Raw genomic sequence first — 56,753 nt, forward strand, 5'->3', positions numbered from 1 at the left:
CCCGCGCATGGGCGCGCCCCGGTACAAGTCGAAGCGGGACAGCCGGCAGGCCGTCCGGTTCACCGCGAACGCCCGCTGGTCGATCACGCCGGGGCGGAAGCTGCGCCTGTCGAAGATCGGCGACGTGCGGGTGAAGTGGTCCCGGACGCTGCCCTCGGCCCCGTCCACGGTGACCGTGGTCAAGGACAGCGCGGGCCGGTACTTCGCGAGCTTCGTCGTCGAGACCGGCCCGTCCGAGGTGCTGCCGGAGGCGACGCCCGAGATCGGGATCGACCTCGGCCTCGGACACTTCGCGGTCCTCTCCGACGGCACGAAGATCGACAGCCCGCGCTTCCTGCGCCGGGCCGAGAAGCGCCTGAGAAGGCGCAGCGTGTTCTTTCCCGCAAGGAGAAGGGCTCGAAGAACAGGGACAGGGCCAGGGTCCGTGTCGCACGGGCGCACGCCCGTGTCGCGGACGCGCGCCGTGAGTTCCATCACCGGCTCTCCACGAGGCTGATCCGCGAGAACCAAGCGGTCGCCGTGGAGGACCTGGCGGTGAAGGGGCTCGCCCGCACGCGCCTGGCCAAGTCCGTCCACGATGCCGGATGGTCGGCGTTCGTGAGCATGCTGGAGTACAAGGCCGTCCGGTACGGGCGGATCTTCATCCGGATCGGCCGGTTCGAGCCGACCAGCCAGGTGTGCTCGCAGTGCGGCGTGAAGGACGGCCCCAAGCCCCTGCACGTCCGTACCTGGACGTGCGCGGCGTGCGGGGCCGTCCTGGACCGGGACATCAACGCGGCGGTCAACGTCGCCAGGGCGGCCGGACTGGCCGTGTCAGCCCGTGGAGCGCTGGTAAGGCCGGGACTCGTCCCGGCACCGCGCAGCGAAGCGGGAACCCACCCGACACCACAGCCTTCAACGGCACGGTAGACGGGAATCGCCGTCCTCCAGGACGGCGAGGATGTCAATGCGATGACAGTGCTGACCATGGGGCCATTGTGGCCACCGGGGTCAACGGCCGGTGCGCTCCAGCCAGTTCGTCGTGTACGTGTCGATCTCGGCGGTCAGCATCCGCTTGCCGGTCGTGTCGAGGTACGACGCCTCGACCGCGTTCTTCGCCAGCGCCGCGAGACCCCGCTCGTCCAGACCGAGGAGACGGGCGGCCACCGCGTACTCGTTGTTGAGGTCCGTGCCGAACATCGGCGGGTCGTCGCTGTTGATGGTGACCAGGACACCCGCCTGCACCATCTCCCGGACCGGGTGCTGCTCGATGTCGGCCACCGCGCGGGTCGCGATGTTCGAGGTCGGGCAGACCTCCAGCGGGATGCGGTGCTCGGCGAGGTGGGCCAGCAGCTTCGGGTCCTGGACGGAGGTGGTGCCGTGGCCGATGCGCTCGGCGCGCAGATGGGTCAGCGCGTCCCAGACGGTCTGCGGCCCGGTGGTCTCCCCGGCGTGCGGCACGGAGTGCAGGCCCTCGGCGATCGCCCGGTCGAAGTAGGGCTTGAACTGCGGGCGTTCCACGCCGATCTCCGGGCCGCCGAGCCCGAACGAGACGAGCCCCTCGGGCCGCAGGTCCACGGCGAGCCGGGTGGTCTCCTCGGCTGATTCGAGCCCGGCCTCGCCGGGAATGTCGAAGCACCAGCGCAGGACGACCCCGAGCTCGGCCTCGGCGGCCTTGCGGGCGTCCTCTATCGCCTCCATGAACCCCTGCTCCGGGATGCCGCGCCGGGTCGAGCTGAACGGGGTGACCGTCAGCTCGGCGTAACGGATGTTCTGGCGGGCCATGTCACGGGCGACCTCGAAGGTCAGCAGCCGGACGTCCTCCGGGGTGCGGATCAGGTCCACGACGGAGAGGTACACATCGATGAAGTGCCCGAAGTCCGTGAATGTGAAGTAGTCGGCCAGTGCCTCGGGATCGGTGGGGACCTTGGAGTCCGGGTGGTGCGCGGCCAGCTCGGCGACGATACGGGGCGAGGCGGACCCGACATGGTGGACATGCAGTTCCGCCTTGGGCAGTCCCGCGATGAAGGGGTGCAGATCGGTCATCGGATACTCCGGGGGTGTGGGACGGGGCGGGTGCCGGGTGCGGTCGGCCGGGCAGGGGACGGGGATCATCGTAGGCCGGGTCCTGCTGTGCGGTGGTGGGTCGTAGCATGACGGGATCACGATGGGGGAGGCCCATGTCAGACAACACAGAGCAGCCCGCGGGCGGGGCCGCGCCGCGCGATCCGTGGGCTCCGCCGGACAGCAGGGTGCCGCTGGAGAAGCCGGTCGGCGATCCACGGACGCCTGCTGTGCACGATCAGCCGGCGGTGACCTCGATGCCGGGTGCGGGGGATGGTCCTGCGCCGGTCACGGGACCGGGGTTCGGCGCGGGAGCGCGAACCGGGCCGGTGCCCGGCTCCGGGGCCGGGTTCGGCTCCGGGGAGGTACCGCCGCCGCCGATCGCACCGAACGGACCGGGCCAGCAGGTCCCGCCGGCCGCGGGACAGTACGGCTACCCGGCCGTGGGACAGTACGGCTACCCAGCCACGCCGGCACCGCAATACGGCAGCTACCCGGGGTACGCCAGCTACAACCAGGCACCCTGGGGCAGTCCCGCGCCGTCCAACGGCATGGGTACCGCAGCCATGGTGCTCGGCATCCTGGCCGTCTGCCTGTTCTGCATCTACGGGATACCCAGCCTGATCCTGGGCGCACTCGCCCTGATCTTCGGCATCCTGGGCCGCAAGCGGGCGCAGCGGGGCGGGGCGACCAACAGCGGTCAGGCGCTCGCCGGGATCATTCTGGGGTCCATCGGCATCGTTCTCGGTGTGGCGATCATCAGCTTCTTCATCTGGCTGTTCGTCAGCCACGCCGATGAATTCGACGACAACACCTACAACAACGACCCGTACTCCACGTCCCTGGTCGTAGGCGTCACGCGATAGCCGACGTCGAGCGCCGGTGCCGGAACCCCTGCGGTGCCGGTGCCGTATCCCACCCGATGGCCGGGCGGGCCGGGCTCCGGCCCGCCCGGCCATCGGTCAATCCCCGCCATCTCGTGGAGCACGCAGCTCCGCCCGCGCGTCCATCAGCGCGAAGCCCAGCAGATTCAGCCCCCGCCAGGTCGCCGGATTCTCCGCACGCGGGTCGTCCGCCGCCAGCCCGATGCCCCAGATCCGGTCCATCGGACTCGCCTCGACCAGTACCCGGTCCCCGGTGTTCAGCAGGAATTCCCGCAGCTGCGGGTGGTGGCTGAACTTGTGGATGCTGCCGGCCACCACCAGTGCGTACCGCTCGCGCTCCCACACCGCCTCGTCGAAACCGCGGACCAGCCGGCCCACCTTCTTCGCCTGGGCCGGGCTCTTCGCCGACACCGCGCGGACCTCTGCCTCCGCATCCCCGAAAAGCCGCGCCTTGGCGGCCATCATCCAGTGCTCGGCGGACGTATACGTCACCCCGTCGACCGTGAAGGGCGCCGGCCACCACTGGCTGAGACAGCTCGCACCGATGCGGCCGTCGGGCCGCGGGCGGTGCCCCCAGAAGTACAGATACTTCACCTTCTTGCCGCGCCCGGTCCGCGCCAGGAGATCGTCCAGATGTTCCATGACACGCGAGTCTGGCATCCGCCACTGACACTCCGTACGGGGAATTCCACACCGACGCGACAGATGGTCGACAGATTCCGTCGCGTAACCAAAAGGAAACAACGGAATCACTTGTTGGGCTCGATCCCCTCTGCCAGGATCAGCAATCAAATCGAGCAGAGGCTACGCCGCTCCCGCACTCCGGGGAACGCGGCGGAGGAGAGCGTCATGGGCAACGGCATCCAGGTGCGGGACCGCTTCGCGGACGGCGCACAGTACATCGGCGGAAAGCTGCGGTCCGGAACATCAGGACGTCACCACGAGGTGGTGAACCCGGCAACGGGCGAGACCGTCTACACCTACGAACTGGCGGGCACCGCCGACGTCGACGCGGCGGTCGCCGCCGCCCGCGAGGCGTTCCCCGGCTGGTCGGGTGCGACGCCGGCCGAGCGGGCCGAGGCGATGCACCGGTTCGCCGCCGTCCTCGCCGAGCAGGCCGACGACTTCGCGTACGTCGAGTCGCTCCAGTGCGGCAAGCCGATCAAGCTCTCCACCGAGTTCGATGTGCCCGGCACCGTGGACAACACCTCCTTCTTCGCGGGCGCCGCCCGCCACCTGGAGGGCAAGTCGGCCGCCGAGTACGACGGCGACCACACCTCGTACGTACGCCGTGAGGCGATCGGCGTCGTCGGCTCCATCGCGCCCTGGAACTACCCGCTCCAGATGGCCGCCTGGAAGGTCCTCCCGGCGATCGCCGCGGGCAACACGATCGTGCTGAAGCCCGCCGAGATCACCCCGCTGACCTCGCTGATGTTCGCCCAGGCGGCCACCGCGGCGGGCATCCCGGACGGTGTGATCAACATCGTCACCGGGGCGGGCAAGGAAGCCGGCGAGCATCTCGTAGGCCACCCGGACGTCGTCATGACCTCCTTCACGGGCTCCACCGCCGTCGGCAAGCGGGTCGCGGAGATCGCCACCTCCACCGTCAAGCGCCTCCACCTCGAACTCGGCGGCAAGGCCCCCTTCGTGGTCTTCGACGACGCCGACCTCGAAGCCGCGGTCCACGGGGCGGTCGCCGGAGCGCTCATCAACACCGGCCAGGACTGCACCGCCGCCACCCGCGCCTACGTCCAGCGCCCGCTCTACGACGCCTTCGTGCAGGGCGTCGCCGAACTGATGGAATCCGTCCGGCTCGGCGACCCCTTCGACCCGTCGACCGACCTCGGCCCGCTGATCAGCCACGCCCAGCGGGACCGGGTCGCTGGATTCGTGGAGCGAGCCCGCGCCTACGCCACCGTCGTAACCGGCGGCGAGGCCCCCGGCGGTGAACTGGCGGCCGGTGCCTACTACCGGCCGACGCTGGTCGCGGGTGCCGCCCAGGACAGCGAGATCGTCCAGTCGGAGATCTTCAGCCCGGTCCTGGTCGTGCTGCCCTTCGACACCGACGACGAAGGCATCCGACTCGCCAACGACACCCCGTACGGACTTGCCGCCTCCGCCTGGAGCCGTGACCTGTACCGCGCGAACCGAGCCACCCGCGAGATCAAGGCGGGCTGTGTCTGGGTCAACGACCACATTCCGATCATCAGCGAGATGCCGCACGGCGGATACAAGGCCAGCGGCTTCGGCAAGGACATGTCGGCGTACTCCTTCGAGGAGTACACGCAGGTCAAGCACGTCATGTACGACAACACCGCGGTCGTCCGCAAGGACTGGCACCGCACGATCTTCGGGGACCGATAACCCGGCCGCCCCCGGCCACACACCCGAGAGGGCAACGCGCATGGAGCAGTACGAGCCGGAGCGTCTCTCCGCGGCCCAACTGGCCGCCATGCGACGCAGTCTGACCAACGGCCGGGGCGCCCTGACCCGCCGGTCGCTACTCCGCGCCTCCGGTATGGGGGCGCTGGCGATCGGCGGTCTCGGCACGCTGAGCGCCTGCGGCATCCCGCCCGCGAAGCGGGAGGGGGACGCCGCGGCGGCAGCCTCTGACGACCACTCGGCCACGGAGAAGCAGATCAACTTCTCCAACTGGACCGAATACATGGACGTCACCGGCGACGGCAAGCACCGGCCCACCCTGGAGGCGTTCACCGAACGCACCGGGATCGAGGTCAAGTACACCGAGGACATCAACGACAACGTCGAGTTCTTCGGCAAGATAAAGCCGCAGCTCGCTGCCGGCCAGGACACCGGCCGTGACATCATCTGCGTCACCGACTGGCTGGCCGCCCGCATCGTCCGCCTCGGCTGGGCGCAGAAGCTCGACCCGTCGCACCTGCCGCACGCCTACGCCAACCTCTCGGCCCAGTTCCGCTCCCCGGACTGGGACCCCGGCCGCGCCTACTCGTACCCGTGGGCGGGCATCTCCACCGTCATCGCCTACAACTCCAAGGCGACCGGCGGCCGCAAGGTCGACTCCGTCAGCCAGCTGCTGGACGACCCGAAACTCAAGGGACGGGTCGGCTTCCTCTCGGAGATGCGCGACTCCATCGGCATGACCCTGCTCGACATGGGTAAGGACCCCGGCACCTTCACCGACGCCGACTACGACGCCGCGCTCGGCCAAATCCAGAAGGGCGTCGACAAGAAGCAGATCCGCCGTTTCACCGGCAACGACTACACCGCGGACCTCGACAAGGGCGACATCGCCGCCTGCGTCGCCTGGGCCGGCGACATCATCCAGCTCCAGGCCGGAAACCCGGACATCAAGTACGCGATTCCCGCCGCGGGTTATGTCTTCTCCAGTGACAACATGCTGGTACCGGTGAAGGCCCGCCACAAAACCAACGCCGAGAAGCTCATCGACCACTACTATCAGCCGCCGGTCGCCGCCGAGCTCGCCGCGTACATCAACTTCGTCTGCCCGGTGGACGGGGTCCGCGACGAACTCGCGAAGATCGACCGGTCGATGGCCGACAACCCGTTGATCCTCCCGGACAAGGAGATGGCGTCCCAAGGGCGCGCCTTCCGCTCGCTCAGCGCCGAGGAAGAGACGGCGTACGAAGAGAAGTTCGCCAAGCTCATCGGCGCCTGACCGCGGCCCCTTCTCCTCTTTTCTTCTTTCCCCTTCCCCGACCTCCCCTGACACCACTGGGACTGCGACCCATGACACAGCAGCAGACAGGCGGCGACGTCCGCCTCACCGGGATCAGCAAGGCGTACGGCTCCTTCCAAGCCGTTCAGCCGCTCGATCTGACCGTTCCGCAGGGCTCCTTCTTCGCCCTGCTCGGGGCGTCCGGCTGCGGCAAGACCACCACCCTCCGGATGATCGCAGGGCTGGAGGAGGCCACCACCGGCACCATCTCGCTGGGCGGCCGGGACATCAGCCACCTCCCTCCGTACAAGCGGCCCGTCAACACCGTCTTCCAGAGCTATGCGCTCTTCCCGCACCTCGACATCGCCGAGAACGTCGCCTTCGGTCTGCGCCGGCGCGGCATCAAGTCGGTCAAGAAGCAGGTCGACGACATGCTGGACCTCGTCCAGCTCGGCGACTTCGCGAAGCGCAAGCCGCACCAGCTCTCCGGCGGCCAGCAGCAGCGCGTAGCCGTCGCCCGCGCCCTGATCAACCACCCCCAGGTGCTCCTCCTCGACGAGCCGCTCGGCGCCCTCGACCTCAAGCTGCGCCGCCAGATGCAGCTTGAGCTCAAGCGCATCCAGACCGAGGTCGGCATCACGTTCATCCATGTCACCCACGACCAGGAGGAGGCCATGACCATGGCCGACACCGTCGCGGTGATGAACGGGGGCCGTGTCGAACAGCTGGGCGCCCCCGCCGATCTGTACGAGAACCCGCAGACGACGTTCGTCGCCAACTTTTTTGGCACCTCGAACCTCATCGAGGGCGAGATCGTCTCCGCGGGCACGGACATCGTCGTGGCGGCGGGCGGCGGAAAGCTGCGGCTGCCCACCAACCGGTGCACGGCCCCGACAGCCAACGGCGGCAAGCTGCTGCTCGGCGTACGCCCGGAGAAGATCTCGCTCGCGCACACCGACGACGCGGACGCGATAGCCGACGGCCGCAACCGGGTCACCGGCCGGATCGTCGACTCCAGCTTCATCGGCGTCTCCACGCAGTACGTGGTGGAGAGCCCGGCGGGCAAGGCACTTCAGGTCTACGAGCAGAACATCGAGCGTGACACCCGGCTCGCCTCCGGGACCGAGGTCGTTCTGCACTGGAACCCGGACCACACCTTCGGCCTGGACGCCGCCCAGGATATTGACGCCGGTGTGGAGACGGTGGAGGACGCGGCGTGAGCGTCACCAAGGCACCACCCGTCGCGCCCATCACGGAACTGAAGGTACGCAAAGCCTCCACCCGCAAGCGCCTCGTTCCCTACTGGCTGCTGCTCCCCGGCATCCTGTGGCTCGTCGTCTTCTTCGCGCTGCCGCTGGTCTACCAGGCATCGACCTCCGTGCAGACCGGCTCCCTGGAGAAGGGATACGAGGTCACCTGGCACTTCCAGACGTACTGGGACGCGCTGAAGGACTACTACCCGCAGTTCATCCGGTCCCTGCTCTACGCCGGCACCGCCACGATCCTGTGCCTGCTGCTCGGCTACCCGCTCGCGTATCTCATCGCGTTCAAGGCGGGCCGCTGGCGCAATCTCGTCCTGGTGCTGGTCATCGCGCCGTTCTTCACCAGCTTCCTGATCCGTACGCTCGCCTGGAAGACGATCCTCGCGGACGGCGGCGCGGTCGTCGACATACTGAACACGCTGCACATCCTGGACGTCACCAGCTGGCTCGGCTGGACGGAGTCCAACCGGGTGCTGGCCACACCGATGGCCGTGGTCTGCGGTCTCACGTACAACTTCCTGCCGTTCATGATCCTGCCGCTCTACACCTCGCTGGAGCGGATCGACGGCAGGCTGCATGAGGCGGCCGGCGATCTGTACGCCACCCCCGTCACCACCTTCCGCAAGGTGACCTTCCCGCTCTCCATGCCGGGCGTCGTCTCCGGAACGCTGCTGACCTTCATCCCGGCCAGCGGTGACTACGTCAACGCGGAACTGCTGGGCTCCACCGACACCAAGATGGTCGGCAGCGTCATCCAGACCCAGTTCCTGCGCGTCCTCGACTATCCGACGGCGGCCGCGCTCTCCTTCATCCTCATGGCGGTCGTCCTGATCATGGTCACCGTCTACATCCGCCGCTCCGGGACGGAGGACCTGGTCTGATGCCCGTACTGCGCTGGATTCGCCGGAATCTGATCGTGATCGCGGGTCTGCTTACCCTCGCGTACATGATCCTGCCGAACATCGTCGTGATGGTGTTCTCGTTCAACAAACCGAACGGGCGCTTCAACTACGCCTGGCAGCAGTTCTCCCTGGACGCCTGGAAGGACCCCTGCGGCGTCGCCGACATGTGCGGCTCGCTCTCCCTGTCCCTGCAGATCGCCGTCTGGGCCACTGTCGGCGCGACCGTCCTGGGCACGATGATCTCCTTCGCGCTGGTCCGCTACCGCTTCCGGGCGCGCGGCGCGATCAACTCGCTGATCTTCCTGCCGATGGCGATGCCCGAGGTCGTCATGGCCGCCTCGCTGCTCACGCTCTTCCTCAACATGGGCGCCCAGCTGGGATTCTGGACGATCCTCATCGCGCACATCATGTTCTGCCTGAGCTTCGTCGTGACGGCCGTCAAGGCACGCGTGATGTCGATGGACCCGAGGCTGGAGGAGGCGGCCCGCGATCTGTACGCGGGCCCCGTGCAGACCTTCATGAGGGTGACGCTGCCGATCGCAGCCCCCGGAATCGCGGCAGGAGCGCTGCTCGCCTTCGCGCTCTCCTTCGACGATTTCATCATCACCAATTTCAACGCGGGCTCCACCGTGACCTTCCCCATGTTCGTCTGGGGATCGGCACAGCGTGGCACGCCCGTGCAGATCAACGTCATCGGCACGGCGATGTTCATCATTGCCGTCACGGTGGTTGCCGTCGGCCAGCTGATCGCGAACCGGCGGAAGAACAGCGCACGCTAGAAAGCCCCGAAGGAGTTGGAAACCATGGCCCCAGCCGCCATGCGTACTGCTGCACAATCACTCTCCGACGCCAAGCCGGTCTCGTTCTGGCTCGACGACCCCGGCAGGCCCGACGCACTGCCCGCGCTCACCGGCGACGAGCACTGCGATCTGCTCGTCATCGGCGGCGGCTACAGCGGACTGTGGACCGCGCTGATCGCCAAGGAACGCGACCCGGAGCGCGATGTCGTACTGATCGAGGGGCACGAGGTGGGCTGGGCCGCCTCAGGCCGCAACGGCGGATTCTGCGCCGCCTCCCTCACCCATGGCCTGCCCAATGGTCTGGAGCGCTGGCCGGATGAAATCCAGAAGCTGGAGGAGCTCGGCGAGCGGAACCTCGACGCCATCGAGGCGGCCGTCGCCCGCTACTCCATCGACTGCGAATTCGAGCGCACCGGCGAAATCGATGTCGCCACCGAGCCCCACCAGCTCGAAGAGCTCCACGAATGGCATCAGGAAACCGAAAAGCTTGGTTTCACCGGGGTGGAATTCCTGGACCGGGACGCGGTGCGCGCCGAAGTCGACTCACCGACATTCCTGGGCGGGCTCTGGGACCGGCGCGGGGTCGCCATGCTGCACCCCGCCAAGCTGGCCTGGGGCCTGAAGCGGGCCTGCCTGGACCTCGGGGTACGGATGTACGAGCACACCCGGGGGCTTGAACTGGCCAGGTCCACGACCGGAATGGCGGTCCGTACGCCGTACGGGAGGGTCTTCGCGCGCCGGGTCGCACTCGGCACGAACATCTTCCCGTCGCTGGTCAAGCGGGTGCGCCCGTACACCGTACCCGTCTACGACTACGCGCTGATGACCGAACCGCTCAGCGCCGACCAGCTGGCCTCGATCGGCTGGAAGAACCGGCAGGGGCTGGGTGACAGCGCCAATCAGTTCCACTACTTCCGGTTGTCGGCCGACAACCGGATTCTGTGGGGCGGCTATGACGCGATCTATCCGTACGGGGGCCGGCTGAGCGCCGATCTCGATCAGCGGCCGGAGACCTTCCTCAAGCTCGCGGGCCAGTTCTTCGACTGTTTCCCGCAGTTGGCCGGGGTCCGTTTCAGCCATGCCTGGGGCGGGGCGATCGACACGTGTTCCCGCTTTTCCGCATTCTTCGGCACGGCCCATCAGGGCAGGGTCGCCTACGCCGCCGGATACACCGGACTCGGCGTCGGAGCCACCCGTTTCGGAGCCGATGTGATGCTCGATCTGCTGGCGGGCAAACAGAATGAGCGGACCGCTCTGGAAATGGTCCGCAGCAAGCCGATGCCGTTCCCGCCGGAGCCCTTCGCCTGGGCCGGGATCGAGCTCACCAAGCGGTCCCTGGCCAGGGCGGACAGCAATGGCGGGCACCGCAATCTGTGGCTGCGGACGATGGACCGGCTGGGGCTCGGCTTCGACAGCTGAGCACGGCGGGCGCGCCCTCGGGGGCTTGATCCAGTTCGCTGCGCGACGCCCGCACGGGCTTCTTTGTGCCGCCGGGCACCGTCACCCGCTGGGCCCGTACCGGGGCCGCTTCGTGAGGCCCAGCGGCACGAGCAGCAGCCCGCACAGGAACCAGCTGCCCAGCACGTCCAGCGGCCAGTGATAGCCGCGCAGTACCAGACCGATGCCCGTCGCCACTGTCAGCGAGACAGCGGCGGCGGGCATCATCCACGGCCGCCTCGCATACGGCGCGGTCAGCAGCGCCGCCGCCCCGTACGCCACCGCGGCCGTCGCCGCATGGCCGGACGGGTAGTAGCCGGTGGCGTCGGTCAGCGGTCCCGGACGGGCAATCCAGTCCTTCAGCGGGACGACCAGCAGGGGCACCGCCGCCATGGTGAGTGCCGCGTACAGCGGTTCACGGCGTGCGCCGCGCACCAGGGCCCAGACGATCGCGCAGCCCAGCACCGGGAGCGCGAGCTGCATATTGCCGAGGTCGGCGAGGAATTCGGTCAGCCGGGCGGGGCCATGTCCGACGGCGGCCCGGCCAATCCGCTCGTCCAGCGCGCGCAGCGGACCGTCGGCCGCGACCTGCCAGGTGGTGAGCGCGAAAAGCGTCAGGAGGAACGAAACCCGAGAAATGAGAAGAGCCGGCCGCCCGGGAACAGGGGGGGTGGTTCCGGGGCGGCCGGTCGGACCGGTTCGCCGCGCGCCCCGGGGGGTTTGGGGCGAGCGACCATCCGATCGGTGAGGAGTTCCGGAGCCAGAGGCTCCAGTGGTGTGCGCGAAGGCACGGCCAGGACGGTGCTGGGGAAGCTCCGACCCGGCGTCGCCGGCAGTCCCCTGCGGGCGGGGTGTCTCTCTCATCTGCAGGAACCGTACGTCAGACGACGGGGGACCGACAGACGGAAACGGATCCCGCCATCGGCCCCCCACACCTTCTTCACAGGCCCTCACGCAGTCCGCCCGCATCCCCGGCGAATACGCCTGCCGGCCCCGCCGGGGCTCGCACAGGTCAGATCTGGCCGAAGGCCTGCTCGATGACGTCGAGAGCCTCGTTCAGCAGGTCCTCGCCGATCACCAGCGGCGGCAGGAAGCGCAGGACGTTGCCGTACGTGCCACAGGTGAGGACCAGCACGCCCTCCGCGTGGCACGCCTTGGCGAGCTTCGCAGCGGCCTGCGGATTCGGGTCCTTCGTGCCGGACTTCACCAGCTCGATCGCGATCATCGCGCCGCGGCCGCGGATGTCACCGATGACATCCCCGTTCGGCAGCTTCGCCTGCATCTCGGCGAGGCGGCCCTTCATGACCTCCTCGATACGCTTCGCCTTACCGTTCAGGTCCAGCTCACGCATCGTCTCGATGGCACCGAGCGCACCCGCGCAGGCCACCGGGTTTCCGCCGTACGTACCGCCGAGGCCGCCCGCCTGCGCGGCGTCCATGATCTCGGCGCGGCCGGTCACGGCGGAGAGCGGGAGGCCGCCCGCGATGCCCTTGGCGGTGGTGATCAGGTCGGGGACGATGCCCTCGTCCTCACAGGCGAACCACTGGCCGGTACGGCAGAAGCCGGACTGGATCTCGTCGGCGACGAAGACGATGCCGTTGTCCTTGGCGAACTGGGCGATCGCCGGGAGGAAGCCCTTGGCCGGCTCGATGAAGCCGCCCTCGCCGAGCACCGGCTCGATGATGATCGCGGCGACGTTGTCCGCGCCGATCTGCTTGGTGATCTGGTCGATGGCCTGGGCGGACGCCTCCGCACCGGCGTTCTCGGCACCGGTCGGCCAGCGGTAGCCGTACGCCACCGGCACCCGGTAGACCTCGGGCGCGAACGGGCCGAAGCCCTGCTTGTACGGCATGTTCTTGGCGGTCAGCGCCATCGTGAGGTTGGTGCGGCCGTGGTAGCCGTGGTCGAACACGACGACGGCCTGGCGCTTGGTGTACACACGCGCGATCTTGACCGCGTTCTCGACGGCCTCGGCGCCCGAGTTGAACAGCGCCGACTTCTTGGCGTGGTCGCCCGGCGTCAGCTCGGCGAGCTGCTCACAGACCTCGACGTACCCCTCGTACGGCGTGACCATGAAACAGGTGTGGGTGAAGTCGGCGAGCTGCGCGGACGCCCGGCGTACGACGGCCTCGGCGGAGGCGCCGACCGACGTCACGGCGATACCGGAACCGAGGTCGATCAGACGGTTGCCGTCCACGTCCTCGATGATTCCGCCACCGGCGCGGGCGGTGAACACCGGCAGGGTGGAGCCCACACCTGCGGCCACCGTCGAGAGACGGCGGGCCTGCAGTTCCACCGACTTCGGGCCGGGAATGGCAGTGACGACGCGGCGCTCCTGCGGAATTGCGGTCATGAGGGGCTCCTGTGGGGTGTTTCGGACGCTTCTCTCTCTGCAGGCTATGGGCGGGGCCCGGGGTCCGGCATGTTCCGTTCGGGAGTGGTGGCCGGACGCGGTTGTCCGTCACGGACATAGCGACGGGCCAGGGCCGCCGGGCGGCGGCGGTGCGCGGGCGGGACGAAAGGCCCCGGGGCACGGGCGAAGACTTCCCGCCGGCCCGCGTCCGACGGGGTGGTACGGGGTAGTGCCTCGACCGGCAAGGTTTGCCGGTCGAGGCACTAGATTGATGACTTCGGGTGCCTGCGCCCGGAGTTACCGGTCGGCGCTGGTCAGGGGACGAGGGACAGCACATGGACACCGAGGGCACGTACGACTCACGCGGCACCCGCTCCGGTCATCCGGTGCCGCGCCCGGCCTGCCCGCCGCCCGAACTGCCGCCCAGGCCGGGATACGCCCCCGCCTCGGGCCCCTCCCTCGGGGACTGGCTCCGCATCCCGAGGCCCGCCGCGGAGCCCGGTGTCTGGCGGCTCGGCCATGCCCCCCGGCCCGCCGAGGAGAAGGAGCGCACCCCCGACCGCACGCTGGCGAGCGGTGCGGTGATCTCGCTGCTGGCCTGCGTCCTCGTCTGGTCGCTCTGGCGCAACAACTACATCCCGTACTGGCGGGTTCCGCTGAAGCTCTTCACCCCCAGCGACTGGTGGGGGCCGTTCGGCGACGAGCCGCAGACCCGCGGCGCGGTCCGTGCGCTCGACATCTACCGTCTCCTGATCACCGGGGGCCTGGTCTACGGATTCGGCCGGCTGGGCAACTGGCCGGCCGCCTTCGAGCGGTGCATCGCCGCCAGGGGGGCCGCCGCACGGGCGGGCGCGGCGGCGATCGGTGCCCTGGTGGTGTGGATCCTCGTCTGGAACGGGACCGTGCCGGGGATGGGGCTGGCCTTCGGTCTGGTTCCCGTCTCCTGGCTGGGCCCCGACCAGCCGATGTCCCCGGTGATCAGCTACGGGCTGTACGCCGTGCTCACCCTGGTGATCGTGTGGCCGTTCGCCAGGCTGGGGCGCTGGGCCGAGGTATGGCGCCGCGGCCCGTCCCCTCAACCGGCACCGGACCGGCACGGCCACGACCCGGCGAAGCCGCACGCGCCCGGCGGTGTGGACGCCACCATCGTCGAAGGCAGCGAGGAGGACCCGGCCGAATGGCCCGATCTGCGCGCCGCGGGACAGCACCAGGCCGCCGCCGCGCTCGCCGGGGAGACCCGGTCCGGGCGGATGAACGATGTCGACTACGCCCGTATCCGCCGCGCCTGGACGTCCGTGCGCGCCGACCACTCCCGGCTCTCCGCCTTCACCGACACCGTGCTGCGCAACGGCTCCGCCGCCTGCACCCACCCCTCCGGCGCACGTGACCTCCCGGCCCGCGCAGCCCGGCACGATCTCCTGGTCCAGCAGGTCAGGCTCGGCACCGTCGAGGACGGCGAGCGCAACCCGTACGCCCGCCGCGGCAGCGGCATCGCCCTCGACCCAGGGCTGCTGGGCACGTCCCTGCTCGCCGTCGGCCCGCCCGGCGCGGGCAAGAGCCGGGCCCTGATCCGGCCCGTCGTCGAATCCCTCGCACTGCAGGCGCTCGCCGGACAGGCCGCCGTCATCGCGGTGTGCGCCGCCGGTACGCAGCTCGGCGACGACCAGGGGTTCGACGTGGTCATCAAGATCGGCGACCCGTCGTCCGTGCACGATCTCGATCTGTACGGCGGCACCACCGACCCCGACGAGGCCGCGACCATCCTCGCCGACGGCCTGGTCGGCGACCTCCCCGAGGTGGACAGCAGGCGCGCCGCCACCGCCCTCGCCCAGCTCCTCGGTCCCTTCCGGGCCGCCCACGGCCGTTTCCCCTCCGTACCGGAGCTGCGGGAACTCCTGGACGGTGTGCCCGGTGCCCTCGCCGCTCTGCGGGAGGCGCTCGACGCGACGGGACACCCCGGCATGCAGCGCGAGCTCGACGGCCGCGCCCGCCAGTCCGGTGCGCCCGGCGACCCGGGCCCCGCTCTCGCCGACCGCGTTGCCCTGCTCGACCGGCCCGCTTTCACCGAGTTCTTCGACACCACGGGCAAGTCCCGCCCCTTCTCGCTGCGAGCTCTGGAACACCCGCTCCGGGTCCGTGTCGATCTGCCCGAACGCGGCCACGTCGAGGCGTCCCGGCTGCTGGCACGTCTGATACTCGCCCAGTTCACCGCGAGCGCCGCCGCCCGTACCGACCGTTCCCTCTTCGCCTGTCTGGTCCTCGACGACGCGACCCACACCCTGACCCCGGACACCGTCCGCGGAATCCAGCGGCTGCGCTCCGCGCACGCCGGCGCCGTACTCACCCTGCGCACCCTCGATGACGTACCGGAGCAGCTGCACACGGCGCTGCTCGGTGCGGTCGGCTGCCGAATGGCGTTCTCCGGAATCACGACGTGGGACGGTAAGAAGTTCGCCGAGGCCTGGGGGACGGAGTGGGTCGAGACCCGTGACGTCACCCAGCGCACCGTCTTCGCCGACCAGCCGATGACCCGGGCCATGCACGCCTTCCGCAAACTGGTCACCGGCAAGGCGGTCACCACGGACGCGGTGACCGTGCGCCAGGTCGAGCGGGAACGCTGGTCGGCCTCCGAACTCGCTCACCGGGTACCGGCCGGACACGCGGTGCTGTCCCTGACGACCGTACGGGGGGAGCACGCGCCGCCCCTGATGGTGGATCTGAACGGTTGAGACCGGTCGGCGCATGGGGGTTGGCAGCGGTTACGGCGGACCCTGCCGCCCTGGCAGAATCGGTAGGAGCCGTTCATACGGGACGGCGAAAATCGACTCCCTGAGGTCCCACGGTCCCCATGCCCCACACTCTCGCCTCGCTCGTCCAGCATTCGGCGCTCAAACTCACGGTGCGTGCGGGCGCGGACCGGCTCGACGCGCCCGTCCGCTGGGCGCACGCCAGCGAGCTGACCGACCCCGTCCCGTACATGGAGGGCGGCGAGCTCCTGCTCATCACCGCCACCAACCTCGACGCCGAGAACCCCGAGGCGATGCGGCGGTACGTGCGGCGGCTGGCCGGGGCCGGCGTCGTCGGGCTGGGATTCGCCGTCGGCGTCCACTACGACGAAGTACCCCAGGCGCTGATCGACGCCGCCGACGAAACGGGTCTGCCGCTTCTCGAAGTGCCGCGCCGCACCCCGTTCCTCGCCATCGCCAAGGCCGTGTCGTCAAAGACCGCCGCCGATCAGTACCGGGCGGTGACAGCGGGGTTCGAGGCGCAGCGGGAACTGACGAAGGCCGCACTCGCGGGCGACGGCCCCGGCGAACTCCTCACCCGTCTCGCCGCACATGTCGACGGCTGGGCAGCGCTGTACGACGCCTCCGGCGCGGTCGTCGCCGCCGCCCCCGACTGGGCCGCCCGCCGGGCCGCCCGGCTCACGCCAGATGTGCAACGGCTGCGGGAGCGCCCCGCCCCGGCCAGCGTGGTCGTCGGCGACACCGACGACCGGGTCGAGCTCCAGTCCCTGGGTACCGGCCGCCGGGTCCGGGGCGCGCTGGCCGTCGGTACCGGCGCGGCACTGGGCACCGCCGAGCGGTACGCCGTGCACTCGGCGGTCGCGCTGCTGACCCTGACCACCGCCCGCTCCCGGTCCCTCCAGCGCGCGGAGCAGCGGCTGGGCGCGGCGGTTCTTCGCATGCTGCTCGCCGGCCAGCCGGACCACGCACGGGCCGTCGCCGGGGATCTGTACGGGGGGCTGCTCGACGCACCGTTCCGGCTGCTCATCGCGGAGGCGTCCGCTCCCTCGACACCGGGCCCGCTCGGCGAGGCGATGGAGGCGGCGGCGTTCCGGACCGGCGAGACCCTGCTGGCCGTGCCCGAGGGCGAACGGCTCGTCGTCCTCGCCGCGGACGGCGGAGCGGCGGTCGCGGCCTGCGCGGCGTACGCGGCGGCTCAGGAGGCCCAGGAGGCCCAGGAGGCGCTGCCCCCGCGTGAACCGGCGACGGCGGGGGAGGACCGGCTGGTCGTGGGCCTGTCCGCACCGGCGGGCCCCATCGCCGTCTCCGCCGCGTACAAGCAGGCCGAACAGGCCCTGTCGGTGGCCCGCCGCAGGGGCAGGGCGCTGGTCGAGCACGAGGAACTGGCAACCGGCTCGGTGCTGCCGCTGCTCGCGGACGACGCCGTACGGGCCTTCGCCGACGGAATGCTCCGCGCCCTGCACGAACACGACGCCAAGGGCCGCGGCAATCTGGTCGCCTCTCTGCGGGCCTGGCTCTCCCACCACGGCCAGTGGGACGCGGCCGCGGCGGACCTGGGCGTGCACCGCCACACCCTGCGCTACCGGATGCGCCGGGTGGAGGAGATCCTGGGCCGCTCACTGGACGATCCGGACGTCCGGATGGAGCTCTGGCTGGCACTGAAGGCCACGAACTCCCCGTCGACGCCGGAGCCGTAGCCGCTGCCGTTGTCGTCGCGGGAAGGGCCATGCGCTCCTCGTCGGCGCCGGAGCCGTAGCCGCTGCCGGAAAGCTCCGCGTCCCCGCTCACGCCGACGCATCCGACAATCCGGCGTGTACCCGTCGAGCTCTGCTCCACGCCGGACAAACGCCAGCGCGGCCGTGCGGCCCTACGGTGGGGGCAGCACACCCCACGACTCCGAAGGGCCGGAACCTCCATGACTTCCACCCACGCCTTCTGGCTCGCCGGCCGCCAGGCCACCGGTGAGGACAGCTTCGACGTCACCAACCCCTGGGACGGCCGTCTCGTCGGCACCGTCAGCGTGCCGACCGACAAGCAGATCGAGGAGGCCGTCGCGGCCGCGCACGCCGTGCGCGAGGAGTTCGCCGCGACGCCGGCCCACGTCCGCGCCGCCGCGCTCGATCACGTCGTACGGCGCCTGGTGGAGCGCACCGAGGAGATCGCCCAGCTGATCTCCGCGGAGAACGGCAAGCCCATCAAGTGGGCCCGCGGCGAGGTCGGCCGTGCCGTCTCCGTGTTCCGGTTCGCCTCCGAGGAGGCCCGCCGCTTCAACGGCGGCGACGCCCAGCGCCTCGACACCGATGCCGGTGGCACCGGCCGTCTCGGCCTGACCCGGCGCTTCCCGCGCGGCACGGTCCTCGGCATCGCACCGTTCAACTTCCCACTGAATCTGAGCGCCCACAAGGTGGCCCCGGCCATTGCCGTCGGCGCCCCGATCATCCTGAAGCCCGCCCCGGCCACGCCGATCTCGTCGCTGATCCTGGGCGAGCTGCTGGCCGAGACCGACCTGCCGGCCGGCTCGTGGTCCGTGCTGCCGGTCCCCAACGACCGCATGCCCGCCCTGGTCCAGGACGAGCGCCTGCCCGTCATCTCCTTCACAGGTTCCGGCCCGGTCGGCTACTCGATCATGGAGTCGGTGCCGCGCAAGCACTGCACCCTGGAGCTCGGCGGCAACGGCGCCGCGGTCGTCCTCGGCGACTACGCCTCCGACGAGGACCTGGACTGGGCAGCGACGCGTATCGCGACCTTCTCCAACTACCAGGCCGGCCAGTCCTGCATCTCGGTGCAGCGCGTCATCGTGGACGCCTCGGTCCACGACCGGCTCCTCCCGAAGATCGTCGCGGCCGTCGAGGCCCAGGTCACCGGCGACCCGTCCGACGCCGCCACCGACGTCGGCCCGCTGGTCAGCGAGGACGCCGCCAAGCGCGTCGAGTCCTGGGTCGACGAGGCTGTGCAGGCCGGCGCCCAGCTGCTCACCGGCGGCAAGCGGGACGGCGCCACCTACGCGCCGACCGTGCTCGCGGAGCTCCCGGACGGCGTCACCCTCTCCGCCGAGGAGGTCTTCGGACCGGTGCTGTCCGTGCAGAAGGTGGACGGCGAGGCCGAGGCGTTCGCCGCCGTCAACTCCTCCAAGTATGGCCTGCAGGCAGGTGTGTTCACGCACGACCTGCAGACCGCGTTCCGCGCTCACCGCGCCCTCGAGGTCGGCGGCGTGATCATCGGCGACGTCCCCTCCTACCGCGCGGACCAGATGCCGTACGGCGGCGCCAAGCAGTCCGGCGTCGGCCGTGAGGGCGTCCGTTACGCCATGGACGACTACACCTACGAGCGGGTGCTGGTCCTCACCGGCCTCGCCCTGTAGGTCCGCGAACAGGATCGAACCGATCCACCAGCGCCGCCTGTGATCCGCCTGGACAGCACGACAGCAGGCGGCAGATGAACGGCCGGAGCCCACTGTGCGGGGGCTCCGGCCGTTCCTGCGTATCTGCACCCTGACCTGTGGCGATGGTCGGATCTTGGCTGGTTCAGATGGGGTAGTGGGAGCATCGTGGGAGCACGAGCCGCTAATCTCCGCACATGGCGAACCTTGTTGCGCGTAGGAACAGGGCTGGGGAGGTCTCCAGCTACCAGGTGAGGTGGAGTCCGTCGAGAACCGCACCGCGAGCAAGCGCTAAAGCAACAGCGCATCCGTGCGCTGGAGATGTACATGTTCCCGACCTTCGGCAACTGTGATACCCGCTCCGCCGAGCACTTCAGCAAGGCGACGATCGGCGCGTGGGTCAACAAGATGCTGAAGACGAAGGTCAAGCGTGGGTCGAAGATCAAGGACATGTCGCCGGAGACGCTACGGGGTCTGCACGTGCTGCTGTCGTCGGTCCTGAAGGAGGCCGTAGTCGCCGAGCCGCCGCTTCGGGACCGTAACCCGTGTGACCTGACCCGGCTTCCGCGCAATGACGACTGGGTCATCGGGGACAACGAGTCGAGTAATGACATGGAGTTCATGACACCCGAAGAGGTCGCCGGCCTCGTCGAGTGCTTCCCTCGCCCCAGTGATCGGATGCTCGTGCGGACGGCGACTGCGGTGGGGGAGATCAGTGCGCTCGCGGCGCGGCATGCCCGCAATGGATGTCGCGCTGGGCGGCGAAACCGGTCCGCCAGGTTGGCCACTCGGGCTGCCAACCCCGGCTTAGAGCAAGCGCGTTGAGAGCGCCGCGCTCCCACTCCTGCCGACCCGCCACCGCGCCGGGTGCGGGCACGCCGAGGGCTTTGGCCAGGGCCGGAAGCCACTCGTGGGCGGGGGCGGGCTCGTCGTCCACGATGTTGACCGGTCCGCCTGGCCAGTCGAGCGCGGCCAGCGCGGCGCCTGCCGCGTCGGCGACGTGGACGAAGGAGCTCACCGCGTCGTTCACCGCGGTGCTCCCCAGGAAGCGCGCCGACCGGTCGCCCGCCAGGGCCGCCGCGAAAGCGCTGCCCGGTGCGTACCAGGTGCCGGGCCCGTACAGCAGGCCGTAGCGCAGCAAGACCGCAGTCTCCAACTCGGCCGCCGTCTCCTCCAGGGCCCTGACGGCGGCCACCATCCGGGCTCGGGGTTGAGCGGCCGTGCTGTCGAGCGATACCACCTCCTCGGCAGGGCCTTCGCCCGGCGCGTACGCCCAGGAAATCGACTGTGCGACGATCCGGCCGACCCCAGCCGCCTTCGCGGCCTCCACCAGGTTCCGGGTACCCTCTCGGCGCATTCGGCCGTTGGCGGCCCCGTCCGCGCCGGCGAGGTCGGTGAGCTGGTGGATCACTACCTCCGGTGCTGCCGCGCAGACCGCGTGCCGCAGTCTCTCCGCGTCGAGTGCATCCGCCTGGAATCCCGTCGCTCCGAGGCTTCTGATCCGCTCGATCCCGGCCAGGGACCGTGAGGTCCCGGTGACCTCGTGCCCAGCCGCAACCAGCATCGGGACGAGCAAACTGCCGACAGCGCCGGTGGCGCCAGCGACGAAGACACGCATGAGAACTCCAGTTTCAGTGGGCGGCGGTGCGAGCCCAGCCTAGATCGGAAGCGACCGGAGCCTCATAGATCGCAAGCCCATCGGTGTCTGTCAGACCGGGGCAACTCCACTTCGGCGACGGCGCCGCGCTGACCGTACGGACGGGGACGACGAACCGCAGCCCGTCCACCGAGGCGAGCAGACCCTCTCTCACCCACATCTTCAGTCCGCGTTCGCGGCCGCGGACCGGTGGTGCGCCAGGAGGAGCGCCAGCGGCCCGGCGGGAAGCAGGAAACTTCCCTCATGCGCAGCACTGAGGGCATCGTTCATCGGCCACCATTCGAGCTTGAAGTCTTGTTCATTCTCCGTGAGTTCCTGCGGACCGAGGGTCAGACCGTGGGCCTCGAAGAGGTGAACCCGCGCCGGAGAACCGAGGGTGATGGCGTACGTGCCGAGTGAGCGCCACTGATCCGCGGTCACTCCGGCCTCCTCGCGCAGCTCGCGGGCTGCGCACTCGAGCGGGGTCTCCCCGGGCTCGAAGCGGCCGCCGGGGAGAAAGAGGTACTCGCCTCCGTGGTTGGGAAAATCGGCGCTCAGGAGGGCGACCAGGCCCTTCTCATCGCGGGCTACAACCACGGAGGCGTCAGGCATTTCACTCATGCCTGGTGAGGGTAGCGGTCAGGTGTGATACCAGGCGGCGTACGGCACGGTCGTCACGCTAGGGTGCGCGATGCCGCGGCCCTGGAATCCGTCGTCGCCATACGCATCGCCATGGTCGGCGCACATGATGACCAGCCACGGCCCTGCGGCGGTGAGTTGATCTATCAGGCGGCCCAGATGCTCGTCGGCATAGGCGAGCGCCGCCTGTTGGGAAGCGGCGGTGTCCGTGCTCTGGCCGATGTAGTGGCCGTGGGGGACATGTGTTGCGCTCACGTTGACGAAGAGGTACAGCGGGCGCCCGGCGTATTGATCGGCGAGTGCGAGGGCCTGGTCGACCTGGTGGCGGGTGGAGTCCGGCTCGGGGGAGCAGAACTCGGGACGCCAGTGGTCCTCGTCGAACAGGTCGGGCAGCACGCTGCCGAGCGGTGTCTCCCGCGAGAAGTAGGTGACGCCGCCCACGCACACTGTGCGGTAGCCGTGGGAGCCGAGTCCCTGCAGCAGGTTGGGCGCATCGAACACGAAGGTCTGCGGGTCGACGTCTTTGAAGGCGGGCGGCCGACATTCCCACAGCCGCGGCGGCTGGTGGGGCTGCGGCAGCTTGGGCAGGAACCCGGAGAAGAACGCCGTATGCGCGGGGAGCGTGAACGTGCCGGGGGTCCATCGCCGCTCCCACGCCTGTCCCGGCAGGAGCCGGGCGAGATGCGGGGTGTCGCCGGCGGCCATCGCGGTGGCAGCCACGTCGTAGCGCAGAGAGTCGAGGGTCACGAACAGAATGGACTGTCCGGAGCGGATGACTTGAGCCGCATCGATCGTCTCCATCAGTGCTCATCTTCCTTCCGGTACTCGACGATGACGCCGCGGGCGGCGTCGTTGACGGGAATCGGGACGCGGTCCTCGTCGATCAGCATCCGGATTGCCGCTACCCCGGATTCTTCGGTGAGGGGTTCGCCTTTCGCGTCGAACAAGGCCATGGAGACCTCTCCCGAGCGGTGGGTGATGTACGCGCTGGGTGCCTGACCCAGGCCGTGGGCGATGTCGAGGAGCTCGGACTCGGCCACCGGGGCGACGACGACAGTCACGTGACACCGGTGGTGCTGTGCGTTGGTGGCGCCGCGGGCGAACCGGGCGGCGTACTCGGTGCTGACGGGGTCGCCGTCGTGGGCAACCGCGACTCGGGGGGCTTTCTGAGTGACGACCAGACACGCGCCGAGCCACCAGGCGACGCCTGTGTGGATCTGCACGGGGTGGATGCCGGTAGCGCGGCCGTCCCGCAGGACGGCCGCGGTGTCGATCGGGTTAAGCACGGGTGCGCTCCAGGGTTTGCGCGATCTCGTGGACGAGCTGGTCGGGTGTCTTGCCCTCGGTGTCGACCCACACGGCGCTCGGATCGTCGGCCGCGACGGTCTCGAAGTTGAACAGGAGCTGCCTGAGACGGCCGGGGACGCTGAACAGCTCGGTGTCGTCCTGCTTGAGGTCGCCCTTGGTGCTCATGCGGGCTCGGAGGGTCTCCTCCGAACAGCGCAGGTAGAACGTGACGGTCGGTTGTACCAGGTAGGACAGGAACGGCTCTGCGATCTGCCGTACGTGTTTGATCGGGATGCCGCGTACTGTGGCGTGGCAGGCGATCACCGAGGCCTGATAGCGGTCGGCTATGACCGGGCCGGCCACGCGAGATTTGCGCACACAGTCGGAGGCGTGCATCAGGCCGGACAGGTAGAACGCGACCTGCGGCAGAGACGCGAGGCGATTGTTGACGGGCTTGGACCAGTCGTTGTGCGGCTTCGGCAGCGTGTGGAGGCTCGTCGCACGGAGCCGGTGGGCCAGCAGCCGGGCAAGGGTCGACTTCCCGATGCCGGACACCCCTTCGAGGACGATGAACGGCTTCTTGGAACCGTCGTAGAGGCGTGGCTCGTATGTGACAGGCAGGTTCACAGGGTTCCCTCCGTGAAGGCGGCGATGTGGCGGGCGACGGCTGCGGTCAGGGCGCGAGGTTCGTCGAGGTGCTTGCGCAGATCCATGCGCAGGTCATCGCGCAGTAGGCACGGCTGGAGTCCGCCGGCGTGGTCGATACGCAGGGCCCAGAACCCTTCAACGCACTTGGGGCGCATGGGGCAAGTGCCGCACTGGCCGACGTGGTGCCTGCCGAGGTCGCGGTGGATGACGTCGATCTCGACGCCGTCGACACGGAACACGCGGCGTCCTTGCCCCACCCCGGCGATCTCGGTGTGTTCGTCGCTGGTGAGGTTGCGCAGGTAGCGGATGGCGCCCTCGGCTGATACAGCTGCTGAGGAACCGGACTCGTTGTAGTCGGTATCGACGAGTTCGATGAGTTGGACAGGCAGGCGTCGTTCCAGGGCGTAGTCGAGGATGGCCTCGATCTCGTGTTCGTTCTGGCGTTGCAGAAGCGTGTTCAACTCGACACGGGGGACCACTTCCCGGGCGGCCTCGATGCCGTCGAGGATCGCTCCGATGCCCTGCGGGACGCGGGCGATCTCCATCAGCGACTCGTCGGAAAAGTAGTGCAGGCTCACTTTGATCTTGTCGAGCGGCGTCTGCGCGAGCCACTCCTGATTCCGGCGGACCAATAGGCCATTGGTAATGAGCGTGTACGTGGAGTCCGGCGTGCTCGGGGGGAGTTGCGTCAGGACCGGACGTGCCCAGCGGGATACGAGCGGCTCCCCGCCAGTGAAGTACACCCGCTTGAGCCCTGCCTCCATGAGGCTGGTGATGGTGCGCAGGAACGCGTCAGAATCGAACTGCCGCTCGCGCGGCTTGTGGCTGCGGTCTCGGTGCGTTGCGGGAGGTGGCACATCGCCCTCGTTGTGGCAGAACCAGCACAGCGCGTTGCACTGCGGGGTGAAGGACACACGGAGCTGCCCGCGGAGCGCCGCGAAATTGTGTAAGGCGGTGACGTCATACGCCCCACCAGAGGGAGTGAGGGGAAGAGGAATGGGTTTCAAGGTGGCCTCCAAGGAGTCGAAACGGGTCTGTGCGCGCGTCCCCAGGAAGCAAGGGGGCCTTTCAGGGAGCCAACTCGGGAGGAGATCTGGCGCCGAGCTCCTGGAGGAAACTGCCGGGAGCCGCGGGCATCCCGCGCCGTGAAGCGGCGTGCGTCACCACCCGGCGGCGGCGGTGATCAGGACGATGGCAACCAGGAAGACGGCAGCTTGGCACACGCGTCGGAACATGGGCCCTCCGGGACGTTCAGGCAATCGAGTCGAGCGTCGTGAGGTCATCCAGATCGACGACCTTGAAGTCCTGCAAGCAGCGAACGAGCTGTGAGGCCAGGAACCACCGCAGCTCTGACGTTCGGTAGGGAATGGGCGTGTCGTTGCCGGCCAGTTCCTTGATCCCGTGGGCGGTCCACTGGTAAGGCGTACCGATGACCCCGTAGAGGGGGGCGCTGCGCACCATCAGGGCGGTGTAGCCCTTCTGGAGGTGCGGACACTGCTCAACTGCGACGCGCAGGTGCGCCAGACAGACCGGGGGCTGCGCGGTGCGGAGGATATCCCCAGGCCGCGGAACGCCCTTGGCAGCGGGTTCCAGGAACGGGTAGCCCTCCGGTGTTCTGGTAGGGCCTGCGCAGATCTGACAGTGAAGCCGCGTCATCGTCTCGCGCTGCCTGGCGGGGTGAATCAGCCGCCACTGCGGCCGCCCGGACGGCAACCCGTTCAGACCGATCAACTGCGAGCACCGGCCCCACAGCACACCCCGCGGATCGCGGTCCTCTCGGCTCTCGTCCCAGTAGCCCAGAGCTGACCGGCCAGCGCGGTCAAAGGTGGCGCGCAGGGCCAGGATCGATTCGGGTTCCTCGCCTTCGCGGGCTGTGATGTATGGGACGAGGAGGCTCACCGTGCTCATGCGGCTGCTCCTGTCAGCGCAGTGGGGCGGCGCGGGGGAATGATCGCGCCGTCGGGCAGCAGTTCGCCGGTGTCGCCGAAGAGCAATACGCCGTTGCAAAGCAATGTCCAGCCCAAAACGTCGTCTCTTGCCACGGTCCTGGCCGCCTCGCGATCCGACGCGCCCGCGCTGGGGCAGGGAGTCTCGTGCTGGCACATGTGCGTCGTATTCCTCTCGGACGTGCTGCGGTGGGGGCCCTCTCCGGCTGGACCACGAACCGCGGGGGAGCGGAGTTGGATCGCCGGAGAGGGCGTTTCGGGAAGGAGCTGTCGGGCAGGCCGGTCGCCCTCACGGGGGAGCGGGAGAGGGCGACCGGGGCTCACACCCGTGATCGGCGGGGGAGTGTGAGCCGGTCCTCTGTGCTGTCCGCCGATCGGCGCCCGCCGGTGCAGGGGCGGGGCGATCGAGGCGGACCCGGAGGACCCCGATGGAAGGTCGTCTCCACGGAGCGACAAAGCAGCGGCGTGGAGACGACCGGTTCGAGGCGTCATGCGACGTCCTTGATGTACCGAGCCTCGATCAGTTTTTCGACGAGGTCGGAGGTCACGAAAGCCATGCGTCGAGCCATCCCGACGGCCTGCTGGTGGTCGGCTGGTAGGCGCGCATCCTGCATGGGGCGTCCTCGCTCGATGAGCTGCGTCATTTCATCGGTGGGCGGGAACTTGGTGTCGGCTACCGCGATTGCGCTGAGCCTTTTCAGATGGCTACGCAGGCGTTCGGCAAGTGCTGGGGTCGCGGCCTTGGGCGGCGGCTGGTTTCCGATCGTCGTGTCCAGGTCGTCAAAGATCGCCTCGACGTCGAGCGGAGACCACGCGGTGATCCGTGGCAGGACATGCCTCAAGTCGTCCTGGTCGAGCGGCGGTGTCCACTTCGGGACGTTGGACGTAGGAGAGACGACTCGTTTCTGCAGTACCGGAGCGGTGAGAAAGATAGTCATGCCGGTACCCGCTCTGGCCGCATGGTGGCGCGCACGGTCTTCCCGCCGTCAGCGGGGAACCAGGTGATGGCGGCGCCGAGGTGCTTGGCGCCCCACAGGCCGTGTCCCAGCTCTCCGGCCACTGCCTGGTCGAAGTTGGGGAATTCCGGGTCCAGGTCGGTGACGTCGATGATGAGGTCGTGGGCTTCGGTGACACGCAACCAGACCTCGGGGCCCTGCTGCGTCTCCCCGGGTGAGAGAGCGTGCTCGAGGGCGTTGTTCACCAGGACGTACAGCACGTCGATCGCGGCGTGCTGATTACCGTGCCAGCTCAGCATCGCGAGCCTCATCCGCCCGTTGATGCGGGCAAGTTTCAGCGCGCTGGGGTCGGCTGGGAGTAACAGACGCGTCTCGCGCGAGGCGAGCAGCGCCGCGGCGGGTTCCATCGTGGTGGGTCCTTCGGTCAGGGAGAGGGAGCACCAGGTCGTTGTGCCGTCAGGACTGACACCCCATGCAACGGCCATGGAGCTGACGAGGAAGAGGCCCCAGCCGCAGACGATGCGGCGAGGTTCCGAGAAGAGGTAACCGCGCCGCTAGACAGCGCTGACAGGTAATTACGGCTTCCGGCTCAGTGCGACCGACCGGAAATTTTTACCTTGCGCCTTCGCTGGACCCCTCTGGAGCTCTACCGTGGATGCATGACGGGGAATCCGCACTTAGCGGCACGGATCGAACGTGCCGGGCTGAAACAAGACGAGTTAGCGAACCGTCTGAACCAGCGGATCGAAGACCTGACCGGGCAGGTTGGAAAGCTGACCGACCGCCATGTCCGGAACTGGGTAACCGGAAAAACCCGATGGCCGCAGGCAAGACAGCGGGTCGTACTCGAAGAAGAATTCGGAGTCACCGCGGAGGAACTGGGCTTCATCCCTCCTGCCGGGCGAACACGAGCACCTTCGGAGGATCCTTTGCGGCGACGCACCTTCACCACTGCTACCGCTTCCCTGGCAGCGGCCGCCCTGCTGCCAGCCACACCGTCGAGCGGCTCCCGGCGGGTGGGCATGACCGACGCCGACCGCCTTGAGCGCAACTTCGTGGAACTCGTTCAGGCTGACAACGAGTCGGGCATAAACGTGAAGCTCGAGACTCGTGCTCTGGCCCATGCTCAGCACGCACTCGATCTGCAAGCCGTCGGCCACGCAGCCACCCGCGTGCGTCAGCGGCTGTACTACCTTGCTGCCGCGTTCACCGGCACCGCCCTCTGGGCGGCTGTCGACTCACGGGAAACTCAGCGTGCGAGCGGCCATCTGAATCAGGCAATGAAGCTGGCAGGTATGGCCGGGAGCAGCGAGATGCAGATGCGCTTGTGGGGCCACGCCGCACTTCTGTCCTACCAACAACGCCACCTGCCCGACGCCCTGGCCGCGGCCGAGGCCGGGACCAGGCAGCACATCTGTCGGCAGGACCCCCTCTTCCGCTCTCTCGCCAGCGCTCGCCTGGCGGGCATTCAATCCGCACTCGGTGACCCCACGCCGGCCCTGCGCAGCTTGGAGGTCGCCGAGAAGGCCTACGCGCGAGCAGACCAGGAAGGGGAACGTGCCTCCTGGATGGCGTTCTTCGACCGAGCAGAACTGGACGGCCTGTCCGCCCTGGTTTTCGGTCGGCTGGGGAAACACGCAGAGAGCGAAGCCCACCTACACCGCACTCTGGCGCGGCTACGCCCGGAGTACCGCCGAAACCGCACCTACTACGGGTTGAATCTCGCTCTCAGCCAGCTGGCCCAGGGCGAGCTCGAGCAGGCCTACGCGACAGTGCTTCCCCACCTGCCTGCATCGGGCAAACGGATGACTGGGCGAACAGGGAATCTTCTGGAACAGTTTGGCCGGGGCCTGACCCGCACAGCCCCCGAATCCCGCATCGCGGTCGAGTGGGCAGACCGCCGCGCCGAAGGAGGAAAGCACCGGTGACGGTCGACGTAGTGCACTACACCGCCGAGGACCTACCCGACATCCGGCAGCACATCCTTGATACTCACGTGGAAGTGCGCCGACGTGACTTCGGGCTCACAGGCCCCTTCTACGACGTTGACCGTTTCGACGAGCGGCTGTCCGCATACGCGTCCCGGCCCGGCTGGACGGCGGTGCTGGGGTACGAAGACGGCGACGTCGTCGGGTTCTGCTTCGGCACGGCCCTGGCGCCGGACACCAAGTGGTGGGGCAGCATGCTCACGCCCCTGCCTGCCGCCTTGATGGCCGAAAACGGGAAGCGCACCGTCGCGCTGAACGAAATCGTGGTGCGCAAGGCGTGGCGGGGGCGGAGCATCGCGTGGCAACTGCATGAGGCATGGCTGACTCACCGGACCGAGGAGCGCGTGACGCTGCTCGTCAACCCCCTCAATGGGGACGGCGCCGTCCAAGCTGTCTATGAGGCGTGGGGTTACCGCAAGTTGGGCGATCAGCAGCCATTTGCCGACTCGCCCGTATTCTCGGTCATGCTGCGCTCGGTCGCTCTGGCTGAGAACTAGGCGTTGCGCACTGACGAGCCGTCGGACGAGTGGGCCGCACGCCGGGACGCCCACCGACCCGCGCCCGGCGCGCGCAGGGCCGTCCCTCTCGGTGAAGGCCCCGCGCGGGCTGAGTACGTAGACCCGGATGCGTCGCGCAGGATGCTGGGGTGGGACGGGCACCGGTGGGTTCCCTCTGGTGTGGCCGACGACCACGCCGCGGCCGAGGAGGGAGGCTGGCCAATGCAGTTGCTTTAAGCACCCGCCCATTTCACAGGGTTCCTCTGCGCTTCGGCTTCGCCGCCGCAGGCGCTCGTCGCCATCACCCGCAGCTGCTAGGGCCTGTATCGAATGTGATGGCGCACGTGACACCGGAGCTTGAACGGTGTGGCGGCGCTCGGGCAAGATCACGTACATGGTTTCGGTGTTGCAGAACGTGGCGATCGACTGTGCGGATGCTTATGAGCTGGCCCGGTTCTGGAGCGAGGTGACCGGTTGTCCGCTGCACCCTGAGGACAAACCGGGCGACCCGGAGATCGACGTGATGCTGCCGGAGGGTCCGCTGCTGCACTTCAACCAGGTGCCAGAACCGAAGACAGTCAAGAACCGGATCCACCTGTGCCTGCGTCCGACGACCTCGCGCGAGGAGGAAGTCAATCGGCTGCTGGGCCTCGGTGCCACCCTTGTCGCCGATCGCCGAGAACCCGATGGCTCGGGCTGGGCCGTCCTCGCGGACCCCGAAGGCAACGAATTCTGTGTTCTCCGTAGTAAGTCTGACCGCGCAGCGATGCCTTCTTAAGGCTCACACTCGGAGCTCTGCCGATGCTGATCAAAGCCACTCGTTGATGGCCGCGACGAGGACGGTCGCTTCGTAGCGGACCGCGAGCTTGTCGTATCTCGTGGCCACGGCGCGGTGCCTTTTGAGGCGATTAATGCCGCACTCGACCGCATGGCGAGCCTTGTAGTCCTCGGGGTCGAACTTCGGCGGTTGGCCGCCGTGCGAGCCGAGCTTCTTGCGGTTACGGGCCTGGTCGGCCTTGTCTGGGATGGTGCAGCGGATACCGCGCCTGCGCAGGTAGGCGCGGTTCTTGCGGGACGCGTACGCCTTGTCGGCGCGGACCCGTTTGGGTCGGGACCGTGGACGTCCCGGACCCGGGCGTGCGACGCGGACCTTCTTCAAAACGGGCTCGAACTGCGGGGAGTCGCCTCGCTGTCCGGCCGTGATCACGATGGACATCGGCTGCTGGCCCTGCTCAACGGCCAGGTGCAGCTTGGTGGTCAGGCCGCCGCGCGATCGGCCGAGCCCGTGGTCGTACGGCTCGACCCCGATCCCGCCGGGCGGCTCTTTCTGCAGGTCCCCCTTTTCCGCGCCCCGGCGGCGTGCTGGTGGGCCCGGCACACGGTGGAGTCGATATTGAGGTCCCAGGTGATGAGGTCCCTGGCATCGGCCTGGGCCTGCAGTTCGGCGAAGATCCGCTGCCAGGTGCCGTCCCGCTGCCAGCGGCGGAACAGGTCGTACGACCTGGCCCAGGGCCCGTACCGGTCCGGCACGTCCCGCCACGGGACGCCGGTACGGGTGCGAAACCGTATGCCGTCGATCAGCTGTCGCCTGGTCCATATCGGCGGACGGCCCGGCTTCCTGCCCCGGGGCAACAGCGGCTCCAGGCGGGCCCACTGTGCATCCGTCAGATCTCCACGTGCCACGAAGCAAGATCATCCCACCTCAAGATCTACTTTCGATACACGCCCTAGGCCCCGGGATACACTGCCCCGCCCCACCCCGACCGGAGGTCATCTCAGTGTTACCCGCACGGGTATTCGCCGTTTCCCCGCTGGCTCTGGTGATTCTCGCCCTGTCCGGCTGCTCTTCCTGGGGCTGCACCGACACGACGGCGGAGCGCGGTAAGGCCGGTGCCAGGGTGCAGGTCGTGGACACGGATGGGCAGCCTCTCGGCGTCACCGCCGCAGTCGTTGACTGGCGCCTTGAGCCCCACCCGCAGGTGCCCTCCGAAGGTGACCGGGTCCACTTCCACTTCCGCTTCGACGGCGCCGACAAATATTCCGACCCTGCAGTGGACGCCTGCGCGGTCGACAAGGAGCGTGTGGCGTTGGGGTGTCAGACGGTTTACTCGTCCCAGGCATTCGGGCCGGCCGACGATCCCCTCACGGGCGACGACTGGCTCGCCGTCGAGCATTTTGAGCAGGTTGCCGGAGTGTTGTTGATCCCCAATGACCAGTCCTACGACCGACGCACCTGCGAGACGGACATGAAGGACGGTGGCGGGATACATCCTCCGGAACCACCCAGCAGGGGGGACCAGCTGTAGGGAGGTCAAGGCGGTTGAGCGCGAGGCACGGGTCTGCCGGCGCACCGGTGTTTGCGCTGTTTGGTGGTCTGATTGTGTGCCCATCGCCCCGGTGCCACCTTGCTGCGGCCGCTCCGGGTTCTCAGGATCGGCCATCGCATCGGTTTCTTGATCGCTCGGGGCCAGTCCCGGCCGGACCGGGGCGGCAGTAGACGGGACCGCGCTTCCTCGATGGCCTCCTTCCAGGCGTTGGTCAGCGTGCGCCTGGAGGCGCCGTGCTGGGACGGTACGCTGCGCCGGGCGATCCGGACGCAGCGGAGGTAGGAGAGCCGGAGCCAGGCACAGTTACGACGTTGTCGGCTATTGATGTTGAGGCGTGATGACCTGAGAGTTCGGCTGGTGGGTGATTTAGCAGGTCATCGGGCTGACGGGAACGAGTTCGGTGCTCGGTTTGCGGCGGGTGGGCCGCTGGGCGGCTCGGTCGGAGACCAGGCCGGCGATGGCCCGGTGCGTGGCCGGGTAGTGCTCGCGGCGGCCGAGGAAGCGCTGCAGCGGGCGCCACTGCTTGTGCTCCGCGTTGGCGTGTTCGACGCAGATCCGAGCCGAGGACTGGCGGCGCCGTTGCTCACGCCAGGCGTACTGGTCACCGAGCGGGGCGTCTTCCTTCGGCTTCTTCGGCGGCGCACTGACCTGTTCGGGGAACTCGTTCGCCAGACCCCGGTAACCCTCATCCACCTCGGCTCTCACGTCCCGGTGGAGACGGAATTGCTCGGCGATGCCTTCGGTGCGCATCGCGGTCTGATCGTGCATTCTTCCGGGCCGGTCGGCCCCGGACCACAGGGTGCGGCCCTGACCATCGCTGATCGTGGTGGTCTTCATGGTGTTCTGCTTCTTCTTTCCGGAGACGAACGCGCAGCGGCCCGGCCGGTGGGCCTTCGGGCGGCGGACCTGGGTCTCGGTCCCGTCGATCCGCAAGGTCACGTCCTCCGCATCGGCGTAGGCGAACACGTCGGCCAATGTTCGCAGGCGTAGTCCAGACTGGCCGGGGACAGCGAAGCCGCGGTCGGCGGGCAGCGGGCGGATCTCGCCGATGGCCTCGGTGACGGTGGAGCGGCCGACCCCGTACAACTCGGCGAGCGCGGCGTGCGGGAGCTGAGTGCGCAGGTGGACCAGCGCGACCAACACTCGGTCGGTGAACACCAGCTCGTGCTTGCGGCCGGCCCCAGCGGCACGGTGACGCTTCCCTCCCCGCCGCTGATGCAATGCCGATTCCCGCCGGGCCTGCCACGGTCCGGCCAACTCCTCGATCAAACCGCCGAGATGTGCACGCGAGACGCCTGTGAAGGCAGGATGGGACAAAGCCGCACGGGCCCACTTCTTGGTCACACTCGAAGAACCCGTGCGGCCGCCCCCACGTCACGGCCTGTGACCGCTCTCATGCTTGGCGGGCAGGACGGAAGCTTTCCTCCAGGAACGCCGAAACCGCCTCGGTGAACGCCTCCGGCGCTGCGTGGTGGATCAGGTGTCCAACCGGGATAGCGATCACTCGCCCGCCAGGGATGCGGCGGGCGAGCTCGACGACACCGCTCTGGGGAACATGACTGTGTGGGCCGCCGGCGAGCACGAGGGTCTCGGCGGTGATCTGGCCGAGTCGCTCCAGCCACCTGGGATCGGGCTGGTCGATCTGCCGCCTGACGGCCAGCACCATCTCCCAGTCGAAGGTCAGGGCGCCGTCCGGCCTGGCCGGGGTGCTCGGCTCCCGGGGACGGGGGACCGGCACATCCTCCAGGACGAGCCGGCTCACCCGCTGCGGATGGTCCTCCGCGAGCAGGTAGGCCACGATCCCGCCCATGGAGTGCCCGATCAGATCCACTGTTCCAAGTCCCAGTGCGTTCAGGAACCGGAGCACATCGGCCTGCATAAGTTCGAGTGAGTAGTCCCCCGGCCAGTCGCTTCGGCCGTGACCGCGAAGATCGAGGGCGTACACCCTTCGACTCCGGGCGAGGGCGGGCACAACCGCCTCCCAGTCGGTGGCATCCTCACCCAGCGCGTGCAACAGGACGAGCGGCGGAGCATCCGGAGGACCCGACGTCTGATAAGCCAGCCGGACCTCGCCAACGTCGACCGAGCGTTGATCAACCATGTCCGGAGGATATGCGGACGGGTCCTGCCGGAGATTGGCGTTCACCAGCAGCCGAACCACCATCCCCAGTCAGCAGCTCGGGTTCTCAGCCACACAGTTCCGGCCCCGATCTTCAATAGCCGACAACGCCGTTAGTCTCCGTAACGCTTTTGGTCGTCCTGGCGGCCGGCACGGGCGTGAAGCCCTGAGGGTAGGTAACCGCAGGCCAGGGCGACGTCGCGGTCATGGTTCCCATGTGGTGTTCCCACGGGAAAACCACAGCGGGCTGAAACGGCTTGGGACGGGCCAGGACGGGTTGATACGGGCCGAGCCGCTGAGCATTCGTGCAGGTTAGAGGAAAACCGCAGGTCAGGGCGGTGCAGGGGGCCCACTGTGCGGGGGCTCCGGCCGTTTCTGCTGCCCCGCCCACGGCCTGACCACCGTGTCACCGCGGGGCTGGCCAGTGGAGTGGCTCCGGACCCGATCGGCGTCCGGGGGATGGTGGGAGTGCCGGTAATCGGGTACATCAGGACAAGTAGCACCGGTTGGTACGGCTCGGCAGGCGCCCACGCGCGCTCCGCGCGGACCGGCCGAGTCCGCCCACCCCACAACGCGGCGAGGTGAGCTCCTCATGTCCGCACCATCCGCTCCGAAGAACACGCCCAAGGTCACCGAGCGTGAAGCGCGCCAAGTGGCCGAGGCCGCGCGCGAACAGGACTGGCACAAGCCCAGTTTCGCCAAGGAACTCTTCCTCGGGCGCTTCCGGCTCGACCTGATCCATCCGCATCCGCTGCCGGCCGCGGACGACGTCCGGCGTGGCGAGGCGTTCCTCGCCCGGCTGCGCGACTTCTGCGAAACCAGGATCGACAGCGCCCTCATCGAGCGTGACGCGAGGATTCCCGATGAGGTGATCAACGGCCTCAGGGAACTCGGCGCCCTCGGGATGAAGATCGACCCGAAGTACGGCGGCCTCGGCCTGACCCAGGTCTACTACAACAAGGCCCTCGCCCTGGTCGGCTCCGTCAGCCCCGCGATCGGTGCGCTGCTCTCCGCCCACCAGTCCATCGGCGTACCGCAGCCGCTGAAACTCTTCGGCAGCCAGGAACAGAAGGAAACCTTCCTGCCCCGGCTGGCCAGCACCGACATCTCGGCGTTCCTGCTCACCGAACCGGACGTCGGCTCCGACCCGGCCAGGCTCGCCACCTCGGCGGTTCCGGACGGACCGTACTACATCCTCGACGGCGTGAAGCTGTGGACGACCAACGGTGTCGTCGCCGACCTGCTCGTCGTGATGGCCCGGGTTCCGAGGTCGGCAGGCCACAAGGGCGGCATCACGGCCTTCGTCGTCGAGGCGGACTCCCCGGGCATCACCGTCGAGAACCGCAACGCGTTCATGGGCCTGCGCGGCCTCGAGAACGGCGTCACCCGCTTCCACCGGGTCCGGGTCCCGGCCGCGAACCGCATCGGCCCCGAAGGCGCAGGGCTCAAGATCGCCCTCACCACGCTCAACACGGGACGGCTCTCCCTGCCCGCCATGTGCGTCGGCGCAGGGAAGTGGTGTCTGAAGATCGCCCGCGAGTGGTCGGCGGTCCGTGAGCAGTGGGGCAGGCCGGTCGCCCGGCACGAGGCCGTCGGCGCAAAGATCTCCTTCATAGCCGCGACCACCTTCGCGCTCGAAGCGGTGGTCGACCTCTCCTCCCAGATGGCGGACGAGAACCGCAACGACATCCGGATCGAAGCGGCCCTCGCCAAGCTGTACGGCTCCGAGATGGGCTGTCTGATGGCCGACGAACTGGTCCAGATCCGGGGCGGCCGGGGCTTCGAGACAGCCGAGTCCCTCGCCGCCCGCGGCGAACGCGCCGTCCCCGCCGAACAGCTCCTGCGCGATCTGCGGATCAACCGGATCTTCGAGGGCTCCACCGAAATCATGCATCTGCTGATCGCCCGTGAGGCCGTCGACGCCCATCTGAAGGTTGCGGGGGACATCATCGACCCCGACAAACCTCTCTCCGCCAAGGCGAAAGCGGGCGCGAACGCAGTCGGCTTCTACGCCCGCTGGCTGCCCAAGCTCGTCACAGGTCCAGGGCAACTCCCGCGTACGTACGCGGAATTCAACCCGCCCGGACACCCTGACCTGTCCACCCATCTGCGCTACGTCGAACGCTCCGCCCGCAAGCTCGCGCGCTCAACCTTCTACGCCATGTCGCGCTGGCAGGGCCGGATGGAGACCAAGCAGGGCTTCCTCGGAAGGATCGTCGACATCGGCGCGGAACTCTTCGCGATGAGCGCCGCCTGCGTCCGCGCCGAGCTGCTGCGTTCCTCCGACGACCACGGCCGCGAGGCATACCGGCTCGCCGACGTCTTCTGCCGCCAGTCTCGCGTCCGGGTCGAGGAACTCTTCACCCGACTGTGGTCCAACACCGACGACCTGGACCGGCGCATGGTCGAGGGCGTTCTGTCCGGTGCGTACACCTGGCTGGAGGAAGGCATCATCGATCCGAGCGGCGAAGGCCCCTGGATCGCCGACACCGCTCCCGGACCGTCCGTTCGGGACAACGTCCACCGTCCTGTTCGCTGAACCGCGGACCACCGGGCGGGGCAGCCGTCGATGACGGCCTGCACCGTGCCGCGGCAGACCACGGTCGCCCGGTGGGCGTGGTTACGCGCCACGACGGCCGGGAGCGGCCCGGACGGCCATTCGGTCAGCGCGGGGGGACGCACTGTCAACTCCCACAGCCAATGCCGCAACAATGGGGGGCATGAGCGACAGCCCTGCCCCCCTCGCCGACCCGCACCTCGTCTTCGACGCCACGGAAGGCCGCCGGGATCTTGTGATCCTCGGCTCCACCGGTTCCATCGGCACCCAGGCCATCGACCTGGTGCTGCGCCATCCCGACCGCTTCCGCGTCACCGGGCTCTCTGCCGCGGGCGGACGGGTCGCCCTCCTCGCCGAGCAGGCGCGGCGACTGCGGGTGCGTACCGTGGCCGTCGCCGCACCGGACGCCGTACCGGCCCTCCGTGAGGCGCTGCGCGAGCAGTACGGGACGGGCGAGCCGCTTCCCGAGATTCTCGCAGGCACCGAAGCCGCCACCCAGCTCGCCGCAGGCGACTGCCACACCGTCCTCAACGGAATCACCGGCTCGATCGGTCTCGCCCCCACGCTCGCCGCGCTCGAAGCGGGCCGCACGCTCGCCCTGGCCAACAAGGAGTCGCTGATCGTCGGCGGCCCGCTGGTCAAGGCGCTGGCCGAGCCCGGCCAGATCATCCCGGTCGACTCCGAGCACGCCGCACTCTTCCAGGCGCTCGCCGCGGGTACCCGCGCCGACGTACGCAAGCTCGTCGTCACCGCGTCCGGCGGCCCCTTCCGGGGACGTACCAGAAGCGAACTCATGGGCGTCACCCGCGAGGAGGCCCTCGCGCACCCGACCTGGGCCATGGGACCGGTCATCACGATCAACTCCGCCACCATGGTCAACAAGGGACTGGAGGTCATCGAGGCGCATCTGCTCTACGACATTCCGTTCGACCGGATCGAGGTCGTGGTCCACCCCCAGTCGTACGTTCACTCAATGGTGGAGTTCACCGACGGCTCCACCCTCGCGCAGGCCACGCCTCCGGACATGAGGGGCCCGATCGCCATCGGCCTCGGCTGGCCCCAGCGCATCCCGGACGCCGCACCCGCCTTCGACTGGTCGAAGGCGTCCAGTTGGGAGTTCTTCCCCCTCGACGACGAGGCCTTCCCGTCCGTGGGACTGGCCAGGCACGTGGGCACGCTCGGCGCCACCGCCCCGGCCGTGTTCAACGCCGCGAACGAGGAATGCGTCGACGCATTCCTGGCAGGACGGCTGCCGTTCAACGGAATCATGGATACGGTCACGGCGGTGGTGGCCGAACACGGCACGCCCGCCACGGGAACTTCGCTCACGGTCGCAGACGTCCTGGAAGCGGAGACCTGGGCACGCGCCCGGGCCCGTGAACTCTCGGCGAAAGCGACAGCGGAGGCGCGCGCATGAGTATTACGACGATCCTGTTGACGATTCTGGGCGTCGTCGTCTTCGCCATCGGGCTGCTGTTCTCGATCGCCTGGCACGAGCTGGGGCACCTGTCGACAGCGAAACTCTTCGGCATCCGCGTCCCCCAGTACATGGTCGGCTTCGGACCGACGATCTGGTCGCGGAAGAAGGGCGACACCGAGTACGGGATCAAAGCCATCCCGGCCGGGGGCTACATCCGCATGATCGGCATGTTCCCGCCCGGACCGGACGGGCGCCTGGAGGCGCGGTCCACGTCACCGTGGCGCGGCATGATCGAGGACGCCAGGTCTGCGGCCTTCGAAGAGCTCGAACCGGGTGACGAGACGCGCCTCTTCTACACGCGCAAGCCGTGGAAGCGCGTCATCGTGATGTTCGCCGGACCGTTCATGAACCTGTTCCTCGCCGTGACGATCTTCCTCGGTGTGGCGATGACCTTCGGGTTCCAGACCCAGACCACCGAGGTGGCGGGCGTCCAGAAGTGCGTGATCGACCAGAGCGAGAACCGCGACACCTGCAAGAAGTCCGACCCGGTCTCGCCCGCGCAGGCCGCAGGACTCAAGAAGGGCGACAAGATCGTCGCCTTTGACGGTGAGAAGGTCGACGACTGGGCCACGCTCTCCGACAAGATCCGCGACACCATCGGCCCCGCCACCATCACGGTCCAGCGCGACGGCCAGGAGCTGACCCTTCACGCCGTGCTGATGGAGAACTCGGTCGCCAAGAAGGACTCCAAGGGAGAGGTGATCCCCGGTGAGTACGTGAAGGCCGGCTACCTCGGCTTCGCCGCCCAGACCGAGATCGTTCCGCTCTCCTTCGGCGAATCGGTCGTCCGCATGGGAGACATGATCGAGAGCGGCGTCCACTCGATCATCGCCCTCCCCTCCAAGATCCCGGACCTGTGGGACGCGGCCTTCGGCGACGGCGAGCGCGCAGCGGACTCCCCGGTCGGCGTGGTCGGTGCGGCCAGGATCGGCGGCGAGGTGATGACGCTCGACATCCCCGCGCCCAACCAGATCGCGATGATGCTGTTCCTGCTGGCAGGCTTCAATCTCTCGCTGTTCCTCTTCAACATGCTGCCCCTGCTGCCGCTCGACGGCGGACACATCGCCGGAGCGCTCTGGGAGGCCCTGCGCCGCAATGTGGCACGGGTCTTCAAGCGGCCCGACCCGGGCCCGTTCGACGTGGCCAAGATGATGCCGGTCGCCTACCTCGTCGCAGGTGTCTTCATCTGCTTCACCCTGCTGGTGCTGGTGGCCGACATCGTCAATCCGGTCAAGATTTCCTGATCTGCCGACCGGCCCGGGGGTGCACCAGGGGTGACGGCCCGGCACACAGCGTGTGTCCGGGCCCGTCCCTTCGCACGGCACTCCCGGACGCGGTGTGCTCCGGGGTGTCGCCGGTGCCGTAACCTCGAAGCCAGGAGCCCGCCGATCTCGGGACCTCGATCCACACCTTGGGGATGCTCAGCGCATGACTGCGATTTCTCTCGGAATTCCGTCCGTTCCGACCAAGCTCGCCGACCGGAGGGTCAGCCGCAAGATCCAGGTCGGGTCGGTGGCGGTCGGCGGGGATGCGCCGGTATCGGTGCAGTCGATGACCACGACGCGTACGTCGGACATCGGTGCCACGTTGCAGCAGATCGCGGAGCTGACGGCGTCGGGCTGTCAGATCGTGCGGGTGGCGTGCCCGACGCAGGACGATGCGGACGCGCTGGCGACGATCGCGAGCAAGTCGCAGATCCCGGTGATCGCGGACATTCATTTCCAGCCGAAGTATGTGTTCGCTGCGATTGACGCGGGCTGTGCGGCGGTGCGGGTCAATCCGGGGAACATCAAGCAGTTCGACGACAAGGTGAAGGAGATCGCGCGGGCCGCGAAGGACGCGGGTACGCCGATCCGGATCGGTGTGAATGCCGGTTCGCTGGATGCCCGGCTGCTGAAGAAGTACGGGAAGGCGACTCCGGAGGCGTTGGTGGAGTCGGCGTTGTGGGAGGCGTCGCTCTTCGAGGAGCACGGATTCCGGGACATCAAGATCTCGGTGAAGCACAACGACCCCGTGGTGATGGTCAATGCGTACCGTCAGCTGGCGGCGCAGTGCGACTATCCGCTGCATCTGGGTGTGACGGAGGCAGGCCCGGCGTTCCAGGGAACGATCAAGTCGGCTGTGGCGTTCGGTGCGTTGCTGAGCGAGGGGATCGGGGACACGATCCGGGTGTCGCTCTCGGCGCCGCCGGCCGAGGAGGTCAAGGTCGGGCTCCAGATCCTGGAGTCGCTGAATCTGAAGCAGCGGCGGCTGGAGATCGTGTCGTGTCCGTCGTGCGGTCGGGCGCAGGTGGACGTGTACAAGCTGGCGGACCAGGTCAGTGCGGGGCTTGAGGGCATGCAGGTGCCGCTGCGGGTGGCCGTGATGGGCTGTGTCGTCAACGGTCCGGGTGAGGCCCGTGAGGCGGACCTGGGTGTCGCTTCCGGGAACGGCAAGGGACAGATCTTCGTGAAGGGCGAGGTCATCAAGACCGTGCCCGAGTCGAAGATCGTCGAGACGCTGATCGAAGAAGCCCTGAAGATCGCCGAGCAGATGGAGAAGGAAGGCATCGCCTCGGGCGAGCCCGAGGTCTCCATCAGCTGAACCATGACTCGCACCACAGCGCCCCGCCGGACGAACACCGCCCGGCGGGGCGTTGTCGTGAGCGACCTCACGGTGCTGCGCGGACGCTGTTCCCGAGCACGGGCGGCACCGATGAGCCTCTTTGGGTACAGTGCGGAAATCAGCAGACTGCATGGTGAGGCCCCCTCGTGTTGACGCAGACCACCACCCGGGTCCTCGAACCCAGCGACCTCGGCGCCGCTCTCGCCATCCTGGAGAGCGAACCCGTCGCCAATGCCTTCGTGACGTCCCGGGTCCAGATCGCAGGTCTCGATCCCTGGCGCCTCGGCGGCGAGATGTGGGGCTGGTACGCCGATGGACGGCTGCGCTCGCTGTGCTACTCGGGCGCCAACCTCGTACCGATCTGCGCCACCCCCGAGGCCGTCAGGGCCTTCGCCGACCGGGCCCGCCGGATCGGTCGCCGCTGCTCCTCGATCGTTGGCCCCGCAGAGCCCACCACCCAGCTGTGGCGGCTCCTCGAACCCGGCTGGGGCCCCGCCCGCGAGGTCCGGGCCCATCAGCCGCTCATGGTCACCGAGAGCCCGTCCGCCGAGGTCACCCCCGACCCCCTGGTCCGCCGGATCCGAAAGGACGAGATGGACGTCCTGATGCCGGCCTGCGTGGCGATGTTCACCGAGGAGGTCGGCATCTCCCCGCTCGCGGGCGACGGTGGACTCCTCTACCAGGCACGCGTCGCCGAACTCGTCGGCGCCGGCCGCTCGTTCGCCCGGATAGAGGACGGCCGGGTCGTCTTCAAGGCGGAGATCGGCGCGGCCACCCCGCAGGCCTGCCAGGTCCAGGGTGTCTGGGTCGCCCCCGAACACCGCGGCCGAGGCCTCTCCGAGACCGGCATGGCGGCGGTCCTGCGCTACGCCCTGGCCGATGTCGCACCCGTCGTCAGCCTGTACGTGAACGACTACAACACCCCTGCGCGCAAGGCGTACACCAGGGTCGGCTTCCGCGAGGCCGGCGCGTTCATGAGCGTGCTGTTCTGACCGGCCGACGGCCGGTGCCGCCGACCCGCACCACCCACCCCACCCCGGGCCAGTAGGGTCGGCGCATGGCAGCAGTTTCCGGGGGCGGTCCCCACACTCCCAGCGTCCGGATCGGTCCGATCGATCTCGCCGCGCGCGTGGACGAGGCGCTTGCGGTGCAGGCTCTCGCCTTCGGCCTGGGACCGGAAGAGATCGAGGTACGGCGCCACATCGTCCTCAGACACCTCGACCACCCCTGCGCCCGCGCCCTCGGCGCCACCACCCCGGGCGGCCGGCTCGTCGGCTTCGTCTACGGCATGCCGAACGAACGCGGCCAGTGGTGGTCCACCATCGTCGAGCCCTACCTCCGTGCCACCGGCTCCGCGCACTGGCTCGACGACTCCTTCGTCATCACGGAGCTGCACGTCCTGCCGAAGTTCCAGAACCGCGGCATCGGCCGCGCGCTGATCACCACCATCACGGACGCCGTCGACCAGCCCCGGTCCATCCTCTCCGCGATCGACACGGAGAGCCCGGCACGTGGCCTGTATCGCAGTCTCGGCTACCAGGACCTGGCCCGGCAGGTGCTCTTTCCCAGCGCTCCCAAGCCGTACGCGGTGATGGGAGCCCCGCTTCCGCTGCGTCGCAAGGGCTGAGGAAGCAGCCAATCGATTTCCGCCCACCCCTACCACCCGGCTAACCTCCTGCACATCACCCTTCCGAGCAGGAGTTCATCATGGCCCAGGTCCAGCGCATGTCCCGATTGATGATCAAGACACTGCGCGACGACCCGGCGGACGCCGAGACGCTCAACCACAAGCTGCTCGTCCGGGCCGGATACGTACGTCGCACAGCGGCCGGAATCTGGACCTGGCTGCCGCTCGGCAAGAAGGTCCTGGAGAACATCACCCGCGTCGTGCGCGAGGAGATGGACGCCATCGGCGGCCAGGAAGTGCTGCTGCCCGCGCTGCTCCCCAAGGAGTCGTACGACGCCAGCGGCCGCTACCACGAGTACGGCGACCTGCTCTTCAAGCTCAAGGACCGCAAGGGCGCCGAGTACCTCCTCGGCCCCACCCACGAAGAGATCTTCACCCAGGTCGTCAAGGATCAGATCGCGTCCTACAAGGACCTGCCCGTGATCCTTTACCAGATCCAGACCAAGTACCGGGACGAGGCCCGCCCCCGCGCCGGTGTGCTGCGCGGCCGCGAGTTCCAGATGAAGGACTCGTACTCCTTCGACACCACGGACGAAGGTCTCGTCGAGGCGTACCAGCTGCACCGCGCCGCCTACATCCGGATCTTCGAGCGGCTCGGCCTCGACCACCGCATCGTCTCCGCCGTCTCCGGTGCGATGGGCGGCTCGGCCTCCGAGGAGTTTCTGGCCCCCGCCCCGGCCGGTGAGGACACCTTCGTCGACTGCCCCGCCTGCGACTACGCCGCCAACACCGAGGCCGTGACCTTCAGGGCCACCCCCGTGGACGGCTCCGCGCACGGCCCCGTCGAGGAGCTGGACACTCCCGACACCCCGACCATCGAGACGCTCGCCGCGCACCTGGGCGTCCCGGCCTCCGCGACCCTGAAGAACCTGCTGGTCAAGGTCGACGGCGAGATCGTCGCCGTGGGGGTGCCCGGCGACCGCGAGGTCGACCTCGGCAAGCTCGGCGAGCACCTCGCGCCCGCCGTCGTCGAGCTGGTCACCGCAGAGGACTTCGAGGGCCGTCCCGACCTGGTACGCGGCTACGTCGGCCCGCAGGGTCTGGAGAAGGTCCGCTACATCGCCGACCCGCGCATCGCCGTCGGCACCGCCTGGATCACCGGCGCGAACAAGCCCGGCGTCCACGCGAAGAACGTCGTCGCCGGCCGTGACTTCGAGGTCGACGACTACCTCGACGTCGTCGTCGTCGAGGAGGGCGACCCGTGCCCCAAGTGCGGCACCGGTCTCAAGCTGGACCGCGCCATCGAAATCGGCCACATCTTCCAGCTGGGCCGCAAGTTCGCGGATGCCTTCCAGCTCGATGTGCTCGGCCAGAACGGCAAACCGGTCCGGGTCACCATGGGCTCCTACGGCATCGGCGTCTCCCGCGCCGTCGCCGCGCTCGCCGAGCAGACCGCCGACGAGCAGGGGCTGTGCTGGCCCCGTGAGATCGCCCCGGCCGATGTCCATGTCGTCGCGGCGGGCAAGGCGCTCCAGACGGAGCTGGCCCTCGATGTCGCCGAGAAACTCGCCGCCGCCGGCGTGCGGGTCATGGTCGACGACCGCGCGGGCGTCTCGCCCGGTGTGAAGTTCACCGACGCCGAGCTGATCGGCGTCCCGAAGATCCTGGTCGCCGGCCGCCGCTCGGCAGAGGGCGTCCTGGAGCTCAAGGACCGCCGTACGGGCGAGCGCGAGGAGCTCACGGTCGACGAGGCGATCGCCCGCCTGACCGTTCAGGGCTGACACCGCGACGCGAAGCTGTAGGCCCCCGCGCGCCGGCGGGGCCTACAGCTTCGCGGTCTTGGAATTCAGAGCCAGCCCGCGAACTCCAGCGTCAGCTCGCCCTCCTGGCGACGGCCGACCGCCAGCGCCCGGGTTCCCGACTCCACCGCGCGGAACAGCGTCCAGCCGCGCAGCCGCTCCCGGTCCACGTCCAGCGAATCGGCGAGCTTCTTGATCCGCCGACGGGCGGTCACCGGGCCGCCGGGGGAGGCGATCAGGTCCTCGACGCGGTCGCGCACCAGGCGTGCCAGATCGTAGGCCCGCTCACCGACGAGCGGCTCAGGCCCGACCGCCAGCCAGGGCGCCCGCTCACCGCCGAGCACCTTGCTCTGGCGGAAGTTGCCGTGCAACAGCAGGAGTTCGGGGGAGCGGGCGACAAGCTGCTCGCGCGCCGCGAGCGCCGCGGAGACCAGCGGCTCCAGGCTCGGGTCGGCCGCGGCGCAGGCGCGCATCGGCTCCGCACGGCGCCCGGTCCGCTCGGCGACTGTCTCGAATCCGTGGCCGGCCGGCGGCTCGACCCAGAGCCGGCGCACCGTCCCCGCCGCCTCCAGCAGCGCCTTCGCCTCCGGCAGTGAGCGAAGCGACACCTCGGGATGCAGCCGCTCGAGCAGCAGTGCGCCGGGGCCGTCGGCGAGGAGCTGCACCGCACCCCAGCCGTTCCAGTGAGCGAGCGCCGCTTGCTCCAGCTCGGGTACGGCCCCGGACGGAGCGATCTTCAGTGCGGCCGGGGTGCCGTCGGAGCACGTCACCAGCAGCACCAGACTGCTGCGGCCCCCGGGGGTGGCGACCCGTTCCACGGTCAACTCCTGCCCGGTCGAGGACAGTGCTTCCTCGGTCAGTGCGGGAAGCCGCGCGAGCCAGTCGGCGGCGGCCGCATCCCCGTACGACTCACCGAGCGCTCGCACCAGACGCTGCGGCGGTTCGAAACCCATACGTGTTTTGTTCCCTTTCAGAGCTTTTTCAGTGCGTCACGTCGGTTCCTTGGCTCGCGTCGGACCCGGACTTGGCATTCGTCTTTGCCGTCGCGTCTTTTCCGTCGGCGGTCCGCTCGGCGAGCCCGGGAAAGGGTAAGCCGCTGCCCCGCCAGCGGACCGCACGCACCGCGGCCTCCCGCAGCGCATCCGCGGCCTCCCGCCTGAGCGGACCCCCGGCCGCTCGTACGAGATCGGAGTACACGTCCGCGACCCGGTCCTCCAGCAGGGCGGCCAGCCGCACCGCCGCAGCCGGGTCCGGCACCACGAACGGCAGAGCGTATGCGGCCTGAGCCGCTACCGGTTCACCGCCCAGGTCACGCACGGTCCGTACCAGTGCGTCGCGCCGGGCACGGTGCGCGTGGTACGCCGCGGTGGCCTCGGCCCGGCGGCCGTCGGCGACCCGGCCGCCGACCACCCCGTACCCGTACACCGCCGCGTGTTCGGCGGCGAGGGCCGCCTGAGCCGCCTTCTGGGTCCCGGCGTTCATGACGAGGTTTCCTTGGCCAGTTCGGTCAGCAGATAGGCATGGGCCGCGCCCGCTGCCGCGACCGATGCCAGCAGCCGGGCCAGCTCCGGCGGGGCCTTCAGCAGCGTCGCCGTGTGGGCGTCCGCGGTGCGGCGCTCCTCAGCGGCCAGCTCCTTGAGGGCGGCCTTGGCGTCGGTCGCGCGTGTCCGTGAGAACACGGGTGTCTGGCCGCCATCGGGTGCCAGCGCATCGGCATGGGCCCGTACGGCATTCCGCAGCGGCGAGAGCCCGGCCTTGGTCGCCGGATGGGCCCTGACCACCTGTTCGTACCGGGCGAGCAGTTCCCTGCTGGTACGGGCGGCACCCGCCCGGAGCGTCTTCTCCGCCTGTGCGGCCGAGGCCCGCTCGGCCGCGGTCGCCGCGTCCGCCTGTGCGGCGCCCTCCCGGCGCCCGGTCCCGTCGCCGCAGCCGGCCAGCACCGCCCCCATGGCGATCGCCCCCGTCGCGGTGAACGCACCTCTGCGTGTCGTCCCCGTGCGCCGCACTTGTTCTCCTTCGGGCTTGGACCTGTCTTGACTGGATCTGTCCAGAAGTGATCAGCGCAGGCGAGCGTACCCGCGACAGCGGAGCAGGCGGACGGCAACACCCCTCGGGACCGGATACCCTTTGATCTGACACGCGAGATCCCCACAACAGCACACGCGGCCGAGGAGTCACCCGGATGAGCACCACCCAGATCGAGAGGCTGCGCGGACTGCTCGAACCGCTCGTCAGCGCCGAGCAGCTGGACCTCGAAGAGATCGAGGTGTCCCGGGCGGGCCGCCGCCGGGTGCTGCGGATCACCGTGGACTCCGAAGAAGGCGTGGAGCTGGACACCTGCGCCGAGCTGAGCCGCGCGATCTCCGAGAAGCTCGACGAGACTGACGCGATGGGCGAGGGCGAGTACGTCCTCGAAGTCAGCTCCCCCGGTGCCGACCGTCCACTGACGGAGCACCGCCACTATGTACGTGCCATGGGCCGCCTGGCCAAGCTGCACCTGCGCGAGGGCGGCGAGCTGGTGGCTCGCATCCTCGCAGTGGACGAGCAAGGGCTCGATCTCGAAGTGCCGGGCGTCAAGGGCCGCAAGCCCACGTCCCGCCGGGTCGCCTTCGACGAGATCGCCAAGGCGCGCGTGGAGATCGAATTCAGCCGCAAGGACAAGAAGGAAGAGGAGGCGTAGCCGTGGACATCGATGTGAAGCTCTTGAAGGGCTTGGCACAGGACAAGGAGATCCCCTTCGACGTGCTCGTCGAGGCGATCGAGTCGGCCCTCCTCATCGCCTACCACCGTACGGACGGAAGCTACCGCCGCGCGCGCGTGAAGGTCGACGAGCGCGGCCATGTGACGGTGTGGGCGAAGGAGGACCCGGCCGACCTCGAACCGGGCCAGGAGGCCAAGGAGTTCGACGACACCCCGTCCGGCTTCGGCCGGATCGCCGCGACCACCGCTAAGCAGGTCATCCTGCAGCGGCTGCGCGACGCCGAGGACGACAGGACGTTCGGCGAGTACGCGGGCCATGAGGGCGATGTCGTCACCGGCGTCGTCCAGCAGGGCAAGGACCCGAAGAACGTTCTGGTCGACATCGGCAAGCTGGAAGCGATCCTTCCGGTGCAGGAGCAGGTGCCGGGCGAGGAGTACACCCACGGCCTGCGTCTGCGTACGTATGTCGTACGGGTCGCCAAGGGCGTGCGCGGTCCGTCCGTGACGCTGTCGCGGACCCACCCCAACCTGGTGAAGAAGCTTTTCGCGCTGGAGGTCCCGGAGATCGCGGACGGTTCCGTCGAGATCTGCGCGATCGCCCGCGAGGCCGGTCACCGCACCAAGATCGCGGTCCGTTCGACCCGCTCCGGGCTGAACGCCAAGGGCGCCTGCATCGGCCCGATGGGCGGCCGGGTCCGCAATGTCATGGCCGAGCTGCACGGCGAGAAGATCGACATCGTGGACTGGTCGGACGATCCGGCCGAGATGGTCGCCAACGCCCTGTCGCCCGCACGGGTGAGCCAGGTCGAGGTCGTGGACCTCGGCGCACGGTCCGCCCGGGTCACCGTTCCGGACTACCAGCTGTCGCTCGCGATCGGCAAGGAGGGGCAGAATGCCCGCCTCGCCGCACGCCTCACCGGCTGGCGCATCGACATCCGTCCGGACACCGAGACCGACGCCGAGCGCGACGTCGCCGACCGGGAGCGGGCCGCGCGGGCCCGCGAGCGCTAGGGCGTGTTTCGAAAGTAGCGTCGTCCGCCCGCACGCGCGGCTGACCAGCCCGGGGATCGCCGGGCTGCGGCCCACGACCCAGCCCCTGGCGCCGGAGCGGGCTGGGTCGCGCGCGGGCCGCAGGGAATACATCTGGGCGGCATGCCGCTGAGAGCACGACAACATCCGTTCGATTTTTGCCCCAAAGGGGTGAGGCCGGTGCGGGGAGGTAGACTTAAAGGTGTCTGGCCGGACGCACGCCCGCGCTTGCCCTGAGCGAACCTGTGTGGGATGCCGGGAGCGGGCGGCCAAGTACGAGCTGCTGCGCATTGTCGCGGACGGGGACGCCTGCGTCCCTGATCCTCGCGGTACGCTGCCCGGCCGGGGTGCCTATGTACACCCCGTCCCTGTCTGTCTGGACCTGGCGGTTCGCCGCCGGGCATTCCCCCGGGCCTTCAAGGCCAAGGGGCCGTTCGACTCCGCCGCAGTGCAGCGGTTCGTCGAGCGGGCGACACCGTAAGAAATGAACGGCACGGGGCCCCGTGCGGTCAGGTACCTCGCGAGTTGGAAGTAGGTCGAGATTGCGATGAGCACTCGATGAGTACGCGATGAGTACGCCCATGAAGTAGCGACGGTCCGGCGGTAACCCGGACCTAAAAGGAGCGAAGTGGCTAAGGTCCGGGTATACGAACTCGCCAAGGAGTTCGGCGTCGAGAGCAAGGTCGTCATGGCCAAGCTCCAAGAGCTCGGTGAATTCGTCCGTTCGGCGTCCTCGACGATCGAGGCGCCGGTTGTACGCAAGTTGACTGACGCACTGCAGGGGCCCGGCGGCAACGCCGGCAAGTCCGCTGCAAAGCCTGGCGCGCCCCGCAAGGCGATGCCCGCAAAGCCCGCAGCGCCCTCCCCGGCCGCTGCGGCACGTCCCGCTGCCCCGAAGCCCGGCGCCCCGGCCCCCAAGCCGGCCCCCGCCGCGGCGAGCAGCACCCCCGCAGCGCCTTCCGCGCCGTCTCCAGGCCCGCGTCCGGGCCCGAAGCCCGCGCCCAAGCCCGCTCCGGTGACCCCGGTCCCCGCTGCCGAGTTCTCGGCTCCGGCCCAGCCGGCTGCCCCGCAGCAGCAGGCCCCGCGTCCCACGGGTGCCACTCCCGGCCCGCGCCCTGCCCGTCCGGCCGGCGGTCAGCGCGACGGCGGCCGTGGTGGCGAGCGCGGCGACCGCCCCGCACGTCCCGCAGGCCAGGGCGCCCCGCGTCCCGGTGGCCAGGGCGCCCCGCGTCCCGGCGGCGCACGTCCGGCGGGTCCCCGTCCGGGCAACAACCCCTTCACCTCCGGCGGCTCGACGGGCATGGCCCGTCCGCAGGCGCCCCGTCCCGGCGGCGCCCCGCGTCCCGGTGGCGGTCAGGACCGTCCGGCCGCCCCGCGTCCGCAGGGTGGCCCCGGTGGCGCACAGGCCGGACGGCCCCAGGGGCAGGGCGGTGCCCGTCCCACTCCGGGCGGCATGCCCCGTCCGCAGGCTCCCCGTCCGGGCGGTGCCCCCGGTGCCAACCGTCCGAACCCGGGCATGATGCCGCAGCGTCCCGCTGCGGGCCCGCGTCCCGGTGGTGGCCCCGGCGGTGGCCGTGGTCCCGGCGGTGGCGGTCGTCCCGGCGGTGGCGGCGCAGGCCGTCCCGGTGGCGGCGGCTTCGCAGGCCGTCCGGCCGGTCCCGGTGGCGGCGGCGGCGGTTTCGCAGGCCGTCCCGGTGGCGGCGGTGGCGGCGGTGCGGGCCGTCCCGGCGGTGGCGGCGGCTTCGGCGGTCGTCCCGGCTTCGGTGGACGTCCCGGCGGCCCCGGTGGCCGTGGTGGCACACAGGGTGCGTTCGGCCGTCCCGGCGGTCCCGCGCGTCGCGGTCGCAAGTCGAAGCGGCAGAGGCGCCAGGAGTACGAGGCCATGCAGGCCCCGTCGGTGGGCGGCGTCATGCTGCCTCGCGGCAACGGACAGACCGTCCGTCTGTCGCGCGGTGCCTCCCTCACCGACTTCGCGGAGAAGATCAACGCCAACCCGGCGTCGCTCGTCACCGTGATGATGAACCTCGGCGAGATGGTCACGGCGACGCAGTCGGTCTCCGACGAGACGCTGAAGATCCTCGCCGAAGAGATGAACTACGTCCTGGAGATCGTCAGCCCGGAGGAGGAGGACCGCGAGCTGCTCGAGTCCTTCGACATCGAGTTCGGCGAGGACGAGGGCGGCGAAGAGGCTCTGGTCTCCCGTCCGCCGGTCGTGACCGTCATGGGTCACGTCGACCACGGTAAGACCCGGCTTCTGGACGCGATCCGCAAGACGAACGTCGTTGCGGGCGAGGCCGGCGGCATCACGCAGCACATCGGTGCGTACCAGGTCTCCTCCGAGGTCAACGGCGAGGACCGCAGGATCACCTTCATCGACACCCCTGGTCACGAGGCGTTCACCGCCATGCGTGCCCGTGGTGCGAAGTCCACCGACATCGCGATCCTCGTGGTGGCGGCGAACGACGGTGTGATGCCCCAGACGATCGAGGCGCTGAACCACGCCAAGGCGGCCGACGTGCCGATCGTGGTCGCGGTCAACAAGATCGACGTCGAGGGCGCGGACCCGACCAAGGTGCGCGGCCAGCTCACCGAGTTCGGTCTGGTGGCCGAGGAGTACGGCGGCGACACGATGTTCGTCGACATCTCCGCCAAGCAGGGTCTCCACATCGACCAGCTGCTGGAGGCCGTCGTCCTCACCGCCGACGCCTCGCTCGACCTGCGGGCCAACCCCGAGCAGGACGCGCAGGGCATTGCGATCGAGTCCCACCTCGACCGCGGCCGCGGTGCCGTTTCGACCGTCCTGGTCCAGCGCGGCACGCTGCGCATCGGCGACACGATGGTCGTCGGCGACGCGTACGGCCGTGTCCGCGCGATGCTCGACGACAACGGCAACAACGTCGAGGAAGCGGGTCCGTCGACCCCCGTCCTGGTGCTGGGTCTGACCAACGTCCCAGGTGCCGGCGACAACTTCCTGGTCGTCGACGAGGACCGTACGGCCCGTCAGATCGCCGAGAAGCGTGCCGCCCGTGAGCGCAACGCCAACTTCGCCCGCAAGGGCGTCCGGTTCTCCCTGGAGAACCTGGACGAGGCGCTCAAGGCCGGTCTGGTCCAGGAGCTCAACCTCATCATCAAGGGCGACGCGTCCGGTTCGGTGGAGGCTCTCGAGTCCTCGCTGCTCCAGCTCGACGTCGGCGACGAGGTCGACATCCGGGTCCTGCACCGCGGTGTGGGTGCGGTCACCGAGTCGGACATCGACCTGGCGACCGGCTCCGACGCCATCGTGATCGGCTTCAATGTGCGCGCCGCCGGGCGTGCGCAGCAGATGGCCGAGCGCGAAGGTGTGGACGTCCGGTACTACTCGGTCATCTACCAGGCGATCGAAGAGATCGAAGCGGCCCTCAAGGGCATGCTCAAGCCGGAGTACGAAGAGGTCGAGCTCGGTACGGCGGAGATCCGCGAGATCTTCCGCTCGTCCAAGCTGGGCAACATCGCCGGTGTGCTGGTCCGGTCCGGCGAGGTCAAGCGCAACACCAAGGCGCGCCTGCTGCGCGATGGCAAGGTCATCGCGGAGAACCTCAACATCTCCGGTCTGCGCCGCTTCAAGGACGACGTCACCGAGATCCGCGAAGGCTTCGAGGGCGGTATCAACCTCGGAAACTTCAACGACATCAAGATCGACGACGTCATCGCGACGTACGAGATGCGCGAGAAGCCGCGAGGCTGACCCGTACCTCAACGGTCGGGGCCGGTCGACGGGTCGTATTTCCGTCGATCGGCCCCGGCCGTTCCGTGTACGGTTCTTGTGTCCCGGCCAAGCGCTGGCAGGGCACGAACCCGAACCGGCGGGACATCCGGACATACATGTATGTGGGGACACTGTCCTTCGATCTGCTTCTCGGCGACGTACGGTCGTTGAAGGAGAAGCGCTCCATCGTCCGTCCGATCGTCGCCGAGCTCCAGCGCAAATACGCGGTGAGTGCGGCGGAGGTGGGCGGTCAGGATCTCCATCGCAGGGCCGAGATCGGCCTCGCCGTGGTCTCCGGGGACACCAGACACCTCACAGACGTACTCGACCGGTGCGAACGGCTGATCGCCGGCCGGCCCGAGGTGGAGCTGTTGTCCGTACGACGGCGGCTGCACAGCGACGAAGACGATTGAGCAAGGCAAAGAAGGAGACGGACCAGTGGCCGACAACGCGCGGGCGAAAAAGCTGGCGGACCTCATCCAGGAGGTGGTCGCCGAGAAACTGCAGCGCGGTATCAAGGACCCGCGTCTGGGTACGCACGTGACCATCACGGACACCCGGGTCACCGGTGACCTGCGGGAGGCCACGGTCTTCTACACGGTCTACGGGGACGACGAGGAGCGGGCGAGCGCGGCAGCCGGCCTGGAAAGCGCCAAGGGCATTCTGCGTTCGGCGGTCGGAGCGGCGGCGGGGACGAAGTTCACCCCCACGCTGGCCTTCGTGGCCGACGCCCTTCCGGAGAACGCCAGGGCGATCGAGGACCTCCTCGACCGGGCACGGGCCTCGGACGCACGGGTGCGCGCGGCGTCCTCGGGCGCCGCGTACGCCGGCGGCGCCGACCCGTACCGCAAGGCGGACAACGAGCACGACGAGGACACCGCCTCCGAATGACATCGCAGAACAAGACGCCCGATCAAGGGAGCGGGAGCGCAGCGACCTCGGGCAAGGGCGGCGGCGGGCGACGGGAGGGCGGCCTGGTCATTGTCGACAAGCCGGCCGGCTTCACTTCGCACGACGTCGTCGCCAAGATGCGCGGCATCGCCCGGACCCGCCGCGTCGGCCATGCCGGCACGCTGGATCCGATGGCGACGGGCGTTCTCGTGCTCGGCGTGGAGAAGGCCACCAAGCTGCTGGGCCATCTCGCACTGACCGAGAAGGAGTACCTCGGCACGATCCGGCTCGGCCAGAACACCATCACGGACGACGCGGAGGGCGAGATCACCTCGTCCACCGATGCGTCCGGTGTGACCCGTGAGGGCATCGACGCCGGGGTCGCGGCCCTGACCGGACCGATCATGCAGGTGCCGTCCAAGGTCAGCGCCATCAAGATCGACGGCAAGCGGTCCTACGCACGGGTGCGCGGCGGCGAGGAGTTCGAGATCCCGGCCCGGCCGGTGACGATTTCGTCCTTCAACGTCTACGACGTCCGCGAGGCGGTCGCCGAGGACGGGACGCCGGTCGTCGACCTTGTCGTCTCTGTCGTCTGCTCGTCGGGGACGTACATCCGGGCGATCGCCCGCGACCTCGGCGCCGGGCTCGGCGTCGGCGGGCATCTGACCGCGCTGCGGCGCACCCGGGTCGGGCCGTACGGCCTCGACCTGGCACGGACGCTCGACCAGCACCAGCAGGAGCTGACCGTGATGCCGGTGGCCGAGGCCGCCGCCTCGGCGTTCCCTCGCTGGGACGTGGACGAGAAGCGCGCCAAGCTGCTGCTGAACGGCGTGCGGCTGGACATGCCGGCCTTCCCGCCGGGACCGGTCGGGGTCTTCGGGCCCGACGGGCGGTTCCTGGTCCTCGTCGAGGAACAGAAGGGCAAGGCCAAGAGCCTCGCCGTCTTCGCCTGACCGGCGACCCGGGGCCGGAGACTGAGAAGCTGTCGGGTGGCCGCCCGATCAGAGTCACCCGACAGTCCCTGAGGCCCCATCGTGGAGCGGGCAGGGCCCCTGTGCCCGCTCCACGATCCCCCAACGGTTTCTGTCCACCGGACGTCATGAACTCACCCCGACGGGCAGGCGCTCGGAGTGAATCAGGGGCGCATCCGGGGGCGCTTTTACCCCGAGTGGTGTTGGCGCCAGGAAGCCCGAAGCCGATGCCGATGCGGGCCGCGGGGCGCGAGCATGGCAGTCTTAGACCTGCGTAATAGGCAATCTCACGTACACGGGTTCGGGCGAGGAGCGGTCACAGTGCAGCGCTGGCGTGGCTTGGAGGACATCCCCCAGGACTGGGGACGCAGCGTCGTCACCATCGGCTCCTATGACGGGGTGCACCGCGGACACCAGCTGATCATCGGCCGGGCTGTCGAGCGGGCACATGAGCTGGGCGTGCCGTCGGTCGTGGTGACCTTCGACCCGCATCCCAGTGAGGTCGTGCGGCCCGGCAGCCACCCGCCGCTGCTCGCTCCGCACCACCGGCGCGCCGAGCTCATGGCGGAGCTGGGGGTGGACGCGGTGCTGATCCTGCCGTTCACCACCGAGTTCTCGAAGCTGGCGCCGACCGACTTCATCGTGAAGGTGCTCGTCGACAAGCTGCACGCGCAGCTGGTCATCGAGGGCCCCAATTTCCGCTTCGGTCACAAGGCGGCCGGGAATGTGCAGCTGCTCACCGAGTTCGGCGAGACGTACGACTACGGCGTCGAGGTCATCGACCTGTATGTGAGCGGCGAGGCGGGCGGCGGCCAGCCGTTCTCCTCCAGCCTCACCCGACGGCTGGTCGCCGAGGGCGATGTCACGGGTGCCGCCGAGATCCTGGGCCGGCCTCACCGGGTCGAGGGCGTCGTGGTCCGCGGCGCGCAGCGCGGCCGTGCGATGGGCTTCCCCACAGCCAATGTGGAGACCCTGCCGCACACCGCGATTCCCGCCGACGGGGTCTACGCGGGCTGGCTCGATGTGAACGGCGAGGCGATGCCCGCCGCGATCTCGGTCGGCACGAACCCGCAGTTCGACGGCACGGAACGGACGGTGGAGGCCTACGCGATCGACCGCGTCGGCCTCGACCTGTACGGGCTGCATGTCTCGGTGGACTTCCTCGCGTTCGTACGCGGGATGCTGAAGTTCGACTCGATCGACGAACTGCTCGTGGCGATGGCCGCCGATGTGAAGCGGTGCAGCGAGCTGATCTCGGCGTACGAGCGCGGCTGAGAGGCTGTCGGGTGCCCGCCCGATCGTGGGTCTGGTCATAGGTATCGTGAGGCCGCATCGGGCCGGACCGCATCCGGCCGGGAGGAGGTCCGAGCCGTGCGTGAACTGCTGTCGGAACTGCGTGCCTGGTACGACGCCGGCACCCTCTTCGCCCTGGCGACCGTCGTCTCCGTACGCGGCAGCGCCCCGCGCGCACCCGGCGCCATGATGGCCGTGGCCGCGGACGGCGCGGTCGCGGGCAGCATCTCCGGGGGCTGCGTCGAGGGTGCGGTGTACGAGATGGCGGGCGAGGTCCTCGCCACCGGGCGACCTCAGCTGCAGACGTACGGGATCAGCGACGACGAGGCGTTCGGCGTGGGCCTGACGTGCGGCGGAACGATCGAGGTGTTCGTCAGGTCCTTCGCGTCGGCGGCCGACCGGGCCCGGCTGCGGGAGGCCGTCGACAGCATCGGCAGGGGCGAGCCCGTCGCTCTCGCCACCGTCCTCTCGGGCGAGGCGGAGCCCGGCGCCTGCCTGGTCGTCCGGTCGCAGAGCACGGATGGCACGCTCGGCGACGAAGGGCTCGACTCGGCCGTCACCGACGACGCCCGGGGTCTGCTCGCCCAGGGTACGACCGGCACCCTGCGGTACGGGGCGCACGGCGAGCGCCGGATGCAGGAGGTGTCCGTCTTCGTCCAGACGTACGCGCCACCGCCCCGGATGCTCGTCTTCGGGGCCATCGACCATGCGGCCGCCACCGCACGCATGGGGTCCTTCCTCGGCTACCGGGTCACCGTCTGCGACGCCCGCCCGGCCTTCGCGACCCGGGAACGCTTCCCCACCGCAGACGAGGTGATCTGCGCCTGGCCGCACACCTATCTGCAGGCGACGGACATCGACGAGCGGACGGTCATCTGCGTACTGACGCACGATCCGAAGTTCGACGTTCCGCTGCTGGTGGCCGCGTTGCGCACACCTGCCGCGTACATCGGGGTCATGGGCAGCCGGCGCACCCACCAGGACCGGGCCGCGCGGCTGCGGGAGGCCGGGGTCGACGCGGCCGAACTGGCGCGGCTCGCCTCGCCCATCGGGCTGGACCTCGGCGCGCGCACACCGGAGGAGACCGCCGTCTCGATCGCCGCGGAGATCATCCAGCACCGGTGGGGCGGGGCGGGCAGGCCACTGTGCGAACTGACCGGGGCGATCCACGGCCGGGCGACCGGCAGCAGCCCGTCCGGCGACTGACGGCAGGGCGGCCGCCCCACCTGTCGTCGCCCGGCGACCAGGGGTCCGCTCCCAACGCGCCGGGGCCTGCCCGACCGGTGATCCGCCGGACACCGGCAGTCTCTAAGCCCGCGCCTTCGCAGCCGCGTTCGCCCAGTGGCACGCCACCTGCGTCTGCCCGCCGCCCGCGAGCACCGGCAGATCCTTCGTACGGCACGCGTCCGCGACACCCGCCCGCGCGGCCTCGCCCGATGCCAGCACCGGGCAGCGGGCATGGAACCGGCATCCGGACGGCACCCTGGACGGGTCCGGCGGCTCGCCGGTCAGAATCACCGGATAGCCCCCGGCCTCCGGCAGCACCGACAACAGAGCCTGGGTGTACGGGTGTTGCGGAGCCGTCAGGATCTGCTCCACCTCGCCCGTCTCCACGATCCGCCCGAGGTACATCACCGCGACCCGGTCGGCGATGTTCCATGCCAGGCCGAGGTCATGCGTGACCACCAGTGCGGACAGGCCCAGTTCGTCCCGCAGGCGCAGCAGCAGGGCCAGGATCTCGCCGCGCACCGAAGCGTCCAGCGAGGCCACCGGCTCGTCGGCCACGATGAGTTCCGGCTCCAGCACGAGCGCGCCCGCGATCACGACCCGCTGCCGCTGACCGCCCGACAGCTCGTGCGGATAGAGCAGGAAGAACCGCTCGGGAGGCCGTAGCCCCGCCCGCGACAACGCGTCGGCCACCGCCGCCCGCTCGTCCCCCGCGTACCCGTGGATCCGCAGGCCCTCGGCGACGGCGTCGTACACCGGGTGCCTCGGGTTGAGCGAGCCGCTGGGGTCCTGGAGCACCAGCTGGACCCGCTTGCGGTACGCCTTCAGCGCCCGGCTCGCATAGTCGAGCGGCTGCCCGCCGAAGGTCACCTGCCCGGACGTCGGCGGGACCAGGCCCAGCAGTGAACGCGCCAGCGTGGTCTTGCCGCAGCCCGACTCGCCGACCAAGGCGACGATCTCGCCGGGCCGGATGTCCAGGTCGACGCTGTCCACGGCACGCGCCGGGGCGGCCCCGCGCCGGCCGGGGAAGGTGACCTTCAGTCCCTGGGCACTGAGCAGGGGAGTGGTGGTGGTCACGACGTGCTCCTTGCTTCCTCGGTACCCGGCCGGTCCGGGACTGCGGTCGCCCCCGGCCCCACCAGCACGCAGGCGGCCCGCCGCTTTGGCCCCGCGTCCCGCAGCTCCTGGTCCTGCGTCGTGCAGGAGTCCAAGGCCACCGTGCAGCGCGGGTGGAAGGTGCAGCCGCCGGGCAGCGCCGACGGGTCCGGCGGATCGCCGGGCAGCCCGCGGGGTGCGAACCGGGAGGCCGGGTCGCCGATGCG

Annotated in this window: 53 protein-coding genes and 1 pseudogene (1 of these 54 running past the window's edge); 32 read left to right on the forward strand and 22 right to left on the reverse strand. The window is 69.3% G+C overall.

Annotation, left to right across the window (positions count from 1 at the left end):
- A pseudogene (locus tag ABT115_RS18950) lies at positions 1–909 on the forward strand (RNA-guided endonuclease InsQ/TnpB family protein); the annotation flags it as partial.
- Positions 910–990: 81 nt separating this feature from the next.
- On the opposite strand, the gene ABT115_RS18955 reads toward ABT115_RS18950, so the two are convergent.
- A complete protein-coding gene (locus ABT115_RS18955; RefSeq protein ID WP_351790857.1) occupies positions 991–2,025 on the reverse strand; it encodes an adenosine deaminase in 1,035 nt (344 codons plus the stop codon).
- A 134-nt stretch (positions 2,026–2,159) separates the two neighbouring features.
- Between ABT115_RS18955 and ABT115_RS18960 the strand changes: the two genes are divergently transcribed.
- Complete coding sequence (locus ABT115_RS18960) at positions 2,160–2,909, forward strand: DUF4190 domain-containing protein (RefSeq protein ID WP_351790859.1); 750 nt, start codon at positions 2,160–2,162, stop codon at positions 2,907–2,909.
- Positions 2,910–3,005: 96 nt separating this feature from the next.
- Here the strand turns inward: ABT115_RS18960 and ybiA are convergent, their stop codons facing one another.
- Positions 3,006–3,569 carry a riboflavin biosynthesis intermediates N-glycosidase gene (gene ybiA / locus ABT115_RS18965; protein WP_351790862.1) on the reverse strand — a complete coding sequence of 188 codons (564 nt, stop codon included), beginning with the start codon at positions 3,567–3,569 and terminating at the stop codon, positions 3,006–3,008.
- Positions 3,570–3,776: 207 nt separating this feature from the next.
- Here ybiA and ABT115_RS18970 point away from each other — a divergent pair, with 207 nt between their 5' ends.
- The 6 genes from ABT115_RS18970 to ABT115_RS18995 all read left to right on the forward strand — a co-directional run bounded on the left by ABT115_RS18970 (position 3,777) and on the right by ABT115_RS18995 (position 10,968).
- Complete coding sequence (locus ABT115_RS18970; RefSeq protein WP_351790865.1) at positions 3,777–5,291, forward strand: gamma-aminobutyraldehyde dehydrogenase; 1,515 nt, start codon at positions 3,777–3,779, stop codon at positions 5,289–5,291.
- 40 nt (positions 5,292–5,331) lie between these two features.
- Positions 5,332–6,585, forward strand: a complete 1,254-nt coding sequence (locus tag ABT115_RS18975) for a polyamine ABC transporter substrate-binding protein (RefSeq protein ID WP_351790867.1) — start codon at positions 5,332–5,334, stop codon at positions 6,583–6,585.
- A 71-nt stretch (positions 6,586–6,656) separates the two neighbouring features.
- Positions 6,657–7,805, forward strand: coding sequence for an ABC transporter ATP-binding protein (locus ABT115_RS18980; RefSeq protein ID WP_351790870.1), 1,149 nt, complete (start codon positions 6,657–6,659; stop codon positions 7,803–7,805).
- The gene (locus tag ABT115_RS18985) at positions 7,802–8,728 is read left to right on the forward strand and encodes an ABC transporter permease (RefSeq protein WP_351790872.1); all 927 of its coding nucleotides are present in this window, start codon (positions 7,802–7,804) and stop codon (positions 8,726–8,728) included. Before ABT115_RS18980 ends, ABT115_RS18985 begins: the two co-directional genes overlap by 4 nt.
- Positions 8,728–9,528, forward strand: coding sequence for an ABC transporter permease (locus tag ABT115_RS18990; protein WP_351790874.1), 801 nt, complete (start codon positions 8,728–8,730; stop codon positions 9,526–9,528). Before ABT115_RS18985 ends, ABT115_RS18990 begins: the two co-directional genes overlap by 1 nt.
- A gap of 24 nt (positions 9,529–9,552) precedes the next feature.
- The gene (locus ABT115_RS18995) at positions 9,553–10,968 is read left to right on the forward strand and encodes an NAD(P)/FAD-dependent oxidoreductase (RefSeq protein WP_351790877.1); all 1,416 of its coding nucleotides are present in this window, start codon (positions 9,553–9,555) and stop codon (positions 10,966–10,968) included.
- Positions 10,969–11,049: 81 nt separating this feature from the next.
- Here ABT115_RS18995 and ABT115_RS19000 read toward each other — a convergent pair whose 3' ends face one another.
- Together ABT115_RS19000 and gabT are read right to left on the reverse strand one after the other, a co-directional pair.
- Positions 11,050–11,850, reverse strand: a complete 801-nt coding sequence (locus ABT115_RS19000) for a phosphatase PAP2 family protein (protein ID WP_351790880.1) — start codon at positions 11,848–11,850, stop codon at positions 11,050–11,052.
- 148 nt (positions 11,851–11,998) lie between these two features.
- Positions 11,999–13,339, reverse strand: coding sequence for a 4-aminobutyrate--2-oxoglutarate transaminase (gene gabT / locus ABT115_RS19005; protein ID WP_351790883.1), 1,341 nt, complete (start codon positions 13,337–13,339; stop codon positions 11,999–12,001).
- A gap of 335 nt (positions 13,340–13,674) precedes the next feature.
- Between gabT and ABT115_RS19010 the strand changes: the two genes are divergently transcribed.
- The 3 genes from ABT115_RS19010 to ABT115_RS19020 all read left to right on the forward strand — a co-directional run bounded on the left by ABT115_RS19010 (position 13,675) and on the right by ABT115_RS19020 (position 19,447).
- Positions 13,675–16,068 (forward strand): type IV secretory system conjugative DNA transfer family protein, encoded by a 2,394-nt coding sequence (locus tag ABT115_RS19010; protein WP_351790886.1) that lies wholly within the window; start codon positions 13,675–13,677, stop codon positions 16,066–16,068.
- Positions 16,069–16,187: 119 nt separating this feature from the next.
- Positions 16,188–17,783, forward strand: coding sequence for a PucR family transcriptional regulator (locus tag ABT115_RS19015; protein ID WP_351790889.1), 1,596 nt, complete (start codon positions 16,188–16,190; stop codon positions 17,781–17,783).
- Positions 17,784–18,001: 218 nt separating this feature from the next.
- Positions 18,002–19,447, forward strand: coding sequence for an aldehyde dehydrogenase family protein (locus ABT115_RS19020; protein ID WP_351790892.1), 1,446 nt, complete (start codon positions 18,002–18,004; stop codon positions 19,445–19,447).
- Positions 19,448–20,177: 730 nt separating this feature from the next.
- Here the strand turns inward: ABT115_RS19020 and ABT115_RS19025 are convergent.
- The 10 genes from ABT115_RS19025 to ABT115_RS19070 form a co-directional block, all read right to left on the reverse strand.
- A complete protein-coding gene (locus ABT115_RS19025; protein WP_351790894.1) occupies positions 20,178–21,083 on the reverse strand; it encodes an NAD-dependent epimerase/dehydratase family protein in 906 nt (301 codons plus the stop codon).
- Between the two features lie 201 nt (positions 21,084–21,284).
- A complete protein-coding gene (locus tag ABT115_RS19030; protein WP_502969124.1) occupies positions 21,285–21,713 on the reverse strand; it encodes an NUDIX hydrolase in 429 nt (142 codons plus the stop codon).
- Positions 21,714–21,740: 27 nt separating this feature from the next.
- Positions 21,741–22,541, reverse strand: a complete 801-nt coding sequence (locus ABT115_RS19035) for an STM4013/SEN3800 family hydrolase (protein ID WP_351790900.1) — start codon at positions 22,539–22,541, stop codon at positions 21,741–21,743.
- The gene (locus ABT115_RS19040) at positions 22,541–23,026 is read right to left on the reverse strand and encodes a phosphohexomutase domain-containing protein (protein WP_351790903.1); all 486 of its coding nucleotides are present in this window, start codon (positions 23,024–23,026) and stop codon (positions 22,541–22,543) included. Before ABT115_RS19040 ends, ABT115_RS19035 begins: the two co-directional genes overlap by 1 nt.
- Positions 23,019–23,654 (reverse strand): dTMP kinase, encoded by a 636-nt coding sequence (locus tag ABT115_RS19045; protein WP_351790906.1) that lies wholly within the window; start codon positions 23,652–23,654, stop codon positions 23,019–23,021. Before ABT115_RS19045 ends, ABT115_RS19040 begins: the two co-directional genes overlap by 8 nt.
- On the reverse strand, positions 23,651–24,589 hold the full coding sequence (locus ABT115_RS19050; RefSeq protein ID WP_351790909.1) for a radical SAM protein: 939 nt from the start codon (positions 24,587–24,589) through the stop codon (positions 23,651–23,653). The genes ABT115_RS19045 and ABT115_RS19050 overlap by 4 nt, the downstream gene beginning before the upstream one ends.
- A gap of 337 nt (positions 24,590–24,926) precedes the next feature.
- Entirely contained in the window at positions 24,927–25,583 is a 657-nt protein-coding gene (locus ABT115_RS19055; protein ID WP_351790912.1) for a hypothetical protein, read from the reverse strand.
- Positions 25,580–25,780, reverse strand: coding sequence for a DUF5999 family protein (locus ABT115_RS19060; RefSeq protein ID WP_351790915.1), 201 nt, complete (start codon positions 25,778–25,780; stop codon positions 25,580–25,582). Before ABT115_RS19060 ends, ABT115_RS19055 begins: the two co-directional genes overlap by 4 nt.
- 329 nt (positions 25,781–26,109) lie before the next feature.
- Positions 26,110–26,463, reverse strand: coding sequence for a DUF6415 family natural product biosynthesis protein (locus ABT115_RS19065; RefSeq protein ID WP_351790918.1), 354 nt, complete (start codon positions 26,461–26,463; stop codon positions 26,110–26,112).
- A gap of 92 nt (positions 26,464–26,555) precedes the next feature.
- Entirely contained in the window at positions 26,556–26,984 is a 429-nt protein-coding gene (locus ABT115_RS19070) for an ATP-binding protein (protein WP_351790920.1), read from the reverse strand.
- Positions 26,985–27,236: 252 nt separating this feature from the next.
- Between ABT115_RS19070 and ABT115_RS19075 the strand changes: the two genes are divergently transcribed.
- The 4 genes from ABT115_RS19075 (at position 27,237) to ABT115_RS19090 (ending at position 29,840) form a co-directional block, all read left to right on the forward strand.
- On the forward strand, positions 27,237–28,505 hold the full coding sequence (locus ABT115_RS19075; RefSeq protein WP_351790922.1) for an NsdA family TPR-like regulatory protein: 1,269 nt from the start codon (positions 27,237–27,239) through the stop codon (positions 28,503–28,505).
- Positions 28,502–29,062 carry a GNAT family N-acetyltransferase gene (locus ABT115_RS19080; protein WP_351790924.1) on the forward strand — a complete coding sequence of 187 codons (561 nt, stop codon included), beginning with the start codon at positions 28,502–28,504 and terminating at the stop codon, positions 29,060–29,062. Before ABT115_RS19075 ends, ABT115_RS19080 begins: the two co-directional genes overlap by 4 nt.
- Positions 29,063–29,065: 3 nt before the next feature.
- The gene (locus ABT115_RS19085; protein WP_351790926.1) at positions 29,066–29,299 is read left to right on the forward strand and encodes a DUF6087 family protein; all 234 of its coding nucleotides are present in this window, start codon (positions 29,066–29,068) and stop codon (positions 29,297–29,299) included.
- A gap of 157 nt (positions 29,300–29,456) precedes the next feature.
- Positions 29,457–29,840, forward strand: coding sequence for a VOC family protein (locus ABT115_RS19090; protein WP_351791068.1), 384 nt, complete (start codon positions 29,457–29,459; stop codon positions 29,838–29,840).
- A gap of 30 nt (positions 29,841–29,870) precedes the next feature.
- Here the strand turns inward: ABT115_RS19090 and ABT115_RS19095 are convergent.
- Positions 29,871–30,745 (reverse strand): IS5 family transposase gene (locus ABT115_RS19095; protein WP_502969123.1). Its coding sequence is split into 2 segments (ribosomal slippage): positions 29,871–30,353 and positions 30,356–30,745, totalling 873 coding nucleotides; the frame shifts between segments, so codons are not numbered across the junction.
- 95 nt (positions 30,746–30,840) lie between these two features.
- Between ABT115_RS19095 and ABT115_RS19100 the strand changes: the two genes are divergently transcribed.
- Complete coding sequence (locus ABT115_RS19100) at positions 30,841–31,368, forward strand: hypothetical protein (RefSeq protein ID WP_351790931.1); 528 nt, start codon at positions 30,841–30,843, stop codon at positions 31,366–31,368.
- 387 nt (positions 31,369–31,755) lie between these two features.
- Here ABT115_RS19100 and ABT115_RS19105 read toward each other — a convergent pair whose 3' ends face one another.
- Positions 31,756–32,733 carry a transposase family protein gene (locus ABT115_RS19105; protein ID WP_351790934.1) on the reverse strand — a complete coding sequence of 326 codons (978 nt, stop codon included), beginning with the start codon at positions 32,731–32,733 and terminating at the stop codon, positions 31,756–31,758.
- A 49-nt stretch (positions 32,734–32,782) separates the two neighbouring features.
- Positions 32,783–33,490 carry an alpha/beta fold hydrolase gene (locus ABT115_RS19110; RefSeq protein ID WP_351790937.1) on the reverse strand — a complete coding sequence of 236 codons (708 nt, stop codon included), beginning with the start codon at positions 33,488–33,490 and terminating at the stop codon, positions 32,783–32,785.
- Positions 33,491–34,100: 610 nt separating this feature from the next.
- Here ABT115_RS19110 and ABT115_RS19115 point away from each other — a divergent pair.
- The 7 genes from ABT115_RS19115 (at position 34,101) to ABT115_RS19145 (ending at position 43,557) form a co-directional block, all read left to right on the forward strand.
- A complete protein-coding gene (locus ABT115_RS19115; protein ID WP_351790939.1) occupies positions 34,101–36,047 on the forward strand; it encodes an acyl-CoA dehydrogenase family protein in 1,947 nt (648 codons plus the stop codon).
- 181 nt (positions 36,048–36,228) lie between these two features.
- The gene (gene dxr, locus ABT115_RS19120; RefSeq protein ID WP_351790942.1) at positions 36,229–37,482 is read left to right on the forward strand and encodes a 1-deoxy-D-xylulose-5-phosphate reductoisomerase; all 1,254 of its coding nucleotides are present in this window, start codon (positions 36,229–36,231) and stop codon (positions 37,480–37,482) included.
- Positions 37,479–38,789 carry a M50 family metallopeptidase gene (locus ABT115_RS19125; protein ID WP_351790944.1) on the forward strand — a complete coding sequence of 437 codons (1,311 nt, stop codon included), beginning with the start codon at positions 37,479–37,481 and terminating at the stop codon, positions 38,787–38,789. The genes dxr and ABT115_RS19125 overlap by 4 nt, the downstream gene beginning before the upstream one ends.
- A gap of 184 nt (positions 38,790–38,973) precedes the next feature.
- A complete protein-coding gene (gene ispG, locus ABT115_RS19130) occupies positions 38,974–40,128 on the forward strand; it encodes a flavodoxin-dependent (E)-4-hydroxy-3-methylbut-2-enyl-diphosphate synthase (protein ID WP_351790947.1) in 1,155 nt (384 codons plus the stop codon).
- Positions 40,129–40,295: 167 nt separating this feature from the next.
- Complete coding sequence (locus tag ABT115_RS19135; RefSeq protein WP_351790950.1) at positions 40,296–41,141, forward strand: GNAT family N-acetyltransferase; 846 nt, start codon at positions 40,296–40,298, stop codon at positions 41,139–41,141.
- Positions 41,142–41,206: 65 nt separating this feature from the next.
- Positions 41,207–41,776: a GNAT family N-acetyltransferase gene (locus tag ABT115_RS19140; protein ID WP_351790952.1), complete on the forward strand. Its 570-nt coding sequence runs from the start codon at positions 41,207–41,209 to the stop codon at positions 41,774–41,776.
- Positions 41,777–41,856: 80 nt separating this feature from the next.
- The gene (locus tag ABT115_RS19145; RefSeq protein WP_351790955.1) at positions 41,857–43,557 is read left to right on the forward strand and encodes a proline--tRNA ligase; all 1,701 of its coding nucleotides are present in this window, start codon (positions 41,857–41,859) and stop codon (positions 43,555–43,557) included.
- A gap of 65 nt (positions 43,558–43,622) precedes the next feature.
- Here the strand turns inward: ABT115_RS19145 and ABT115_RS19150 are convergent, their stop codons facing one another.
- The 3 genes from ABT115_RS19150 to ABT115_RS19160 are packed head-to-tail and all read right to left on the reverse strand — an operon-like array spanning position 43,623 to position 45,581.
- On the reverse strand, positions 43,623–44,528 hold the full coding sequence (locus tag ABT115_RS19150) for an aminoglycoside phosphotransferase family protein (RefSeq protein WP_351790957.1): 906 nt from the start codon (positions 44,526–44,528) through the stop codon (positions 43,623–43,625).
- A gap of 28 nt (positions 44,529–44,556) precedes the next feature.
- Positions 44,557–45,057 (reverse strand): ferritin-like domain-containing protein, encoded by a 501-nt coding sequence (locus tag ABT115_RS19155; RefSeq protein WP_351790960.1) that lies wholly within the window; start codon positions 45,055–45,057, stop codon positions 44,557–44,559.
- On the reverse strand, positions 45,054–45,581 hold the full coding sequence (locus ABT115_RS19160) for a hypothetical protein (protein WP_351790962.1): 528 nt from the start codon (positions 45,579–45,581) through the stop codon (positions 45,054–45,056). Before ABT115_RS19160 ends, ABT115_RS19155 begins: the two co-directional genes overlap by 4 nt.
- A gap of 176 nt (positions 45,582–45,757) precedes the next feature.
- On the opposite strand from ABT115_RS19160, the gene rimP reads away from it, so the two are divergent.
- From rimP to ABT115_RS19205, 9 genes are all read left to right on the forward strand, one after another.
- Positions 45,758–46,255, forward strand: coding sequence for a ribosome maturation factor RimP (gene rimP, locus ABT115_RS19165; RefSeq protein ID WP_351790965.1), 498 nt, complete (start codon positions 45,758–45,760; stop codon positions 46,253–46,255).
- Between the two features lie 2 nt (positions 46,256–46,257).
- Positions 46,258–47,286, forward strand: coding sequence for a transcription termination factor NusA (gene nusA / locus ABT115_RS19170; protein WP_351790968.1), 1,029 nt, complete (start codon positions 46,258–46,260; stop codon positions 47,284–47,286).
- 220 nt (positions 47,287–47,506) lie between these two features.
- On the forward strand, positions 47,507–47,785 hold the full coding sequence (locus ABT115_RS19175) for a YlxR family protein (protein WP_351790970.1): 279 nt from the start codon (positions 47,507–47,509) through the stop codon (positions 47,783–47,785).
- A 147-nt stretch (positions 47,786–47,932) separates the two neighbouring features.
- Positions 47,933–51,028: a translation initiation factor IF-2 gene (infB, locus tag ABT115_RS19180; RefSeq protein ID WP_351790973.1), complete on the forward strand. Its 3,096-nt coding sequence runs from the start codon at positions 47,933–47,935 to the stop codon at positions 51,026–51,028.
- A gap of 137 nt (positions 51,029–51,165) precedes the next feature.
- A complete protein-coding gene (locus ABT115_RS19185) occupies positions 51,166–51,462 on the forward strand; it encodes a DUF503 domain-containing protein (RefSeq protein ID WP_351791071.1) in 297 nt (98 codons plus the stop codon).
- Positions 51,463–51,487: 25 nt separating this feature from the next.
- Positions 51,488–51,940: a 30S ribosome-binding factor RbfA gene (rbfA, locus tag ABT115_RS19190; RefSeq protein WP_351790976.1), complete on the forward strand. Its 453-nt coding sequence runs from the start codon at positions 51,488–51,490 to the stop codon at positions 51,938–51,940.
- Positions 51,937–52,893 carry a tRNA pseudouridine(55) synthase TruB gene (gene truB / locus ABT115_RS19195; RefSeq protein ID WP_351790979.1) on the forward strand — a complete coding sequence of 319 codons (957 nt, stop codon included), beginning with the start codon at positions 51,937–51,939 and terminating at the stop codon, positions 52,891–52,893. Before rbfA ends, truB begins: the two co-directional genes overlap by 4 nt.
- 339 nt (positions 52,894–53,232) lie before the next feature.
- Positions 53,233–54,186, forward strand: coding sequence for a bifunctional riboflavin kinase/FAD synthetase (locus ABT115_RS19200; RefSeq protein WP_351790982.1), 954 nt, complete (start codon positions 53,233–53,235; stop codon positions 54,184–54,186).
- A gap of 96 nt (positions 54,187–54,282) precedes the next feature.
- The gene (locus tag ABT115_RS19205; RefSeq protein ID WP_351790984.1) at positions 54,283–55,410 is read left to right on the forward strand and encodes an XdhC family protein; all 1,128 of its coding nucleotides are present in this window, start codon (positions 54,283–54,285) and stop codon (positions 55,408–55,410) included.
- A 102-nt stretch (positions 55,411–55,512) separates the two neighbouring features.
- On the opposite strand, the gene ABT115_RS19210 is transcribed toward ABT115_RS19205, so the two are convergent.
- On the reverse strand, positions 55,513–56,508 hold the full coding sequence (locus ABT115_RS19210; RefSeq protein ID WP_351790987.1) for an oligopeptide/dipeptide ABC transporter ATP-binding protein: 996 nt from the start codon (positions 56,506–56,508) through the stop codon (positions 55,513–55,515).
- Positions 56,505–56,753 carry the final stretch of an ABC transporter ATP-binding protein gene (locus tag ABT115_RS19215; RefSeq protein WP_351790990.1) on the reverse strand. 780 nt of this gene lie beyond the right edge of the window, so only the last 249 of its 1,029 coding nucleotides appear in the window; the start codon falls outside the window, past its right edge — the gene reads right to left on this strand; the stop codon is at positions 56,505–56,507. Before ABT115_RS19215 ends, ABT115_RS19210 begins: the two co-directional genes overlap by 4 nt.

Source organism: Streptomyces sp. NPDC001832, from assembly GCF_040297265.1.
Classification (GTDB): domain Bacteria; phylum Actinomycetota; class Actinomycetes; order Streptomycetales; family Streptomycetaceae; genus Streptomyces.

Coding starts and splice junctions, on each gene's coding strand:
- ABT115_RS18955 (WP_351790857.1), bottom strand. CDS start 2,025: ATGACCGATCTGCACCCCTTCATCGCGGGACTGCCCAAGGCGGAACTG.
- ABT115_RS18960 (WP_351790859.1), top strand. CDS start 2,160: ATGTCAGACAACACAGAGCAGCCCGCGGGCGGGGCCGCGCCGCGCGAT.
- ybiA (WP_351790862.1), bottom strand. CDS start 3,569: ATGGAACATCTGGACGATCTCCTGGCGCGGACCGGGCGCGGCAAGAAG.
- ABT115_RS18970 (WP_351790865.1), top strand. CDS start 3,777: ATGGGCAACGGCATCCAGGTGCGGGACCGCTTCGCGGACGGCGCACAG.
- ABT115_RS18975 (WP_351790867.1), top strand. CDS start 5,332: ATGGAGCAGTACGAGCCGGAGCGTCTCTCCGCGGCCCAACTGGCCGCC.
- ABT115_RS18980 (WP_351790870.1), top strand. CDS start 6,657: ATGACACAGCAGCAGACAGGCGGCGACGTCCGCCTCACCGGGATCAGC.
- ABT115_RS18990 (WP_351790874.1), top strand. CDS start 8,728: ATGCCCGTACTGCGCTGGATTCGCCGGAATCTGATCGTGATCGCGGGT.
- ABT115_RS18995 (WP_351790877.1), top strand. CDS start 9,553: ATGGCCCCAGCCGCCATGCGTACTGCTGCACAATCACTCTCCGACGCC.
- ABT115_RS19000 (WP_351790880.1), bottom strand. CDS start 11,850: ATGAGAGAGACACCCCGCCCGCAGGGGACTGCCGGCGACGCCGGGTCG.
- gabT (WP_351790883.1), bottom strand. CDS start 13,339: ATGACCGCAATTCCGCAGGAGCGCCGCGTCGTCACTGCCATTCCCGGC.
- ABT115_RS19010 (WP_351790886.1), top strand. CDS start 13,675: ATGGACACCGAGGGCACGTACGACTCACGCGGCACCCGCTCCGGTCAT.
- ABT115_RS19015 (WP_351790889.1), top strand. CDS start 16,188: ATGCCCCACACTCTCGCCTCGCTCGTCCAGCATTCGGCGCTCAAACTC.
- ABT115_RS19020 (WP_351790892.1), top strand. CDS start 18,002: ATGACTTCCACCCACGCCTTCTGGCTCGCCGGCCGCCAGGCCACCGGT.
- ABT115_RS19025 (WP_351790894.1), bottom strand. CDS start 21,083: ATGCGTGTCTTCGTCGCTGGCGCCACCGGCGCTGTCGGCAGTTTGCTC.
- ABT115_RS19030 (WP_502969124.1), bottom strand. CDS start 21,713: ATGCCTGACGCCTCCGTGGTTGTAGCCCGCGATGAGAAGGGCCTGGTC.
- ABT115_RS19035 (WP_351790900.1), bottom strand. CDS start 22,541: ATGGAGACGATCGATGCGGCTCAAGTCATCCGCTCCGGACAGTCCATT.
- ABT115_RS19055 (WP_351790912.1), bottom strand. CDS start 25,583: ATGAGCACGGTGAGCCTCCTCGTCCCATACATCACAGCCCGCGAAGGC.
- ABT115_RS19060 (WP_351790915.1), bottom strand. CDS start 25,780: ATGTGCCAGCACGAGACTCCCTGCCCCAGCGCGGGCGCGTCGGATCGC.
- ABT115_RS19070 (WP_351790920.1), bottom strand. CDS start 26,984: ATGGAACCCGCCGCGGCGCTGCTCGCCTCGCGCGAGACGCGTCTGTTA.
- ABT115_RS19075 (WP_351790922.1), top strand. CDS start 27,237: ATGACGGGGAATCCGCACTTAGCGGCACGGATCGAACGTGCCGGGCTG.
- ABT115_RS19090 (WP_351791068.1), top strand. CDS start 29,457: ATGGTTTCGGTGTTGCAGAACGTGGCGATCGACTGTGCGGATGCTTAT.
- ABT115_RS19110 (WP_351790937.1), bottom strand. CDS start 33,490: ATGGTTGATCAACGCTCGGTCGACGTTGGCGAGGTCCGGCTGGCTTAT.
- ABT115_RS19115 (WP_351790939.1), top strand. CDS start 34,101: ATGTCCGCACCATCCGCTCCGAAGAACACGCCCAAGGTCACCGAGCGT.
- dxr (WP_351790942.1), top strand. CDS start 36,229: ATGAGCGACAGCCCTGCCCCCCTCGCCGACCCGCACCTCGTCTTCGAC.
- ABT115_RS19125 (WP_351790944.1), top strand. CDS start 37,479: ATGAGTATTACGACGATCCTGTTGACGATTCTGGGCGTCGTCGTCTTC.
- ispG (WP_351790947.1), top strand. CDS start 38,974: ATGACTGCGATTTCTCTCGGAATTCCGTCCGTTCCGACCAAGCTCGCC.
- ABT115_RS19140 (WP_351790952.1), top strand. CDS start 41,207: ATGGCAGCAGTTTCCGGGGGCGGTCCCCACACTCCCAGCGTCCGGATC.
- ABT115_RS19145 (WP_351790955.1), top strand. CDS start 41,857: ATGGCCCAGGTCCAGCGCATGTCCCGATTGATGATCAAGACACTGCGC.
- ABT115_RS19150 (WP_351790957.1), bottom strand. CDS start 44,528: ATGGGTTTCGAACCGCCGCAGCGTCTGGTGCGAGCGCTCGGTGAGTCG.
- ABT115_RS19155 (WP_351790960.1), bottom strand. CDS start 45,057: ATGAACGCCGGGACCCAGAAGGCGGCTCAGGCGGCCCTCGCCGCCGAA.
- rimP (WP_351790965.1), top strand. CDS start 45,758: ATGAGCACCACCCAGATCGAGAGGCTGCGCGGACTGCTCGAACCGCTC.
- ABT115_RS19185 (WP_351791071.1), top strand. CDS start 51,166: ATGTATGTGGGGACACTGTCCTTCGATCTGCTTCTCGGCGACGTACGG.
- truB (WP_351790979.1), top strand. CDS start 51,937: ATGACATCGCAGAACAAGACGCCCGATCAAGGGAGCGGGAGCGCAGCG.